The following is a 47570-nucleotide window of genomic DNA, read 5'->3' as shown; positions in this document are numbered from 1 at the left end:
CAGCGTTCGTCCTGAGCCAGGATCAAACTCTCCATAAAAGAGAACTTAATATAAGCTCATTTTGTTGCTGGCATCATAATGATGTCCGTTTTGAACGTCCACTACAACCATTTATAGGAAGTAGTTTGGTTCTGTTTGCGTCACGCACACCCAACGGGGGTCGGGGCGGTGACGCTCTATCTTGACGTCTTGCATGTTCAGTTTTCAATGTTCATGTTTGTGTGTCACTCGTTTTGGCGACTTCTCTAATTTATCAGTTCTGCTTATATGCGTCAACTGTTTTTTGAAGTCTTTTTCAAATTATTTTTCGAAGTTGTTTCGCTCGATTCAATTTGGTGTGCCTTAGCGACGTGTATTATCATAACTTATAATTCAAGTAGACGTCAACTACTTTTTTAAAATAATTACGGGGCGTGTCTTTACTAACTGTAAAGACACGCCTAGAAATTAAAGAACACGGTAATAACGGTGCATAATCTGCGAACTTTTTGTCTGGTGTTCTTCTACAAAGATGATTCCTTTTTCGACTAAGAATTCAATGTACACTTCTAAATCTGTAGAATAATTTTTCAACTCAGGTTGTTCATGAATTTCTTGAATAGACCAATACGGCTTCTCTGCCAAAACTTCTTGGATGTGCATGGCACCTTCTTTAATCCGAGAATGAATCAGGAAGTCACTTGCTAAAAATAGGAGCTCCACTCGTTTTTGAAGAGGCTCTGCACTAGAAACCAACTCATCGTAAAGTTTGTAGATAGCCGGATCTAAGAGTTTAACCTGTTTCCAAACAAGGACTTCAGGATGCATCCCGCGTTCAAAGATGGCAAGACGCGCTAGATGATGAAGGGAATCGACAAGTTCTGTATACGCATCCAGATAGTTCTGTTGATCGTAAAACACTTTCCCCTCTAAATATCTTCTAGTCAGACGAGCAAACTCAATTCCTATCCGGATCTTTCTTCCTCGTTCCGGAAATTCATCGAGTTCTTTCTTCAAGTTTGTAATGAACTCGTTTCGGTCAAATAAGATACGTCCATTTAATAACCAATCCACCACTTTAGGATTCTTCCCTAGTGTTAACCATTTGCGGAGCTGTTTTTCAGTCAGCGTATGAAGCGCTGCTTTTTGATCGTGGTAAGAATAATGCTTAGTAAAGATAGGACGCTCTCCTTCTTTAGTAATCACTAAAAGAATGGAATCGAAGGTGTCGGTTAGCGGGCTCACCTTCTCCTTCTTCTGTATATGTAGAATCCCCAATGTATTTGAATCACTTGCACGTTCTTGATAGATCGGTCTAAGTAACGCTTCCATTGTCTCACTCCTTCATTAACTGAACGATGTTGTCTATTCATTTCTACATGAAATGCTTAAGTCCTTCTTTTACGACTAAATTATGCTATAGTAAGAGGTGAAATTAGGAGGGTAAGTATGGCACCATATAAAAATAAAATTAATCGCATTCGCTCATTTGCACTGGCCTTGATTTTCATCGGTTTCATCATTATGTACGGAGCCATCTTCTTTAGAGAGAACCCAATTTTAGTAACCATCTTTATGTTACTGGGATTACTAGCTATCTTAGGAAGCATGGGAGTATACGGATGGATCGGATTGTTATCGACACGAGCAGTTCAAGTTGTTTGCCCTAACTGCGGCAAGCACACTAAAGTTCTCGGCCGTGTAGATTTATGTATGTATTGTAACGAACCCCTCACTCTGGATCCAACGCTTGAAGGGAAAGAGTTTGATCAGGATTACAATAAGAAAGCAAACGAAAAGAAAACTACCGTGTGATTTACTCACGGTAGTTTTTTATTGTACAGTTTTCGATTGTTGTTTACAAGACGGGCACGTACCGTAAACTTCTAGACGATGCGACTCGACTTCAAATCCAGTCAAGTGAGACGCAAGTTGTTCTACCTCGTCCAACCCTGGGTAATGGAAATCTACGATTTTGCCACACCCTGTACAAATCATGTGGTAGTGATCGTTTGTCACAAAATCAAAACGGCTCGAACTGTCACCGTACGTCAATTCTTTTACAAGACCTGATTCACGGAACACGCGAAGATTATTATAAACAGTGGCTACACTCATACTAGGAAATTTGCTTTCAAGCGCACGATAGATATCATCAGCAGTTGGGTGCGTCATGGAATGGATTATATATTCCAAAATAGCATGGCGCTGGGGCGTGATTCGTACACCCGTTGACTTCAGTGTATCTAAGGCATCGCGCAAATGCACTTCGATCATCGTCGGCACCTCTTTCAGATTCATTCTTACATTAGAATTGTTATTCTTAATTATAAGAAGAAACCGAGAAACGTGTCAACTGAAACACTGCATAAAACAGTTAGTAGCCTAGCTTTAAATCAACTTGATTTTCTAAATCTGTATCGCCTTGTTCCCATTTACTTAGATTGCGTGAGAAAATCTCCATCGCCCGCTCCACATAAAAATCAGAATGACTTGAGACATGCGGGGAAATCACGACGTTCGGCAATCCCCAAAGCTCAGATCTTTCAGGTAGGGGTTCAACTTCGAATACGTCCAGAACCGCACCTCCAATCTCACCAGCTTTTAGCGCCTCTACCAAAACTTGTTCCGAGACAACGTTCCCACGGCCAAAATTCATGAACAAAGCGGTGTCCTTCATTTTATGAAACTGCTCTTTTGTGAACAGGTGATGAGTTTCAGGAGTACTTGGCAGCAAACTGATTACAATATCTGCACTAGCCAGTTGGTGATCCAGTTGTTCAAGAGACACAGTACTCGCAAATCCCTCAATGGCCTCTCCACTACGGTTGCACCCTGTCACTTCTACACCTAGAGCTGTCAGTACACGACCTACCTCTTCACCAATCGCACCTGGTCCTACGATTAACGCGTTGCTTCCACGAAGTTCTTTAGATCCTCTCGGCTTTTCCCACTTCTGCTCGTTTGTGAGTGTGTATATAGCAGGTAAGTTCCGGTAAAGCGAAAGTATATGACCTACAATCGATTCCGTCATTGGGGTTTTATGGATCCCTCTTGAGTTGGTTACAAGGATCTCTTTATCATGCAACAAATTAAGCGGCATTTTTTCAACACCAGCAGATGCCACACTAACCCACTTAAGCTCTGGCAAACTCTTGATAGCTGCCTCTTTTACATCTTCTCCGTACGTGACCCAAATAGCTGTGTCACGATCTGGAGCCACGCCTTTTTCAAAGCTAAACTCATGATTAGGAAATTGCTCTTGCAGTTCTTGCTGAATAACGGGTTTTGGTTCAAATGTAAATGAAATCTTCATGTTGTCTCCTTTTGAAGTTGATCCAATGTGTTTTTCACGTCTTCTACATGTCCGGGCACTTTCACTTGTCGCCATTCTTTCACAACTTCTCCTGTAGGCGAAATCAAAAATGTAGAACGCTCAATCCCCTCGAACTCTTTACCATACATCTTTTTCGTTTTCCAGACGCCGTACTCTTTAGAAACTGCCGCATCCTCGTCCACTAGCAAAGGAAAAGGTAAATTGTTTTTATTAATAAAGTTTTGGTGTTTCTTAGCACTGTCTGTACTGACACCAAGTACTACCGCATTCATATCCGTAAACTGCGGATACAAGTCACGGAAGTCACACGCTTCCGTCGTACAGCCCGGAGTAGAATCTCGCGGATAGAAATACAAGATCACGTACTGCTTCCCAGCGTAGTCTTCCAAGTTGATGGTCGTACCTTTTTCATCTAAAAGTGAGAATTGTGGTGCCTTCAATCCTTCTAAAAGTGTTTCCGTCATACAAATCCCTCCTATTTGTTTCAGAATAGCATAGACTTTCTTGTTGTTCCTATTAAAGTTGTCTACAATATAGGAGAAACCTAGAGGAGGAACTACCATGCAACGCACACAATCAGAAAAACTGCACAATGAGGCAGTTACCCATATAGTCGGAGGAGTCAATAGCCCATCACGTTCGTACAAGGCCGTGGGTGGTGGCGCACCAACAGTCATGGCGAAAGCGCAAGGTGCTTATTTCTATGATGTCGACGGTAACAAATACATCGATTATTTAGCAGCTTACGGTCCTATCATTACTGGACATGCACATCCTCATATTACGAAAACACTCACGAAAGCTGCTGAAAACGGCTTGTTATACGGAACTCCTACGGAACATGAGATTCGATTTGCGAAGATGCTGAAAGAAGCCATCCCTAGTATGGATAAAGTTCGTTTTACAAACTCCGGAACGGAAGCTGTTATGACGACAATTCGTGTAGCACGTGCTTATACTGGCCGCACAAAGATTTTGAAGTTTGCCGGATGCTACCATGGTCACTCAGATTTAGTACTAGTTGCTGCCGGTTCTGGTCCCGCAACTCTTGGCACTCCAGACTCTGCAGGCGTCCCAAAGACAATTGCAGAAGAAATCATTACGGTTCCATTCAATGATCCTGAAAGCTTCAAAGAAGCAATGGACAAATGGGGTCCTGAACTTGCGGGAATCTTAGTCGAGCCGATCGTAGGAAACTTCGGAATGGTGGAGCCGAACCCAGGATTTTTAGAAACGGTCCATGAGCTAGCGAAAGATCATGGAACACTTGTGATTTATGATGAAGTGATCACTGCGTTCCGCTTCCATTACGGAGCTGCTTCTACGTTATTAGGACTTGAGCCAGACTTGACGGCACTTGGAAAGATTATCGGAGGCGGCCTCCCTATCGGAGCTTACGGTGGTAAAAAAGAAGTGATGGATCAAGTCGCTCCAAATGGCCCTGCTTACCAAGCAGGAACTATGGCTGGTAACCCCGCGTCTATCCAAACAGGAATCGCTTGTTTAGAAATTTTAAAACAGCCAGGAGTCTATGAAGAACTAGATCGTTTAGGCGCTTTATTAGAACAAGGTATTTTAGAAGCTGCTTCACAATATAATGTAACAATCACCATCAATCGTATTAAAGGGGCATTGTCCATCTACTTCACTAATGTTAAAGTAGAAAACTATGACCAAGCAGAAGCATCTGACGGCGAACAGTTCGCTCAGTTCTTCCGACTCATGCTAGCACAAGGAATTAATTTAGCTCCTTCTAAGTATGAAGCTTGGTTTATCACCACTGCTCACACAGAGCAGGATATCGAACAGACGATTCAAGCCGTGCACCGAGCGTTTGAACAGATGTCTCAGTAAAAAGGAGTGTGACGCCTAATGAAATTAGGTGCTCGTGTATTTAAAACAGGGATTGCCATCGCGCTTGCCTTATATATAGCGGACATTTTGTCCTTACCAGTTCCTATCTTTGCGGGAATTGCGGCAATTTTTGCGGTGCAGCCCTCGATCTACCGCTCCTATATGACCGTTTTTGAACAAATCCAGTCCAACTTGATTGGGGCAGCTTTTGCTGTGACATTTGCTATGATTTTCGGGAATTCCTATTTTATGGTCGGTTTAACGACGATTATTGCTATCTCTGTGATGTTAAAGGCAAAGCTGCAAAAGACCATTCCGTTAGCACTCGTCACAATCATTGCTATTATGGAAATCCAAGGCGACGACTTCCTGATGGCTGCTATGTTTCGTATCATTACAATTGGAGTCGGTGTTTTCTCGGCATTCGTAGTGAATTTGGTGTTCCTACCTCCAAAATACGAGACGCGCTTGTTCACAAAAATCAGTACGACTCAAGATGACATCATTCGTTGGATTCGTATAGGGATCCGTCATGCGGCGGACCATCAATCCTTGAAACAGGCTGTCACACAAATCGAAGAGCAACTAGTAAAGATTGATCAACTGTTTTTATTATTTAAAGAAGAGCGTGGCTATACGAAGAAGGCAAAGTATGCGAAAGGTCGTAAGCTTGTAATCTACCGCGAGCTGATCACCACGTCTTATAAAAGCTTGTATGTGATTCGTCGATTATCTGCATATGAGCATGATATCATCCAGTTGCCTGACCATTTCCATATGATGATTCAAGAGCGACTAGACACTTTACTAACGTATCATGAACATTTGCACTTGAAGTTCATCGGAAAATTAAAGCCAGATCAATTGGAGTGGATAACAGATGACCACTTCATCAAGAGACAAGAAGTTATGGAAATCTTTATGACGCAAATCTATGAGACGAAACGACAAGAAGATTTTTCCACGTATCACCTGCTTCATCTGCTTTCTGCGATTCTCACGTACGAAGAGCATTTAGAGCACCTCGATACATTGATTAGCTCCTACCAGACGTATCATGGAGACGAAATCGACGTGAAAATTGAAATCTAATCAAAAAGAGCTGCCGAGTGGCAGCTCTTTTTATGTTTTCATTTTTGGATCTAACGCGTCACGCAGTCCGTCACCCATCAAGTTAAAACCTAATACTGTCAACATGATAGCAACGCCTGGGAAGATCATCGTCCAAGGAGCATTTCGTAAATAGTTTCGCGCATCTGCTAGCATTTTCCCCCACTCTGGTGCAGGAGCTTGAGCTCCTAGACCTAGGAATCCTAATGCAGCAGCTTCAATAATAGCCGATGCAATCGCAAGCGTACCTGCGACAATTACAGGAGCTAAGGAGTTCGGCAAGATGTGAGACAGCAAGATTCGGAAGTCTTTCATGCCGATTGCACGTGCTGATGTGATGTACTCCTCTTGTTTGACCGTCAACACCTTAGAACGAATCAAGCGCCCAAAGTTCGGTATATTGATGATAGCAATCGCAATCAATGCATTCACAAGAGATGGCCCAAGAACAGAAACTACTGCGATAGCAAGTAAGATACTTGGGAATGCCAACATGATGTCAAAGATACGAGAAATAATCGTATCTACCCATTTACCGTAATACCCCGCAATAATTCCAAGCGCACTACCAACTACAACTGAGCCGATAACCGAGAAGAAACCGACCCCTAATGAGATACGTGCTCCTAAAATGACACGTGAGAAGATATCTCGACCAAAATCATCAGTACCAAACCAATACTGACTGGAAGGTGCCTTCAGTCGTTCCGTCAATTTTTGATCATTGATGCCTTCTGGGGCAATCCATGTACCGAAGATCGCTAGAAAAATAAAGAAGAAGACAATAACGCTTCCGACAAGCGCTATCTTATTCTTTCTAAAGTTCTTCCATGCGTCACGCCATGGTCCTGCTTCTTGTTCTACTACCACTTCCTGCTCAGCAGGAACTAAATTCTTTGGATCTGGATTCGACATGATACATCCTCCTTCCTAGTCGTATTTGATTCGTGGATCGATAAGTCCATATAAAATATCTACTATTAGATTGATCATGACGAAGATAAAGGCAATGATCAAAATACCAGACTGTATAACTGGATAGTCACGGAATTGAATCGCTTCATAGACGTAACGTCCGATCCCTGGCCATGAGAAAATTGTCTCTGTCAAAATGGCGCCACCAAGTAATAGCCCCATTTGAAGACCGATTACCGTCAATACTGGAATCACGGCATTTTTTAGAGCGTGTTTGTACACGACCCAAAACATCTTTTGTCCTTTAGCACGCGCTGTACGGATATAATCCGAGCGCATCACTTCGAGCATACTCGAACGAGTCATACGAGCAATGATTGCCATCGGAATTGTGGCAAGGGCAATACCAGGTAAGATTAAATGTTTTAATACGGTGCCAAGCTGATCAAACCGGCCTTGTAATATAGTATCAAGTATGTAGAAACCAGTTTGTGGTGAGATTGGGTTTCGGACATCTTCACGACCGGATGTTGGTAACCATCCTAGCTCAATGGCAAAAATCCATTGTTCCATCAGACCTAACCAAAAGATTGGCATTGAGACCCCAACAAGCGCCAGTACCATTGCCGTATAATCAAACCAAGAATTCTGGAACCACGCTGAAATAATCCCTGCATTTACTCCAATAATGACAGCAATTAAAATAGCGAAAAATGCAAGTTCAAAAGTTGCCGCTAGATAAGGCCATACTTCTTGTGCTACAGGTTGTGCCGTACGTAAAGATTCTCCTAGATTCCCTTGGAACAACCCTCCGAGGTATTCAAAGTATTGAATATACCAGGGATTATCTAATCCGAGCTTTGCTCGTAATGCTTCGACTGCTTCTTTTGAAGCCAACTGTCCTAAGATGACTTGAGCAGGATCTCCGGGAATTGCACGTATGATCATAAATACTACGAATGTCATGCCGAGCAAAACTGGGATTAATTGTAATAAGCGTCTACCAATATAATTGACCACGCTCTTCACCTCTTCCCCTTTGATAAACAAACCTTTATTCAAAAAAAGAGAGGGAAATCTCGAAGATTTCCCTCTTCTCTCAGCATCTTATTCGAAGTCAACATTATGCAGTTTGTCAGATCCAGTTGGATGTGGTGCAAATCCAGTGATTTCTGCTTTACCTGCAAGTAATGGTGTAGAGTGAGCAAGTGGAACCCAAGGTGCATCCTCATGAATGATTTCTTGAGCTTGCATATACAACTCATTGCGTTTTGCTTCGTCAACTTCAGATTGTGCTGCGATTAAAAGTTCATGTAAGTCTTCGTTGTCATAGTATGTGTAGTTGTTACTTCCGATGTTGTCTCCATCAAGAAGAACGTATAGGAAGTTGTCAGCATCTCCGTTATCGCCTGTCCAACCTAACATGAAGGCATCTGCTTCTCCGTTACGTGCTTTTTCAAGGTAAGTAGCCCACTCGAATGACACGATTTCAGCTGTGATTCCTACATCAGCAAGGTTTTTCTGCATAACTTCAGCAACCTTCATACCATCTGGCATGTAAGGACGTGGTACTGGCATTGCCCATAGTTCCATCTCAAATCCATCAGCAAGTCCTGCTTCAGCAAGTAGTTCTTTTGCTTTTTCAGGGTTGTAGTCATAGCCTTCAATTTGATCGTTGTATCCAGAGATACTTGGTGGCATTGGGTTCACAGCCACTTCTGCACGACCTTCGAAGAATGCGTCTACGATAGCTTGTTTGTCAATTGCATGGTTCATTGCTTGACGAACTAATTTGTTGTCAAACGGAGGACGCGTGTTTGTTAAACCTAGGTATCCAACGTTCATGGAAGGACGCTCAAACAATTGAAGTGCTGCGTCACCTTCAATAGAAGCAGAATCAGATGGATTTACACCATCAGCTAGGTCGATCTCACCTGTAAGTAATGCGTTTAGACGAGCCGAGTTATCCGGAATAGCGCGGAACACAACGCGGTCTAACTTCGGATACCCCTCTTGCCAGTAATCTTCAAATTTCTCAATTGTAATAGAATCGTTACGCTTCCACTCAACAAATTTGAATGGACCTGTACCAACTGGGTTGTCACCGAAAGAATCGCCAGCTGCTTCAAATGCTGTTGGTGATCCCATACCGAATGGGCTCATTGCGATATTTTTCAAGAATGGTGCTTGTGGGCGTTTCAATTTGAATGTAACTGTATACTCGTCGTCAGCAGTTACAGATTCGATTACGTGCCCTTCTTCATCACCGAAACCACCAAACATAGATTTGTAGTAGTAGTACTTGTCAGCAGTTCCTGCAGACCAGCGCTCAAAGTTAGCCACTACAGCTTCTGCATTGAAGTCTGTGCCATCGTGGAACTTAACGCCTTCTTCTAGCATGAATGTGTAAGTAAGACCATCTTCAGAAACTGTCCACTCTTTTGCTAGACCAGGGTTAATCGTAGTATCTTGTTCTCCAAAGTTTACAAGTGTCTCGAATACGTTTTGAGTAACTTTAAATGATTCACCATCTGTTACTGAGATTGGATCCAAGTTAACTGAGTCTCCACCACGACCAAAGATTAATACTTTTGGTTCTCCAGAGCTTTCGGAATTGCCTTCTGTGTTGCCGTCTTCTCCATTACCTTCTGAGCTCTCGTTTTCTGAACTACATGCAGCTAAGAACAACATGGCAATCAGACCGAAGAATAACAGGAACGACCAAATTTTCTTATTTCTCATTAAGACCCCTCCACTTAATTTTTATCTATCATGTCCGCATCATATAAATGACACGCAACATAATGACCTGCTTTGATTTCCTCTAGTTGAGGAACGACTTGCTTACAACGGTCCATAGCAAATGGACAGCGTGTATGGAATGTGCATCCACTTGGTGGATTTGAAGGGCTCGGAATGTCCCCTTCTAACAAAATCTCTTCCCGGGTAAAATTTGGATCCGGGACAGGAACTGCAGATAGCAAGGCTTTGGTGTAAGGGTGAAGCGGTTCTGCGTAAAGATTCTCACTCGACGCAAGCTCGACCATCTTCCCTAGATACATCACACCTACACGGTCACTTATATGACGAACGACACCTAAGTCATGCGCAATAAAGATATAAGTAAGCTTTAGTTCGCGTTGCAACTTTTGCATCAAGTTCAATACTTGCGCTTGAATCGATACATCTAGCGCTGAGACTGGCTCATCTGCAATGATAAGTTTCGGATTCGTCATTAATGCACGAGCAATTCCAATTCGCTGTCTCTGCCCGCCACTAAATTGGTGTGGATAGCGTTTCGCGTGATAGCTGCTGAGACCTACAATTTCTAGAAAGTCACGAACCATCTTCTTTCGTGATTTTGTGTCCCCGATGTTGTGCACAATAAGAGGCTCCATCAAGATCTTTTCTACGGTATGTCTTGGGTTTAAAGACGCATACGGATCTTGGAACACCATTTGAATTTCCCTGCGAGCCTTACGCATCTCTTGTGGAGATAATTTTGTCAGCTCTTGGCCATTAAATGTTACGGTTCCTTCTGTTGGTTCTAGTAAACGCATTAGCATGCGGCCTGTAGTAGACTTTCCGCAGCCAGATTCTCCAACAATCCCTAACGTCTCTCCTTCATTCACATAAAAGGATACATCGTCTACTGCTTTTACATGACCCGTCGTTTTCCCGAAGAGACCATTTTTCACCGGAAAATACTTTTTCAGTCCTTCAACTTTCAACAATGGCTCTGTCATGTGCCGCTACCTCCTCTGGATCATATAAAAAGCATCGTGTCTTATGATCAGGTGCTGTTTGATAAAGCGGAGGTGATTCCACCGTGCATCGCCCGAACACTTCAGAACAACGCGCTGCAAATCGGCAGCCTTCTTTGATGGAGCCAGGCTTTGGAACATTTCCAGGAATCGAGTACAAGGATTGTTTTTTAAATCGCATATCGGGTACTGACGCAAGCAAGCCTTTTGTGTATGGATGTTGTGGATTCGTAAAGATTCGCTCCACCGGCCCTTCTTCAACCACTTTTCCTGCATACATGACCACAACACGTTCACACGTTTCTGCAACCACACCTAAGTCATGCGTAATCAAGATAATCGCAGTGTTTAGTCGCGTATTTAAATCTTTCATAAGTTTTAAAATTTGTGCTTGAATCGTGACATCCAGTGCCGTAGTCGGTTCATCAGCAATCAATACTTTCGGATCACAAACGAGCGCCATAGCAATCATCACTCGTTGTCGCATACCCCCTGAGAGTTGATGCGGATAATCTTTCATCAACTCTTCAGCGCGCGGAAGCCCGACTAGCTTCAGCATTTCTATAGAGCGTGCTTGGGCTTGTTTTTTAGACCAGCCCTTTTTATGTAAAAGTACAGCTTCCATCATCTGACTTCCGATGGTAAAGAGCGGGTTTAGAGACGTCATAGGTTCTTGAAAGATCATAGCAATTTCATTCCCACGAATCTGACGCATTTGTTTTTCGTTATAGGTTGTAATGTCGTTCCCGTTATAAAGGATTTCACCAGAAGTGATTTTTCCTGGTGGTGAAGGGATAAGTCCCATGACCGATAGGGATGTTACGCTCTTTCCACTTCCTGATTCTCCTACTATCCCAAGAATTTCACCTTCTCGAACCTCGAAGTCTACAAAGTCCACAGAAGGAATAACACCATCATCTGTGAAGAAAGATGTCTGCAGGTTTTTAACCTCTAGCACTGCTTTACGATTTGTCATGATGTGCCCCTCTCCACTATTCTGAAAATTCGTTTTAGAGTGAATTTTATGTAAGTATAATTTTACACATCTTCGGCTTACTTGCAATCTCTTTTTTTCACTAAAGAACATAAAAAAACAGCAAATCCTTTCGTTATGAAGGATTTGCTGTGTATCTAATTTTCTAATTGTTGTACTTGGAAGAGATTGTAATAGGCACCTTGGGCCATCATAAGCTCCGAGTGTGTCCCAGATTCTGTAATTTGACCGTGTTCCACTACTAAGATTTGATCAGCATGAGTAATCGTTGATAATCGGTGTGCCACAATGAGTGTCGTGCGGTCTTTTGCAAGTCTCTCAAGTGAATCTTGAATGAGTGCTTCACTCTCTAAATCAAGAGCAGATGTGGCTTCATCCAGAACTAAAATACGCGGATCTTTTAAAAATACTCGTGCTATAGCAATCCGTTGTTTCTGACCACCTGATAGTTTGACGCCTCTCTCACCAACTGTAGTGTCGTAGCCATTCGGTAATCCCATGATGAAGTCATGAGCATTGGCCGCTTTGGCAGCTGCGATGATTTCCTCATCACTAGCTTTTGGATTTCCCATCGCGATATTCATTTTGATTGAGTCACTAAACAATAATGTATCTTGAAGCACAAGACCAATTTGTTTACGAAGAGACTCAATGGTTACATCTCGAATATCTTGATTATCCAGACGAATGGAGCCATCAGTTACATCATAAAAGCGAGGAAGTAGACTGATGATGGTGGATTTCCCGCCTCCACTCATCCCTACAAAAGCAACCGTTTGTCCAGGCTTAATATCGAAGTTGATACCTCTTAAGACGGGTTCTCCTTGTTCTTCGTATTGGAAATAAACGTCTTTAAAAGTTAATCCTCCATTTACACGGCCTACCGGCTTGGCAGTAGGGCGATTTTGGACTTCATATCCCTCATCCATCAACTCGAACATTCGGTCCATAGAGGCTACTGCCTGTGTTAGCGTTGTTGAAGAGTTAACTAGACGGCGAAGTGGGCTGTAAAGACGTTCGATATAGGCAACAAATGCCGCCATTGTACCTACTGAGAGGTTTCCCGTAATGGCTTCATAACCTGCATAAGCTATAACGAGTAATGGCGCTACATCTGTGATCGTATTTACGACTGCAAACGCTTTGGCATTCCACTTTGTCTGGTCGATTGCTTTATCTAAGAACTCCCCATTGGCTTCGTCGAAGTTCTTTTGTTCGTGCGACTCTAAAGTAAACGTCTTGATGACGCTCATTCCTTGAACGCGTTCATGCAAATAACTCTGTACCCCAGCAAGTGCCTGCGAACGTTGTCGCGTGAGGTCTCGAAGACGCCCGAAGAAAAACTTTACGCTGAATGCATAGAACGGAAAAGCAATCAAAGTCACTATTGTCAGCTTCACGTTAAGGGTCAACATGATTCCAATAGCTATTAAAATAGTGGCAAGGTCCAACCACACATTCATTAGTCCGATGACGACAAAGTTTTTGGTCTGCTCCACGTCATTGATCACTCGAGAAATCACTTCACCAGCACGTGTGTTAGCGTAATATTTCAAACTCAGTTTTTGTAAATGATCAAACAATTGCTCCCGAATATCAAACAAAATTTTGTTACTGACATATTGAGCGAGGTACTGTCTATAATATTCAATTGGTGGCCGAACGAGGAAAAACACAAGGGCAGTCCCACCTATCCAGTAGAACAATTGACGAAGTTTTTCAGCCTCCGTCATATCTCCTCCGATAATGTCATCAATTACAATTTTGATGAGAATAGGAATAAATAAAGGAATTGCAAACTTAACGATTCCTATTAAGATTGTCACAATGATTTGCCAGTTATAGGGCTTTACAAATTGCATGTAGCGTCGAATTACTCCCATAGCTTCCTCCTTCTTTTTATAGGCAAGACGAAACCTGTTGCGGCGATCGCAACAGGTTTATTCGGTCTTTTGAATATCCTTATGGAATTGATAACGTGCCGTCCACGCATCAATGAAATCAGGAGCGAACGGTCCTTTCTTTTGCTGAATCCATTGTTTTAACGTCTGGATTGTTCGCTTAAGAATAATATCAATTTCTTGTGGATAATTCATTTCCTTTTTGTGCTGTTCGTACTCATCTTCGTCCAGAAGAGTATAGGACTGATCAGGAAACACTTTCATGTCCAGATCATAATCAATATACTTCAGCATCCGGTCCTCGTAGACAAATGGCGAACTCAAGTTGATGTAATAATACACCCCATCTTCACGCAACATACAAATAATATTAAACCAATATTCCGCATGGTAGTAACAGATAGACGGTTCTCTTGTAACCCAGGTCCGGCCATCTGATTCTGTCACTAAGGTACGGTCGTTCGCAGCAATGACAATGTTTTTAGTCCCTTTAAGTACCATTGTCTCATGCCAGACACGATGAATATTGCCATTATGCTTGTAGCTGTGAATCTGGATCATTTCTCCTTCCAACGGAATGGTCATGATGTAGCCACCTTCTCCAATGACAAGCTGAAAAACCTATCTATTTTATATGTGATGTTACACATTATAACAATACTAGAAGGAAAAAAGTAGTATCAGCTAATTTTCTAAAGATCTGTCAACTCGAAGGCGCATCATTTTCTGTACAGGAACGGGTAGTGGTAGCTTGGCAAGCTCTTCTTCTGTCACCCACTGACCCAGCTGAGCGTTCTCTTTTTGCTCCACTTTCCCTTGGAAAACCTGGATATCCCAAGTCAAATGACTAAACTTATGCGTGACTTCCCCAATGGACTCTACATCAATCCATGTGATGCCATAACGCTCTTGCCACGACGTATCTGTCGCTTCGATGAGAGGGAACTGCCACATTTTCGCGAGAAGCCCTTCTCCTCGTTGCTCTACCAACCACTTCCCATCTGCTCTTTGCAACAAGTAGGCAGAGTATGTGATTTTTTTCACTTTCGTTTTTTTACTTTTAATAGGAAGAGAGTCCGTTTTGCCTTCTTCAAATGCACGGCATTCTTCTCGAACAGGACAAAGCAGACACTTCGGTTTTTGGGGAGTACAGATCAGAGCTCCAAGTTCCATCAGTCCTTGATTGAAAGATGACGCATCTTCCGGATCGATGAGTAACGTGACGAGCTGTTCGAATGTTTTGCGTGTCTTCGGTAAGGCGATGTCTTCTTCGATTGCGTACAGACGACTTAGCACACGCATGACGTTGCCATCCACTGCGTGCTCCGGCTTGCCATATGCGATACTGAGAATGGCTCCTGCTGTATAAGGTCCGATTCCTCGAATACTGCTTATTTCTTCTCTTGTCTCCGGTACTTTGGCTTGATATTCTTCAATCACTTCACGAACACCATGTTGTAAGTTTCTCGCGCGGGAGTAATAGCCAAGACCTTCCCAAAGCTTTAGTAGGTCTCCTTCTTCTGCCGCAGCCAAGTGTTGCATCGTGGGAAATGCTTGAATAAAACGTTCAAAATAAGGAATGACTGTATCCACACGTGTTTGCTGAAGCATGACTTCTGAAATCCATATATGGTAAGGGTCCCTAGAATGACGCCACGGTAAATCTCGTTTTTCTTCTCTATACCAATTCACCAGTTCGCGACGGATGAAATTTGTTTTTGTTTCACTCATATCTCGTTGTCCTCTCGGATTAGATTCTTTTAGAAAAGGGTAAAGTCATTGTGCTAGGAATCTTATTCATTTTCTTATATTCTAGTAACAATCCATTTATAAAGGAGGGTGACGTTTGCATGGACACTGGTACACACATCGTGATGGGAATAGCCCTCGGAGGATTGGCAACAATTGATCCGGTCGTCGCAAACCACTCTATTACATTTACAGCCGTACTCGCAGGAACGATTATTGGGTCACAAGCACCCGATATTGACACTGTCTTAAAACTTCGAAATAATGCCGTCTATATTCGTCATCACAGAGGTGCTACTCATTCTATTCCTGCTGTAGTAACTTGGCCTCTGTTGATAACACTAGGATTAAGCATCATTTTTCCATCAGCAGACATGCTACATGTATGGTTGTGGACTTTCTTAGCTGTATTCCTACATGTCTTTGTAGATATATTCAATTCATACGGAACACAAGCGTTACGCCCCATTTCAAACCAATGGGTCGCGCTTGGCGTGATCAACACATTTGATCCAATTATTTTCGGTATCCACGTCATCGGACTTTTGATATGGGCGCTCGGAGCAGATCCTGTTCCTACATTTTTAGTTATGTACGGAATTATAGTGGTCTACTATATCGTGAGGTTCCAAGTGCAGAACGCGGTTCGTCATGCGGTTAAACTAAAAATCCCGAAAGCTGAGCGGATCATCATCGCACCAACGATGCGCTTTTACCAATGGCGCATTGCAGCGATTGACGGCAACCATTATTATGTGGGACGAGCTTATGGCCGGAATATCACCATCTACGATAAGTTTGAACGCCAACCACTTCCAGAAGATCCAGTTGTAAGAGCCGCTTTAAAAGATAAAAACATTGATGCCTTCTTATCGTTTTCGCCGCTCTATCGCTGGGAAATTACACGTCATGATGGAATTCATGAAGTCCGCTTCATAGACCTTCGCTACCGAAGCAACGATTACTATCCCTTCGTAGCGGTTGCCCACCTTGATGACGACCTTGAAATCGTTAACTCATACACAGGTTGGATTTTTAGTGAAGATAAACTTCATAAAAAGCTGGACTTCAATTTAGATTGACTGTTCATTAAAATAACCTCTAGCCTTAGCTAGAGGTTATTTAATTGCTTTCAAGAGTGCTATAGGTAAAGCTTCTTCGTAACGTTCTCCGCCTAACCTATGGCCCCACGCAAATCGTCCTTTTAGATAATCCACTTTGAAGTAAACACCAGGATCGCCCTCTATACTGTAAAGTTCGCCAGGAACAATGGTAGTAGGATCCAATAAATATGACTGGGCCATCGTGGCTTTTCTTTCATAAACTGCATACTCGTTTACGATGCCTAGTTGCTCCGCTTTTCTTGCTTTTTCTTTTAGGTTAGCCACTTCTTGACGAAGCTCTTCAGGTGTCATCTGACTATATTTCTTATCCATCTTCTTGCTCCTTCTGCTCTATAAATGCATCAATTATATCTAGCGGAAACCCTTTTCCATAGAGCTGTTGTTTAACTTTTTGACGTCTTTCTCTTCCCGAATACTTGCTAGACGCTTTTATCCACGCCTTTTCTCCTTGATCAGCTAACTTGTCGGCCCATCCGTCCGTTTCAAACTCGTCTTCAAGCCTTTGAATAACGGTCTTTCCGATTTGGAATGGAAAACCTTTTCGTGCCAGTAGATCTTGAATCTTCTTTTTTTGTTGGGAAGGTGTAAGACGTGCTGAACTTCGCAGTACTTTCTCTGCAAGTGCCATTGCGACTTCTAGTTGCTCTTGTTCCGTATACCCTTCGAGCGTCTGTTGCCTCGTCTCTTCATCGATGCCTTTTTGTTTCAAGGACTGGCGAATTGCATTTGGTCCTTTTTTCGATGAATTTTTCTCTGTAGATAGCAAAGCTTTAGAGAATGCTTCATCATTTATATAATTGTAGTCATGAAGTTTTTTTATAGCTTCTAACGCTACTGCTTCTCCGTATCCTACATCTAATAGCTTTTTCTTCACTTCCTGCTCGCTTCGCATCCGGTAGCTCAAATAGTTCAGAGCCGCACTGAATGCTTTGCGGACCTCGTCCTCGTAAATCATGTCGTCCATCTCAAAGTCGACAAGAACTTTCCCTTTCGTCAACTGGTGTTGAATCAACACGCTTTCATCTACACTGAACGCATAGGCTTCATCTAAGTAGATATTGTAGCGATCTAGATTTTTCTTCTGTCTTGTAATTTTTGTAATGACAGGCATAAAGATCAGCTCCTTTGGTTCAGTTACGAGATTTTCGGGTACCTTCTATAGTATCATACTAAAAAAAGGAGGTCATTTCATGAAGATTGCTATCACAGGTGGAACCGGTTTTGTAGGAAAAGAACTGACAAACCTTTTGCTTTCACAAGGACATCAGGTTTACATACTGACGCGTTCAGATAAAAAAAGTGACTCAGCAGTTACGTATGTGAAATGGTTGACCGATGGAGCAGCACCAGAGACTCAATTAGAAGGCATTGACGGCATCGTCAATTTAGCCGGCACTTCCATTAATGAAGGCCGATGGACAGACGAGCAAAAAAAGAAAATCTACGAGAGTCGGATGCAAGCTACAGATGAAGTATTACGAATTATCGGTGCTCTGGAAGTGAAACCACGAGTTTTAGTGAACGCCTCTGCCGTTGGTATTTATCCAACTTCAAAACACAAGACCTATACAGAGCAGTCTTCTGAACGAGCAGATGACTTTTTGGCTAAAACTGTAGAAGATTGGGAAGCAAAGGCAAAAACAGCTGAACAGTACGGGGTACGAGTTGCGTACGGACGTTTTGGTGTTATCTTAGGGAAAGATGAAGGAGCACTACCTCTCATGGCACTACCTTATAAACTCTTTGTCGGTGGCAAAGTAGGATCAGGTAAACAGTGGCTCTCTTGGGTGCATGTCAAAGATGTCGCAAATGCTTTATACTTCGCGTTGACTACTGATGAATTGACAGGAGCTTTTAATGTAACGGCACCACGTCCACTTCGTAATGACGACTTCGGTCGTGTATTAGGAAATGTGTTGCATCGCCCTCATCTTGTCCCTGTGCCAGGAGTCGCGTTAAAAGCAGCATTAGGTGAAAAGAGTCAGTTAGTTTTGGAAGGGCAACAAGTGATTCCTGAAGTCCTCCTTCAGCATGGCTTCCACTTTGAGTTCCCTACTGCTCAAGAAGCTTTAAAAAACATTTATGGATAATAGACCTTTTTATACACACACTCTTTGAAAAAGGGTGTGTTTTTTTGCGTAGCATCGTGGACTTGCATGCCGACAGACGTCGAGGTACCAATGTTGTAGTTAAGGAACTTCTAGATCAGTTACACCCTGGAGCTATCATCTTGCTCCATACCGTAACGCAAGATAATGCGGAGGCTCTGCCACTATTCATTCAAGAAGCTAAAAAGCGAGGATATCACTTTGGGGAATTAGAAGAATTGCGCAAACAATCGGTGAATACACCCATCCCTTTTCATTGACTTCCACTGTCCTGTATAATGAGGACATACTAAGAAGGACGTGAAGCGTATGAACGAACAAGTAACTATCAAAGAAGGACAAGAATTCCCACTCACCATCAAACGACTTGGAATCAATGGTGAAGGCGTAGGTTTCTTTAAGAAACATGTGGTCTTTGTTCCAGGAGCACTTCCAGGTGAAGTCATCACAGCACACGTGACCGATGTACAACGAAAGTTTGCAACAGCCAAAATCAAACAGATCCGAGAAGCTTCTGAAGATCGCATAACCCCACCATGCCCAGTCTATGAAACATGTGGAGGCTGTCAACTACAGCATATGACCTATCCTCGCCAGTTGGTTGAAAAGAGAGATATCGTCTTGCAAGCACTCGAACGTTATTCACCAGACGTTTCTGCAGAGCTAGTAAAACCAACTATCGGTATGGATGACCCATGGTATTACCGCAATAAGAGCCAGTTCCAAGTGCGCAAAAAAGGTAACAAAGTACTTGCGGGTCTTTTTGCTGCAGGTTCAAATTTCCTTGTAGATATCGACAAATGTCTCGTACAGCATCCCGATACAACGGCTATCACAAACCAAATCAAAGCGTTCATCGAAGATAAAGGCATCCCTGTATACGACGACAAAGACCCACAAGGCATCATGCGCTCTATCGTCGTGCGAAAAGGAATTGAAACTGGACAACTTCAAGTGACGTTAATCACTACAAAGAAAAAGTTCCCTCATAAAGAAGAACTGACACAAGCTATTGTCCAGATGAGTCCAGACATCGTATCAATCAGCCAAAACATCAATGCAGATCGTTCTAGCTTAATTTTCGGTGAAACAACATTTAATCTATGGGGTAAAGAGACGATGATTGAAAAGCTGGATAGTCTAGTCTTCGATCTTTCTGCTCGTGCGTTCTTCCAGTTAAACCCGGTTCAAACTGTGCATCTGTATAATGAAATTAAGAAGGCAGCACATCTTACAGGCACTGAAAATGTCGTGGATGCTTATTGTGGCGTGGGAACAATAGGCCTGTGGCTTGCTGGGGATGCAAAAGAAGTTCGTGGAATGGACATTGTGCCAGAAGCAGTTTCTGATGCGAAGAAAAATGCTTCTCGCAATCAGCGGAAAAACACTCAATTTGTAGTGGGAACTCCTGAAGAATGGGTGACTAAATGGCAAAAAGAAGGCTTCACTGTCGACGTTTTAACGGCGGATCCACCGCGCACAGGACTAGATAGTGAACTGATGGATGTAGTCCTTCGCACAAAACCAAAACGTTTTGTTTATACTTCTTGTAACCCGTCAACACTAGCTAAAGATTTGGCACGCCTTACTAAGAAATATGAAGTACGTTCTATCCAACCGGTGGATATGTTCCCTCAAACTTCTCAGATTGAGTGTGTAGTAGAACTTGAACTGAAGAGCTAAGAAAAAGACCTTGCACAGAAATGTGCAAGGTCTTTATTCGTTTAGAGCCACTGGCTTTCGGAGTGCAATAGTCAGCATGATGACAGTCAAAAGACCGGAAACCAACCACAAATAACTGATGGATGAAGTAAACTGTAAAAACAGCCCTCCTGCAAATGGTCCTGTCAAGGAACCCACGCTAAATGCAATCCCACATAACAAATTCCCAGTTGGCAAAAGAGCCTTGGGTGTTAGATCCGTCATATAGGCGATTCCCAATGAAAACATCGATCCTACAAAGATGCCGGCAATAAAGAATGCTGCAATGATAGCAAGAACCGATGACTCAAAGATGCCCCCGACAAAGAATGACAAGGCTCCACCAGTCAATAGCACAATCAACATCGGTCTGCGTCCAAACTTATCACTCAAGATACCTAGTGGCAATTGAGATACTACGCCCCCTATCGAGAATGCTGCTAATATGACCGACACATTAGCTACTTCAATTCCCTGCCGTAAACTATAAACCGGGAAAATAGCATGAAGACTCGATTCTAAAAATCCATAGCTCAGTGGTGGTAAGAACGCCACCCACGCTAGAGCAAATGACGCTTTGAATCGACCTGCAGATGAAAGAGTTCGAGTTGTATAGGTTTCCGGGAAATCGTTTTTTAGCAAAAATACAAAGATCCATGCCAAGAAACACATCGCTGATGAAACAACAAAAGGCAATCCTTCATGAACTGAAACAAGCGGAACTAGTAACGGTCCGATAGCAAACCCTAGACCGAATGACAAACCATAAAGTGCAATGTTCTTTCCGAGCCGACTTGGGTCTGATGTACTCGTGATCCATGTTTGCGTTGAAAAATGGAGTGCATGATCTCCAATCCCAATAAAAAGACGAAGAATAAACCAAAAAATGACACTTTTCCAAAGAGGGAATAAAGCGAGGGAGACAATCACTAAAATGCCTCCCGCCAAGATGATGGGCTTGTATCCCCACTTTCTTAGCGGAGCCTCCATGAACGGAGATATCAGCAAGGTTCCTATATATAGACCCGTTGCACTCAGGCCATTCAATGTCGCATTGATTCCATCCTGTTCAAATATGATGGAAATCAGCGGTAACAGCATTCCTTGTGAAAATCCTGAAATAGCTACTATTAGTACTAAAATATAAAATCGTTGTTTTGTTGAAATTGCCACTACTGCCGCCTCTTTCTTGAACAATCACTCCCCTTAGTCTATCAAAATCCATAGTCTCCGTATACAACAAAAGACCTCAGCAGTCTGCATCACTGCTAAGGTCTTTTATACGTCTTTACCTACCTTATTCTGTTTCATAACTGCATTTTACGGCTACTATAAAGCCGGTGAAATGTCTGAACCGCCTCCTTACGTTGTTGGTTTCCGACAGGTTCACTACGGCCTCCTTCCTAGTAGAGATTACAGTAACTTTAACACACTATAAAAATTATGTAAATATTCAAAATAAATAAATTATTAAAACACTTCTATGTTCCTATCTTTTTGCCAACGATTCGGGTATAGTATAAGTGCTGAAGGAGGTGTCTCATATGGGAAATCAAGTAACCAATCAAGAACAACAGGTAGTTTATTTGAAAGAACGCTTGAATATGTTCTTACAAGTCCTTGACTCAATTGAGCCCGAATCGACGAAAGTAGAAGATATTGACCGCTTAATTCACATGATGGATGATTTAGAATTAAAGTTAGATCAATTCAAAAAAACGAAAGAGTAGCCCAGCTACTCTTTTTTTCATGGTGTTAGAGGAGTATACTTAGAGTATAAAATGACTAAGGGAGAATTTGCATGTACATAGAAAACCTAGAAAAAAGTATTTACAACTTGATTACAGAAACAAGCACCAACCTACCAAAAGACGTGCGACGTGCCATTGCAAAAGCAAAACAAGCTGAAAATGCTGGAACACGCGCCGCAATGAGTTTGGATACGATTGCAAACAACATTCAAATGGCTGATGACAACGTATCCCCTATTTGCCAAGATACCGGTCTTCCTACTTTTAAGATCAAGACTCCTATCGGCGTCAATCAACTAGAAATCAAAGAAGCTATTAAACGTGCTATCACAGCTGCAACTGCTGACGCAAAGCTTCGTCCAAACTCCGTAGATTCACTTACTGGAGAAAACAGCGGCGATAACTTAGGTGCCGGTGTTCCTGTAATGAAATTTGAGCAATGGGAAAACGACTATATTGAGATGAAGCTAATCCTTAAAGGTGGCGGCTGTGAAAACAAAAATATTCAGTACAGCCTTCCTACTGAACTTGAAGGTCTTGGCCGTGCAGGTCGTGATCTTGATGGTATTCGTAAATGTATCCTTCACTCGGTCTACCAGGCACAAGGACAAGGCTGTTCAGCTGGTTTTATCGGAGTGGGAATCGGCGGAGACCGCTCTTCAGGTTACGATTTAGCGAAAGAGCAACTATTCCGCTCTGTTGACGATGTCAATCCACATGCACAATTAGCAGAACTGGAAGCTTATATTGTTGAAAAGGCAAACACACTGGGTATTGGGACAATGGGCTTTGGTGGCGAAGCGACTTTGCTAGGCTGTAAGATCGGTGTCATGCACCGAATTCCTGCAAGTTTCTACGTATCTGTAGCGTATAACTGCTGGGCTTACCGTCGTATGGCTATCGATATTTCGCCAGAGACAGGTGAGATCCATAACTGGCATTACCAAGAAGGCGAAAAAATCGAATTCAACCAACAAGATACAATCGAGGAAGAAGTCAAAGAAGTCATTCGTCTTGAGGCTCCGATTACAGAAGAAAAAATTCGTTCCCTAAAAGTAGGAGATGTCGTATCCATTTCTGGCCGTATGTATACAGGACGAGACGCTATTCACCACCACTTGATGAGTCACGATGCGCCTGTTGATTTAAATGGGCAGATCATTTACCACTGCGGACCTGTTATGCAAAAAGACGCAGAAGGCAATTGGCATGTTCGTGCAGCTGGCCCTACTACATCGATTCGCGAAGAGCCTTACCAAGGCGATATCATGAAGAAGTTTGGCATTCGCGCCGTAATCGGTAAAGGCGGAATGGGACCTAAAACGCTTGCCGCTTTAGAAGAACATGGCGGAGTTTATTTGAATGCTATCGGTGGAGCTGCTCAGTACTACGCAGACTGCATCAAAGGCGTAGACGGAGTAGATCTCATGGAATTTGGGATTCCAGAAGCGATGTGGCATTTGCGTGTAGAAGATTTCACAGCAGTCGTTACTATGGATTCTCATGGAAACAGTTTGCATGCTGACGTTGACAAATCCTCTTTAGAGAAACTGGCACTTCATAAAGAACGTGTATTTTAACTAACAAATTGGGATTTTCATTTTTGAAAATCCCTTTTGTTGCACTTTTTCTTATTTATAATTATTATAAAGTAAGAATTAATTTAAAGGGGTGCTGTTGACTGTGTTGAGCCGAGTTCTTCCTCATATTGAATTGATAAATGCTTTGACATCTGGAGTTCTAATACTAGTCGGTTGGGCTTTAAGCAAAAATGGATTCACCACCGCTTCAGTGGTTGTCTTCCTGTTTGCATTTGTAATTGGTGGCTTTTTCAAAGCAAAAGAAGGCCTTGAAAAAACTATTAATGAGAGAAAGTTGAATGTTGAGCTTCTGATGATTTTAGCAGCTATCGGTTCCTCAATCATCGGGTACTGGGCAGAAGGAGCTGTATTGATCTTTATCTTCGCTCTCAGTGGCGCTTTAGAAACGTATACGATGAACAAAAGTAAAAAAGAAATTGCAGCTCTCGTCAATATGCAGCCTGATGAGGCATGGAAATTGGATGAGCACAACCAAGCACAGTTAGTATCTGTCGATTCCTTAAAAGTTGGCGATCGTTTACGGATCAAACCAGGCGAGAAAATTCCAGCTGATGCTGTCATCATTGAAGGCTCCTCTTCTATTGATGAATCTGCCATTTCTGGTGAACCGATTCCTGTATTGAAGCAGCTTAATGATGCTATTTTTGCAGGCACAGTTAATGGCAGTGGTGCGTTGGTTGTAAAAGTGACGAAAGAAAATGCTGATTCCTTATTCCAGAAAATCATTTCTCTAGTACAAGCAGCACAAAATGAAAAGTCCCCTTCTCAACAATTTATCGAGCGTTTTGAAGGAACTTATGTCAAAACCGTCCTTGTGACAGTAGCCATCTTGTTATTTTTGCCTCATTACGTTCTCGGTTGGGACTGGTCAACTACGTTTTATCGGGCCATGGTCTTCTTAGTAGTAGCCTCTCCATGTGCGGTGGTCGCATCTATAATGCCTGCCACTCTTGCTTCCATTTCAAATGGAGCCCGTCACGGCATTCTATTTAAAGGTGGCAGTCACTTAGAGAGTCTGACAAAATTAACAGCTATCGCTTTTGATAAGACAGGTACGCTTACCCAAGGAAAGCCTGTTGTGACTGACTTTATTGTGCGCCCTGATGTGGACCGCAATCATGCATTACACATCGTAGCTTCTATCGAGGATAAATCGAATCATCCATTGGCTGTAGCCATTACTCAATATGCCAAAGAGCAAGGGATTCGTCCAGATATGCAAGTTCAAGTTGAAGATGTAGCAGGTTTCGGGATGATCGGAACAACTGAAGGTCACTCTTATAAAATCGGTAAACCTGATTTTGTAGGTAGAGACGAGGCGTTCGCATTTCATGATTGCATTGCCCCTACCCTTGCCTCACAAGGAAAAACCGTCACGTATATTCGAGATGAACAAGGCATCGTAGCACTTATTGCTTTAAAGGATCAAGTTCGTGAAGAAGCAAAACAAACTATCGCTGCACTAAAGCAATTAGGCATCACTACTATCATGTTGACAGGTGACAATGCGAAGACGGCGGAAACGATCGCTAAAGAAGCTGGTATTGATCGTTTTGTAGCAGAATGCCTACCTGAAACCAAAGTAGAGCATCTAAAAGAACTGAAAAAGGACTTTCCTTTCGTCGGGATGGTGGGAGACGGAATTAATGATGCTCCTGCATTAGCTACTGCAACAACAGGTTTTGCTATGGGAGATGGTACCGACGTGGCACTTGAAACGGCGGATGTGGTTCTCATGAAAAATGAACTAACAAAGATTGCTTATGCCGTTCAGCTTTCTCGCAAAATGCAGCGTATCGTAAAACAGAACTTAGTATTTTCTGTAGCTGTCATTGCTGTGCTGATCGTATCAAATTTCTTGCAAGTCGTGAACTTACCGCTTGGGGTTATTGGTCACGAGGGTTCAACCATTTTGGTGATTCTAAATGGTTTGCGAATGCTACAAAAAGTCTAAAAAAACAGGTTGAGCAATTTGCTCAACCTGTTTTTTGCGATTCAAGACGTTCTTTTCTTTCTTGCATGACGGCATTGATTTGTCCACCAATCATAAGAAGTGTACCCGAGAAGTAGAGCCACATCATTAACACAATGATAGCACCTAAACTTCCATATGTAGCGGTGTAATTCGCAAAATTACTTACGTAAAATGAAAATCCTAACGATACTAGAATCCAGCCAAGAGTGGCAAAGACTCCCCCAGGTATCACACTTTTCAAATACAATTTTTGATTCGGAACAATCCAATAAAGTGCTGTTAAAACAACAAATATAATTAAAGGTGGAATCGTGAATCTTATACTATTCCAAACAGTTAAAAACACTCCATCTAATCCGAAAATAGAAAATAAGAATACTCCTATTTGTTCACCAAAGACCGGCAGTAAGAGCGCGATGACAAACAATCCAATAATCAAGATAGTAAAGACTACAGACAGTGCTCTTACAATAAAGAATGGTCGAGTCTCTTCCAAACCATAAGATTTGTTCAAAGATTTCACAATAGCATTAACACCATTTGATGCTGACCATATAGTCCCTAATAATCCAATAGATAGTAAGCCACCATTCCTGTTCTGCAGAACATCTGTTAAGGTCCCTTCTATCAAACTATAAACATCAGCTGGAGCATAATTTCTTAAAAACTGAAAAATTTGATCTTCAGGGAGATTTAGATAAGGCAACAAAGTCACCATAAAAATTAATAATGGAAAGAGTGAAAGTAAAAAGAAGAAAGCCAATTGGGCACCTAGAGCTGTCACATCTGAATTTTTAATGTGTTGGAGTAAATCTTGGAAGAATCCTTTCCAAGTTGTAGAATCATAGGATTCTGGCGTTCTCTTCTTTTTACTGTTTCCAAATTGCAAAAATTTGAGTTTCTCCATCCAGCTAGGTTTTTTTGCAGGCGCATCTGACTCTTCCCTATTCGGTTGTCGTAAACTATCTTCCACCTGCATCACATCCTTATGAATTAGCTGTTCTTTTTTTCGTCTTCACCGTACTTTTCTGCATATTCTGGTGTCTGCTGTTGCATATGTGGATCATGAGACGTCTCTTGTTCTTGTAATGTCTCATTTGAATTATCTGAAATGATTTCTTTATATTCTTCTTTAGAGCTTGAGAAAGTATTTTTAGTCTCAGAGAGAAGTGTTGATACTTGTGGAGCAATTTGTTTTACTTCATTCACTTGAGAACTTAGATACTGAGCGTCATGTGATAATTTTTCGTAAAGAGCTTTATAATGATTAATTTTCGTTTCTAAATCATGCTTCAAAACTTCACGATTGTCGTTATAAAAGCGTGCACGTTCGTTTGCTGAGCGAGCGCGTGTCTTCATAACTTCACGAGTTTGACGATCCAACAGACTAATTAATGCCCCTGCTAGTGCTCCATATAAAATACCTTTTGAAAATTTACTTTGTCCCATTTTAACGCCTCCAAATCATATAGTTGGTTCATAATATAGTCTATTATACCCTTCTCCTTTTTCATTGAAACGATGGATTTTAAAAATTTATCTTGACTCAAGTGCAGAATTTTATGAATATTAATAATATGCAAGACATTACTGTATAAGGAGGATCGTTTTATTTCGTGTAAGTAGAGACATATAAAGGGGGAGACATATGGACGCGATTTATAAAGTGTTAGGTGCCATCTCTGACGTTGTTTGGGGACCACCACTACTGATTTTAATTGTTGGTACAGGTATTTATTTAACTTTTCGTCTTGGACTCGTACAAATTCTTATGTTACCGGCAGCTTTAAAACAAACATTTTCTAAAAAACATGATAAAACAGCGGAAGGAGACATCTCCCAGTTCCAGGCACTCACTACTGCTTTAGCAGCGACGGTAGGAACGGGGAACATCGTCGGTGTAGCAACTGCCATCGTTCTAGGTGGACCAGGAGCTGTATTCTGGATGTGGCTATCTGCCGTATTTGGAATGGCAACAAAGTATGGTGAAGCTGTACTAGCTGTAAAATATCGTGTGAAAGACGCGAATGGTGAAATGGCTGGCGGGCCTATGTATTACTTGGAACACGGATTAAAACAAAAATGGTTAGCTGTTCTTTTTGCTATATTCGGTGCGCTTGCAGCATTCGGTATCGGGAATGGAACACAATCTAACTCCGTAGCAAATGTTGTAAACGATACTTTTGGAATTGCTAACTGGGTTACTGGATTAGTGTTGATGATTTTCGCAGCGCTAGTCATTATCGGAGGAATTAAGTCAATCGGTAAAGTAACTGCTGTATTCGTTCCAGTCATGGCTGTGTTCTATGTATTTGGTGGACTACTTGTCATGATCATGAACATCACAGAAGTTCCTGGTGCTGTTATGACTATTCTTGAAATGGCCTTTTCTACAGAAGCTGCAGCAGGTGGAGCAATTGGTGCTGCTATTCGTTACGGGGTTGCTCGTGGAGTGTTCTCGAATGAAGCAGGTCTTGGTTCTGCTCCAATCGCGGCTGCAGCAGCGAAAACGGATCTTCCTGGTCGTCAAGGATTGATTTCCATGACACAGGTATTCTTTGACACTATCATCATCTGTTCAATTACCGGAATCACAATCGTTATGTCTGGACTTTATACGGATGCGACATCTGATACTGCAGGAACATTGACTTCAGATGCATTTGGTTTCTTCCTAGGAGATATCGGACCAATTATCGTAGCCGTAGGTCTTGTCTTCTTCGCATCCTCTACTATTTTAGGATGGGCTTATTACGGAGAAAAATGTTTCCAATACCTATTTAAAAATCCTTCATTACTAATTGTTTATCGTGTACTATTCATCGCAATGGTATTCGTAGGGTCTGTAGTTTCTCTAGACTTGATCTGGACATTCTCAGATGTAGCAAACGGTATGATGGCCATTCCAAACTTAATTGGATTACTCGGACTATCGGGTGTCATCGCTTATGAAACGAAACAGATTCGCGAAAAATTAAAGGCAGAAAAAGCACAAGGTTAATCTCTATTGACAACCAGGATTGAGCATGAAATGATAGATGGATGAATGAGAAAGGCGGTACGAGTATGGACCTCAATCAACCATCGAAAGAAAATGTCACGTTCATGATCAATGCAATTAAAGATAAATTACGAATGGTCAACGTAGATGCTATGAAAGCTGAAGATTTTACAGCTTCTGCATATGAAGATCTTTGTTATCTCTATGAAATGGTTTCAAAACGAGATTCGTTCAGTCCTAGTGAGATGCAAGCTATTGCATCAGAGCTTGGTAATTTGCGCAAGTAAAAAACACGGTTTCTCAAAAGAGGAACCGTGTTTTTATTAGGAATTATTTAGCTGCGTAAGCTTTTGCAATTGCTGCCCCTACACGAGCATTGTTCATTACTAGAGCAATATTAGCTTCTAGAGATTTCCCATCAGTTAATTCTTTTACTTTACCAAGAAGGAATGGAGTCACGTCTTTTCCTTTTACCCCTTGCTCTTCAGCTTGTCGGAGTGCATCTTCAATGATCGCTGTAATTTCTGCTTCTTCTAGAGAGGATTCATCTGGAATAGGATTTGCAATAACAGCTCCTCCTTGCAGTCCCATCTCCCATTTCACGTGTAACATATCCGCTACTTCTTGAGGAGTATCTACACGGAAGTTCGATGCAAACTGGCTTGTTGCAGAATAGAATGCTGGGAACGCATCGGTTCCATAGCCTACTACTGGTACTCCTTTTGTTTCTAAATATTCAAGAGTCAACCCGATGTCGAGGATAGACTTTGCACCCGCACAAATTACGGCTACATTTGTTTGAGACAACTCTTCTAGGTCAGCAGAGATATCCATTGTTGTTTCTGCACCACGGTGAACTCCTCCAATACCACCAGTTACGAAGACAGCAATGCCTGCAAGCTCTGCACAGATCATTGTTGTAGCAACTGTTGTTGCGCCAATTTCTTTAGAAGAAAGCACATAGGCTAAATCACGACGAGATGTTTTACGAACGTTTTTACTTGTTGCTAACAATTCTAAGTCCTCATCAGTAAGACCGATTTTAATACGACCATCCATTAGTGCGATAGTAGCTGGAACAGCTCCATTTTCACGAATAACTTGCTCCACTTCTTTTGCCATTTGAACGTTTTCTGGGTACGGCATTCCGTGTGAGATGATTGTTGATTCTAATGCTACAACAGGTAGCCCCTGTTCTAATGCTTGTTGTACCTCGACTGTGTAATCTAATAAATGTTTCATTGTTATTCCTCCAGTTCATTTTGTAGTTGTGTGGCTGAGAGTTCTGGTCTAACTGTAAAAGGTGATTCAAGTGTCTTAGTAGCATTCATGCGCCCAGCCTCAAGTGCGGCGTGGATGTCTTGCGTCTCCATCCATTTATGCAGAGTAGCAGCGACAAATGAATCTCCCGCACCCGTCACATCTTTTACTTCCCTCGGCTGTAACGCTTCCATCCAGTGCAATTTCCCTTGCTCTAAGTACGAGAAGCCTTTCTCTCCTTCTGTAATGACTGTATGAAGGAAGCCTTTATCACGTAAGGCTTGATGGGCTGCAATACGATTTTCATTCGTTGTAAACGTGATACCCGTTACAAGTTCTGCCTCTCCTTTGTTACAGAAGATCCAATCCGCTTGCACTGTTCCTTCAGGAAGATTTTTCATCTTGGGTGCAGATACAGGTACAATAGCTACTGGCACTGAGAAACGACTGCACTGTTGAAGGATAGCTGCAACCGCTTGTTGGGCTATATTCAAATCGATAATGACAAGACCTGCCGCCCGGAATACCTTCTCTTGACTCATCACCCACTCGGCATCGAGTAATCGGTAGATCTCCATATCTGCTAGAGCGAGTTGCATCTCACCTTCATGATCTAAAATTGCGGTGTAGGCACCCGTTCGCTCTTGATCACTGCGGAGACAATGGTTCATATCTACCCACTCATGAGTCTTATCAAATATAAATTCATATTCTAAGTCATACCCAGCGGCACTCATTAGTTTTACGTCATGTCCAAGTCGCCCAAGATTTTCGGCAATGTTTCGAGCCACCCCCCCTGCCGTTTGATAGCTAGTGACAGGATTGGACGTCTGAAACACCAAATCTTGCTTAACGACCATCTTGCGGTCAATATTCATTCCACCAAAGACAACAACCGGCCTTGATTCGGCCAGTACATATGCTCTACCTTTAATAACTCCAGCTTTCGTTAAACCAGATATTAAATTTGCTATAGAAGGCCTTGATAATTGAAGCTGTTCTGCTAATTCTTGTTGACTTGCATAGGGATTTCTTTTGATTAATTCGAGGAGCTGATGTTCTTTTTCTGTTAGCATTTTTTCACCACCCTTTTTAAACTTATGTTTAAAATATAAACTATTGTTTAAATTAATGCAAGTGTTAGTTGAAATTCTATTCAATGTTTAATTAAATTAAATTATTGTGATTGCAACCTTCTCACTATTCCTGCTATTCTAAATAGGTAAAGACTAAAGGAGGAACTACTATGCCATCATTTCAAGAAAATCTAGACAACTACGCTAAATTAGCTGTAGAAATTGGAGTTAATATTCAACCAGGTCAATACTTATATGTAGCAGCATCTACGGACACACTAGAATTTACTCGCGCTGTAACAAAAAAAGCTTATGAAGCAGGGGCGAAACAAGTTTTCGTCGACATTACTGACGATCAATTGGCGCGTATTCGCTACGAGCACGCACCAGCAGATTCATTTGATTTCTTCCCTGAGTGGAAAGTGATGGAACGTGAACAATTAGCAGAAAAAGGCGCTGCTTTCATGAACATCGTCTCTCAAAGCCCTGACTTGCTGCAAGGCATCGATTCAACTCGTATTGCCACGTTCCAAAAAACCGCTGGTAAAGCCTTGTCGAAATACCGCCAGTATGTTCAGTCAGATAAGATCAGCTGGACAGTCATTGCGGCTCCGTCAGCAGGGTGGGCAGCAAAAGTATTCCCAGATGCTCCACAAGAAAAACAAATCGAAATGTTATGGGATGCTATTTTTAAAGCAGTACGCGCAGATCTTGCAGATCCTGTGAAAGCATGGGAAGATCACGACCATGTATTGCATGAAAAAGTACATTACTTAAACGACAAAAAATACGCAAGCTTACATTACACAGCTCCAGGAACTGATTTAACAATTGAGTTACCTAAAGGACATCTATGGGCAGGCGCGAGCAGTACGAATGAAAAAGGTGATAGCTTTATGGCTAACATGCCGACTGAAGAAGTGTTCACTGTACCACACAAAGATGGCGTAAATGGATATGTATCAAGCACTAAACCATTAAGTTATGGAGGCAACATCATCGAAAACTTCAAACTGACGTTTGAAAATGGACGCATTACGAAAGTAGAAGCAGAGCAAGGAGAAGACGTTTTGACAAAGCTAGTGGATACGGATGAAGGCTCGCACCGTTTAGGTGAAGTAGCTCTTGTCCCACATGACTCCCCTATCTCGAACTCAAATATCTTGTTCTACAATACATTATTTGATGAAAACGCATCGAATCACTTAGCAATTGGTTCTGCTTATGCTTTCTGTTTAGAAGGTGGCAAGACGATGTCTCAGGAAGAGCTAGCAAAACACGGCTTGAATGACAGTATCACACACGTCGATTTTATGATTGGGTCAGCTGATATGTCTATTGATGGAATTTTAGAAGACGGAACACGTGAGCCGATCTTCCGCGGTGGAAACTGGGCATTCTAACTGTTCACATTTGTGACCTACCTTTTTCGATGGAAATCATGTATACTACATGTAGAATGTCAGAAGAGGTGAAAAACCATGGGTATCTTTTTAGCAACGGTTTTTGGTTTTCTTACTGTCATGGGAATCGCTGGTTCAGTGATGATGTATTACTTCAATACAGCGATGAACTCTCATGACGCTGAGAAAATCGATCCACGTCCAGAGCATTACTAAAAGAGCTGAATTTTCAGCTCTTTTTTTGTTGTCATGACCTTACTTTTTGTTTACAGTTTGGTAACACCTCATTTTCAATCTTGTATATTCCCCCTCCCTTGTTCTCAAATTTCTTCCACTATCTCCAACTATTCTCCTGATTTTCCTTAAAACCTTTGTAACATACCAGATATTAACAAGTGCCAACCCTTATTCCTTCTTATATACTTAGTACGTCTTAGAAAGAGGAGGATGTCGCTATGTTTCAAAACATTCAAATTGGAATTGATTTAGGAACTGCCAATACATTAGTTTATTCAAACACAAAAGGAATCATCTTAAACGAACCTACAGTCGTTGCAATCGACAAAAATACAGGTCAAATCATCGCATTTGGTCACCAAGCGAAGAAAATGATCGGCAAGACGCCAAAGTCTATTGAAATCATTCGTCCCTTAAAAGAAGGCGTTATTGCTGATTTTGATCGTACAACAGAGTTATTGAAACTTATCATGCAACTAGCAAGCAAAAAACTAGGTACTGCTTTACGAAAGCCAACTGTAGCTATCTGTACACCTTCTGGAGCAACATCCGTTGAACGCCGTGCTATCGAAGATGCTGCGCGTCAGAGTGGTGCGAAAGAAGTCTATTTGATTGAGGAGCCAGTAGCGGCGGCAATAGGGTCTGATCTACCGGTCCATGAACCTGTTGCAAGTATGATTGTCGATATCGGTGGTGGGACTACTGAAGTGGGAATCATTTCATTTGGTGGTGTTGTAGCATCAAACACAACAAAAGCTGCTGGTGATAGTATGAACGAAGCTATCATCATGCATGTCCGCAAAGAGTACAATGTGTTGATCGGAGAACCTACGGCGGAAGAAATCAAACATGAGATTGGCCACGGTCTAGTACCACACGAAGTGGAACAGATTACGGTAACAGGACGAGACGTCGTGACCGGTCTTCCCAAGTCCGTAACGTTATCTTCTGTTGAAATCCAAGAAGTTCTTCGGGAATCTCTAGAAACGATTTTAGAACTATTCGTGCGACGCTCGAAGTCTGCCCACCAGAATTGTCTGGTGACATTGTAGATCACGGGGTCGTATTAACGGGTGGCGGCGCGTTACTGAAAAACATCAGCGAATGGTTGAGCACCGTTATTGATGTACCTGTACATCTGGCTCCAGAACCACTTCACGCTGTTGTTATCGGCACAGGTAAAACGGTCATGCCAAAATTTAAACGAGTTAAAGCAGCAAAATAATTCGCCAAACACTCTCTTCTTTTAGTAAACTGATTACTAGAAGGGAGTGTTTTTATGTCTAATTTACATGAAATTTTAGCGTATAATGAAAGCTTCGTTCGTAATAAAGAATACGAACCATTTGCTACTACAAAGTTTCCCGATAAGAAAATGGTCATTTTGTCTTGTATGGATACGCGTCTCGTAGAGCTGCTTCCCAAATCAATGAACATCCAAAACGGGGATGTAAAAATCGTTAAAAGTGCGGGAGCTATTATCAACCATCCGTTTGGTGGGATCATGCGAAGTTTGCTTGTTGCGGTTTATGCGTTTCAAGCAGAAGAAATCTTTGTCATTGGTCACCATGACTGCGGTATGGCTGCTATTGATCCAAATGCCTTGATCGCATCGATGATTGAACGTGGTGTAGATCCAAAGACTGTAGACACTCTTACGCATTCAGGGGTCGATGTGCATGAATGGTTAGAAGGATTTGATAACGTGGCGGATAGTGTTTTACATAGTGTGAACATGATTAAGAATCATCCACTTGTTTTATCTTCCATCAAGGTACACGGACTAATTATTGATCCAGCAACAGGTCGCCTGGACCTTGTTCACGACGGAACAAAAGACTAATAAAAAAGAGACTCGTCATTGTGACGAGTCTCTGTTTGTTTTACGGGCCATGTAGTCAGACTTGGTCTGTGCAAAGAGCAGATGGTCCATCCACTGGCCATTGATATACAATAATTGATTTAAATACCCTTCTTCATAAAACCCTGTTTTCCTCAATACATAAACAGAAGGTTCGTTATAAGGCGAGACGTAGGCTTCTAATCGGTTTAATTGCAGCTGGGTAAAGGCAAATTCTGCGACAAGCTCAATAGCTTCCTGCGCAAAGCCCTTCCCTATTTGCTGCTGATCTACCGCATACCCAATCATCCCGCTTAAAAAAGGCATACGCTTGATACTGTAGAGTGAAATCGTCCCTACAAGCTGAAAACTTTGCTTGTCATAAATTCCGAAACTATACTCTCTTTGTTCTTTCAGCAACTTGATCGATTCCCGGATTTTTTCCCTCTGCACAACTGTTGTGTAATAAGATTCTCGATGAATGGGTTCAAAACGTCCCCAGAATTCTTTGTTGTGCTTCACTACTTGCGCGAGTGCGGCTGCATCGGCCATTTGAAATGTCTTGCAAATACACCGTTTGCCTTCTAATCGAATCAAGTCCATTCCCCCTACTTACACGAGGCTTAAGAATTCCTCTACATCTTTATGGCAAAGAGCAATCCCTTTTGCCCAGAAATCTTTTTTCGTGATATCTTCATTTAAATGCTTTTTCGCTAAATCTTCAACTGACATGATAGCCGTGTCACGAAGAAGTGCAATATATTTCTCTTCAAATGCAGTTCCTTCCTCTTTTGCTTTCGCATAGATTGAAAGACTGAACAGGTATCCGAACGTGTAAGGGAAGTTATAGAATGGTACACCCGTGATATAGAAATGAAGTTTCGACGCCCAGAAATGTGGATGCGTATCGGCAAGGGCACCTCCAAAAGCTTCTTGTTGTGCTTCAGCCATCAATTCATTCAAGCGTGTACTTGAGACGACACCTTTTTTGCGTTCTTCATAGAAGCGAGTCTCAAATAAGAAACGAGCATGGATGTTCATAAAGAAAGCTACACTGCGCTGGATCTTATCTTCAAGTAATGCGGCTTTCTCATCTTGAGATGTGGCTTCTGCAACAGCTGCATCTGCTACAATCATCTCAGCAAAAGTAGAAGCGGTTTCTGCAACACCCATCGCATACTGACGGTTTAACCAATGTACAGGACGTAATGCGTACGAGTGGAATGCATGTCCTAGTTCATGAGCTAGAGTGGATACATTCGACATGGAGCCTGAGTACGTCATAAAGATTCGAGACTCCTGAGAAACCGGCATGCCTGTACAGAATCCACCAGGACGTTTGTTATCGCGGTCTTCTGCTTCAATCCAGCCATTTTCAAACGCATGACGAGAGAATGCTTCAAGTTCTGGACCAAACTTTTTAAAATGTTTCAAGATAAACTCAGCGCCTTCTTGATAGTCCATCGACTTTGCAGATTCTCCAATCGGAGCATCCATGTCATGCCAGTGAAGCTTTTCTGTACCAAGTAGTTCTGCTTTTTTGTTTAAGTAGCGAACAAATGGTTCTTTACCATCTGAAATTGCTCCCCACATTGCGTCTAATGTTTCTTCACTCATACGGTTGATTGAAAGTGGCTCATCTAATACTTCGTTCCAGCCACGCTTTTTATAAACTGCTAAACGGTAACCTGCTAAGTGGTTTAACGTTTTAGCAAAGAACTCTTCTTTCTCCGTGAACGCTTGCTCTAACGCATCTTTTGTTGCCTTACGAACTTCTGGATTTGCGTGGGAATATAAGTTGCTCGCTTGACCGATGGAGAGCTTCTTTTCTTCACCTTCTACATTTACTGTCACTTTCATATCAGCAATCAACAAATCATAAAGTTGTCCCCAGCCCTGGTACCCATCTACACCAAGTGCTGTGATTAGAGATTCTTCTTCTTGTGAAAGTTTTTTCTCGGCTTTTTCTTTCCATTCATTTAAAATAAATTCAAATTCCTGTAAGTCTTTTGACGCAAGTAGTTCGTTCCATACGCTATCTTCTGTCTGACTCCATTTTTGCTGAATCGTTAAAAGAATAGTGCTCAGACGAGCTCCTAGGCTACTAACTTGCCCTTGAAGTAATGCTGCCTTTTTGTCAGTAGTGTCTTGTGCTAAGAAACAACCGATTGTAGCGCCAGCTTCAGAAAGATTTGTAGCGATGTCTTTTAATTGCTCGATCGTCTCTCTCATAGCGGATGCTTGTGATACGGATTGTGGTGTCTGAATATCACTTACCACCCCTTCAAACGAAGCAATTTTCTGCTCCACGTTTTCCAGGTGCGCTGCTAGTTGTGGTGAATCAGAGCCTCCTGGAAAGAATGTGTCTAAATCCCATACGAGTGGATATGTAGTAGTTGTCATTAAGATTCCCCTTTCATTTCGTCTCCCTAAGTATATCATGATTGCTTGTAATTTTCTCATTATTTCCTACATTCAAACGAATTCACAAAGCCTTCAATTCTCAATTGAGGGAAAGACAGGTATACTAATACTAGTCATGAAGGAGGGGTACCTATTTTTCAATTATTAGTTATGGGGATCGCACTCATTGCAACTGTGGTCGTCAATGCCCTCGCAAATATTCTGCCGATCAATGGCCAGACGACTGGAGAAATCTCAAATCGATTACCTGTACTCTTCACACCGGCAGGTTACGTGTTTTCCATCTGGGGAGTCATTTATGTGTTGGCCGCGATTTGGATCATTTACCAGTATGTTCTAGTAAAGCGAGGAACACCTCCTGTTGCAAAACGCACGGTATTGTTTGTACTGAGCTCTTTGTTTAATATCGGTTGGATTTTGACTTGGCATTATGAATATTTTCTTTATACACTTGTCATGATGGTCGGTCTGGTTGTAGTTCTTGCATTACTCTATAGTTCTTATCCACGAAACGGATCAGACTGGAAAGAGCGAGGTCCTATTTCTGTCTATTTAGGTTGGGTATGTGTGGCTCTTGTAGCGAACATTTCATATGTACTCACGTATTATGAATGGGACGGTTGGGGGCTTTCGGACCAATTATGGACGGTTGGGGTGTTAACGTTCGCTACGGCGATTGCGCTCCATTTCCGCTACCATTATTATGACCGTATTATGCAGCTTGTGTTTGTCTGGGCGTTTGTAGGTATTGCAGTTCGTCTGGGTCTAGACGAGCTTCTAGTTTCAGCTGCCGCTTTATTTTTGAGCAGTGTGTTAGTAGCTGGCATCCTTTATCTGAATAAACCATTGCGTAGCTAAATAAAACCTCTCTGCAGCTGCAGAGAGGTTTTATTTTTAATCTTCTAATTGTGTTAAAATCAGAGGTTTGTCTTTAGTTACGACAATAGTATGTTCTACTTGTGCTACTAAAGAGCGGTCCGGTGTGACGAATGTCCAACCGTCTCCAAGTTCCATGATTGATTCTGCCTTCTGTGAAATGAACGGCTCAACAGCTAGAACCATCCCCTCTTTCAGAATCGTAGGCTCCCACGCATCATAATAGTTTAGGATATGCTGTGGTGCCTCATGAAGAGAGCGACCCACACCGTGTCCCGTCAAGTTCATGATCACGGTAAGACCATTGGATTTTGCCTCGCGCTCAACCGCTTTACCAATCTGGTTCAATTTGGCTCCCGCTTTTACTTTTAACATAGCACGATCAAATGCTTGTTGTGCTACATCAATCAATTTTTGCTTTTCTGCATCTGCTTCTCCAAGAACAAATGAAATTCCTGTATCTGCATAAAATCCATCACATTTACCAGAAACATCAATATTCACAAGGTCCCCTTCTTGTAAAATGCGACTCCCCGGAATACCGTGAGCGACTTCTTCGTTCACACTGATACATGTATGTCCTGGAAAATCGTATTCTGCAATTGGTGCCGAGACAGCGCCTTTTTCTTTAAAAAGCTTTGCACCGATCTCATCTAATTCTTTTGTGGTCATGCCTGGTTTGGCAGCTGCCTTCATCGTATCGCGAATTTCAGCGACGATGCGGCTTATTTTTTTTAACCCTTGTAGTTCTTCAGGTGTTTGTATAATCATTGCGTTCGAACCCTTTCTTTACTGACTATCTGCTATCATAGCATATTTTAGACAGATTGAGGGATTACAAGACGCGGTGCTTTGACAAACAAAAGAGTACAGATTACAGCTGCGAACAATAACACTAAACTCATGTATGTTGCATTATAGACTAAGGAATAAAGGATAACATTTTGATCTCCTGCAAACTCCCCGAAGAAAAAGATACCACTTAATACATGTACAAAATAGCGAAGTACTGCCCCGAGAATGGTCCCAAATAACACCGCTCGCATCATAGCCCCTTGCCGTCTCTCTTCATAAGCTCGAACAAACGCTGGGCGGAACAGGCCTGCAAATCCTGCAACCATGAAAGCAAGGAAATAATCCATAAATACTTGAATGATCACAATTTCAAAACTTAAAGGTGCAAAATACACATTCCCAGTAGCAAGTTGCAATAATCCGATCAATAACCCTGTTACAATTCCAGCAATTACGCCTCGACGAAAAGCAATCAAGATGATTGGAACGAGTACAAATGTGACGCTTCCACCTTGTGGCATCCCAAAGCCCACACGATCTAATACAAACCCTAATGCTGCAAGTAACGCAATCTCAATCATGATTACGACTTTTTGATTTCTCATAATTTCTCCATTTCCTGTTACCTTCTTGGCACGAATGGGTAAACAATAAAAAATGACCTCTGGACAGAGCCAGATGTCATGAACATCAGTTTCTATCCACATCCCTACGCAAGCATGAACTTCCAGGTTCTAAGGGTACTCTCTCAGCCGCAATGCGACGCCCCTTGTGGTAACATATTATGATTTGCTCTCATTCTACTTTATCAACTACAATTAATCAACTCTACAAATTTGAAAGGACGGATTCTCCATGATTGATTTGCTCCAAGATTTGATACGTATTCCTAGCGACACACAAGAAGGTGCCAATAAGGCCTTAGATTTTTCAGCACACTGGTTAGAAGAACAAGGTGTCAAAGTGACTGTGTTAGAGAATCAAGGATATAAAATGTTAGTTGCTGAAATCGGACAAGGCGATGAGACCTTGATCTGGAATGGTCATTTAGACATCGTCCCCGGGAAACCTGAACAATATGTACCTTATATAGAAGGAGACAAAATATTCGGCCGCGGTTCTGCAGATATGAAAGGTGGCTGCGCAGCCATGATGGCCGCATTCGCAGGAATTTGTAAACACCCTGATCGACTGACTAAGAAAGTACAGCTACATTTAGTGACCGATGAAGAGACAGGCGGTTCTAAGACGTCCAAGTATTTAGTCCAGCAAGGCTATACTGGAGATTTTGTTATATGTGGAGAACCGACATTTTTAAAGATTGGTTTACAAGCTAAAGGAATTTCTCAGTTCTTTATTACGTTTCACGGTAAAGGTGCACATGGTTCTCGCCCATGGGAAGGCGACAATGCCATCTTGCAATCACACCTTTTCCATCAATTGCTTCTAGAACAAGAATGGACAAAAGAAAGTACACAGTATTATGAGCACCCTTCAATCAATTTAGCACGCATCCAAGCTGGTGATCGGTTCAATATGGTTCCAGATACTTGTGAAGTAGGCTACGATATTCGTTTTGTACCAGGACAATCCGTGGAGTTTGTGGAACAACAACTGCAATCCATCTTGGATGAGCACTTCCCAAATGCAGAACTTAGAAGACGAGGAATCTCACCTGCCGTAACGACTTCGGACAAAGATCCCCGCATTCTGCAACTCCTCGATATTTTGAAAGAGGAGACGGAAATCATGGGACAGCACGGTTCTGCAGATACAAGACATTACGCAGTGACCGGAGCTGGCGCTATTGAATTCGGACCAGCTGGTGGCGATTGGCACGGCCCTGGAGAATTTGTTTCTATCGCTTCAATGGAACGCTACCGAGATATTCTGATGGAGTTTGCCTTCTATACTGGTGTGCCTGAAGTGGAAGAGGTTTAATAGAATTCGTTCTCGGGTAAACTATAGTACCATACGAATTACTTAGGAGAGATGAATATGCGCAAATCTAACTTATTGAAATCCGCTATTAAGTGGGCTCCGATTGTCTATCCAATCGTTAAAAAGTTTTTGAACTCACGTAAAACAACTAAACGTTACTAAAACAAAAACCGAGGCGAACTCCATTCGCCTCGGTTTTTTTAAATGTATGGAATTGGCTGTGCAAGTGCTAGATTTGGCTGCCCAGGTAAGCTGACCTGATCGTCACTCTCTGATTGTTGTTGCTCTTCTTGAGCTGCTTGAATCTCTTCAAACGACATAGGATTTGGTGCTGGCATCTCATATGGTTCTATAATGTAGCCTGGATTTAATTCCTGCAAAACACTATTCGCCATCTGTCTATAGCCCTCTTGTACAGGGTGGACATCGGCTGGGTTTGGTACGAATGCTTTTAAATCCGTATTCATACGTTCTGTGACGTCTACATAAGTAGCTCCGTACTTTCTAGCTGATTGTTCAAGAATTTGGTTTAAGCGGTCTAGTTGTTTGGAAGTCCCCTCTTTTTGAAAATCCGCTACATGTGGGTAAGCAAAGTAATAGCCTACGACTAAAACATTTGCTTGAGGAGCAAGCTCTTCTAACTTCTTTAACAATGTTTCCACAGAAATTCGGGCCTGATTGAGCGCGAAATCCACTTGTACTTGTTGAAACGCAAGTGTACCTTGCTCTGGATTCGCGTTCACAATCCGCAATAAGTCGTTAGCACCAGCAGAAACCGTAATTAAACTGGCTTGGCTGACTAGATTTTGTGCTTCTTCGGTTTCGATGGAGTTCAACACTTGTTCCGCTGTGAATCCTGGAAATGCCAACTCTTTTGAGAACAGAGCAAGTTGCCCGGATCTTGCAAGTTCTCCCGCTACCAGATCTGTATACCCCTGGTCAATTTCTCGGTAAGGCGTTTGACCAGCAGCCAGTGAATCTCCTAGGGCTACATAGACTTGCCGAGCTGCAGCTGAGGCGGGAAATACACTAGAGAGCGCAAACAAAATGAGTAGCGTCACTATCCATTTACTCATAGCCCGTCCCTCCTCTCGTATTAAGCCCAGTTCCCATTACGGAAAATGGCTTCTCTTGTTCCATCTTTGCGAATTCCATCAATCGACATATCGGATGTCCCTACCATGAAGTCTTCATGGACGATAGAGACGTTTGCTCCTTTTGCCAACAACTCATCTTCTGACAATCCTTTTCCACCTTGAATAGTAGTAGGATACGCTTCACCAAATGCAAAGTGGTTGGAAGCATTCTCATCAAATAATGTATTAAAGAAAATTGTATTGCTGTTGGATATCGGAGAATCAAAAGGTACTAAAGCGACTTCGCCTAAGTAACTAGCATTTTCATCAGTGGCAAGCAGTTCATCAAGCAATTCTTGTCCTTGAGTAGCGACTGCTTTGATGACTCGTCCTTCTTTAAAAGTTAAAGTAAAGCCGTCGATTCGGTTGCCTTGGTAGATAAACGGTTTGGAGTTACGGACCGTTCCATCTACACGTGTTCGATCGGGTAGCGTATAGACTTCTTCAGTCGGCATGTTTGCAATAAACGGGGTTCCCGAACTGTTGACACTGCTTCCACTCATCCAAATATGGTCCTTAGGCAATCCGACGACCAAATCTGTCCCTTCAGCCGTGTAATGAAGGGCTTCATAGTTGCGACTGTTGAGATACGCAGCGCGTTCGTTCAACTGATGAATATGCGCTTTCCACAAATCGACTGCATTTCCTGAACCAATGCGGACAACTTCAAAAATTTTATTCCAAAGAGCCTCTACTGCCTGCTCTTCTGTCATCTCAGGATACACTTTTTGTGCCCACTTTTTAGAAGGGACAGCAGCGATGCTCCATGTGATGTCATCATTCATGACTGCTTTTCTGTAACGTTTTAGTTTTTCAGAAGACGCTTTTTGGAAACGGCTAATCTTAGTTGGAAGTACCCCTTCTAAAAGATCAGGATCTTCTGCATCAATCCACAGAAGCGCTCCTTTACGGTCGATGATTTCATCCCGTTGTGCTGCAATCCAATTCGGAACATCATCAAACGACGCGTCTGGTGCTAAATCATAAAATGCACGTGTCATATCATTATCGTTCAATTGAACGTCTACATGCCCCGCCCCAGCTTGGTAGGCTTGCCTTACAACAAGTCGAGCAAACTCAAGTGCATCAGTAGTCGTCTGAATTTGTAAGTATTGATTCGGTTGGATATTCAATCCGACTTGAACGACAAGATCCGCATACTCGGTCAATTTTTCTTGAAATGTCATTTGCGTTTAGTTCCTTTCTCTACAGTCTTGCGTTTGGCAGGAACGAAATCTCCTTGACTCCAAGTTACCTCTGAAGGTTTGACTGACAATCCAGAAGTGAGCTTTTTAAATGCTTTTTCATCTTTAAATTCTAAGAAAGAGACAACCATTCCATCTCTCCCTGCGCGACCAGTTCGGCCAGAACGGTGTAGGTAATGTTCTTCCGTTTGAGGGACATCTACATGAATGACATGAGTAACATCTTGAATATCAAGCCCACGAGCAGCTACATCTGTAGTGATCAATAGTTTCACATTGCCTTTTTTCAAGTCATCTAATGCCCGTTTGCGATCTTCTTTTTTCATAGCACCATGTAGAGCGGCGATTGGCGCATCACGGAATAATAGTTTCTCTTCTTTCATCATTAACTGATCTAAACTATTGATGAATGCCAGCCCCTTCATTCCTGGGAGGTGGCTGATGCGTCGGAGCATATCCGTTTTATCGCGACGATCCACCTCCATATAGACGTGCTCGACGTTTCCTACAGATGGCAACTCTTCCGCTTCGACTTTAATCGTATGCGGTTCCTTCATCACGCGTTCTGCCACAAGTTCAATCTCTTCTGTAATCGTTGCAGAAAGAATGACCAATTGTTTTTCTACAGCGGCATCCATGATGGAACGCACTGTGCTTCTGTGTTCTCTACTTAGTAGTTGATCCGCTTCGTCTAACACGATATGACGAACCTCATGCATTTTCAGCTTGCGGTTTTTGACTAGCTCGTTCAAGCGACCTGGTGTTCCCACTACAATAGTCGGTTTCTTTTTCAGTTTGTCTACTTGACGTTGCATATTGGCGCCACCAATTAGTTGCGCTGTAGAAATCGCAGTACCCGCGGTCCACTTGCGAAGTACTTCAATGATTTGAATACCAAGCTCTTGTGACGGTACCATAATGACTGCTTGCGTATGCGGCTTCTTCCCGTCTACTAATTGCAGTAACGGCAACACGTAAGCTAATGTTTTCCCTGTACCTGTCGGAGATTCAGCTACGATGTCTGCACCGTCTAAAAACAGGGGAATCATCTTAGTCTGTATTGGCATTTCACTTTGAAAATTTTCTTTTGTCCATTTTTCTTGCCAAACGGCATCTAATTGTTGAATTGTCATACTTACACCTCATCTTTTCTTCCCTATAGTTTACCACGAGGCAACAAAAAAAGCCCTCTTAGCAGAGGACTTTGTGTCTAAGCAGTTTCTTGAGTCGTAGTATAAATTTTAACAAGTTCATAAAAGGACAATTCAAATAGTTGGCGGCCGTCTACTTTATAGATCCCTTGGTCGATTAATCGTTGTAACAATTCATCACGACGCAGCTCGGTCATAGAGTTTTTCTTGATGTGGTTCACGATGGAACACTCCTTTAAAAATAAATGCTCTTTTCTTTACCACTCTTTCCTGTAAAATAAACACAAATCCAAAAAGGTTGGTGGGAATGTGAAAAAAGCCCTTATATTTGATTTAGACGACACGCTTCTTTGGGATGCGAAGAGTGTCGAGACCGCACTACATTTAACATGTGAAGCCGTTGGAAAGGATCATTCCGAAGCCCTCTATAACGCCATACGAGAAGAAGCTCCGAAACTTTATAAAAGCTATTCTTTCTATGCGTTCACTCAACAAATTGGCATCAACCCATTTGAAGGTCTCTGGGGCACGTTCGATGACGGAACATTCGACTTTCCTGCCATGGAGCAGGAGATAGCGGAGTACCAGGAAAAAGCCTGGCAAAACGCTTTATTCAAAATTGGACTTACCGATGAACAGTTGGCCTTTACCTTATCAAGCCAATTTAGAACCATCAGAAAAAACCATCCCTTCGTCTACGAAGAGACATTTGACGTCTTAAAAGAAGTGGCAAAAGACTATAAAATCGGATTGCTCACAAATGGTGCGCCTAGTCTCCAGAATACGAAACTAGGCCTCACTCCTGAGCTGGCAACTTATGTAGACGCCATCGTGATTTCAGGAGAAGTTGGAGTCGGGAAACCTGACACAGCACCTTTCATAGAAATCTTGAAAAAACTAGATTGTACACCAGCTCAAGCCATGATGATCGGGGATAATTTGCAGACGGACATTCGAGGAGCCAACGCTCTTAAAATCGATAGCGTTTGGATCAATCACCACGGAACAGTTGCTCCCGGTGATGTTCACCCCACATACACGATTCATCGCCTTTCTGAGCTATTAAATATCCTGTAATCTACAATTCAATCGCAATAACGTCTTGAATGTCTGCAAGTGTCGTGAGTTTCTTCACACTTGCAGGCTTTACATGTTTATCTACGGTCAACATCATGATTGCCGCTCCGCCTTTTTCAGCTCGCCCTACTTGCATGGAAGCGATATTGATCCGCTCTTCAGCCAACGACATCCCTACGCGGCCAATAGCCCCAGGCTGATCAAGGTGCTGAATAAAGAGCAGATGCGCTTCAAGCGGCACATCCACAACAAAGTCATCCACTCGAACAATCCGTGCACCTAATCCATTGACTAACGTTCCTGCAACTTTATGTGTTCCGTTTTCCGCAACCACTTCTACCGTAAGAAGACTTGTGAACCCTTTTGACTGCGATGTCTTTTGTTCTATGATGGTGATACCTAGACGATCCGCAAACAGCTTCGCATTCACTTCGTTGACGGATTCTCCTAAGCGACTTCTTAAAAATCCTTTGACGACATTGCGTGTCAGGGGAGATACATCAAAGTCTTGAAGTTCTCCAGAATAGGTCACGCGGAGTTCTTGAACGATTCCTTGTGAGACATCTTGGATGAAAGATCCGAGCTTTTCACCCAACATCAAATACGGCTCTACCTTTTGAAGAACTTCCTTAGGAACTGCAGAAAGGTTGACTGGATTTTTCACGGCTTGTCCCGTAAAGTAACGCACTACGTCATCACAGACATCCACGGCCACAATCTCCTGAGCTTCTACGGTACTCGCACCAAGATGTGGAGTGGCAATCACTTGTGGAAGGTTCAATAGTTTGTGATCAACGAAAGGCTCTACTTCAAAGACGTCCAGAGCCGCGCCAGCTACTTTCCCTTGTTGTAGCGCTTCGTATAAAGCGTCTTCATCGATGATACCGCCTCTCGCACAGTTGATGATGTAAACGCCTTGTTTCATAAGTGAAAAAGCCTGAGCATTCAGTAAATGCTTCGTCTCTTTTAACAGAGGTGTATGCACGGTGACAAAATCAGCAGCTCGTACGACCTCTTCAACGGTGCCTTTTTTGACACCCATCTTCTCTGCTTTCTCTTCCGATAGGAATGGATCATAGGCAATGACCTGCATGCGCTGGCCTTTAGCCCGCTGTGCCACCTCTGCCCCTATACGCCCAAGACCTATCACACCAAGAGTCTTCCCTTTTAATTCAATTCCAATAAACGATTTACGGTCCCAGTTGCCATTTTTTAAAGACATGTAGGCTTGTGGAATATTACGAGCCAGTGCCATCAACATGGCCATCGTATGCTCAGCGGCAGAGTTGGTATTCCCGTCTGGTGCATTGACGACTAAAATTCCTTGTTCTGTAGCTGCTTTCAAGTCAATATTGTCTACTCCCACACCTGCTCGACCAATGATCTGGAGCTTATCAGCTGCCTGTAGTAAAGCTGCATCCACTTGTGTTTGACTACGGACGAGAAGTGCATCATATTGACCGATTCTATCAAACAATTCGTCTTTTGAAAGATTCGTCAACACATCTAGTTGAAATTGAGGGTTGTTCCGGATGGGTTCTAGGCCCTCTTCACTTAGTGGATCACATACGAGTACTTTAAACATGTACACCAGTTCCTTTCTTTAAAAAGACTTGTTGAGCAGCGACAGTACCAGCACCTGGAGAGAACGTGTGCCCCAGATCCATCAGAACGATTTCAAGAGCAGTGAGAACAGTTAACACATCAGTAGCTGTGCAATATCCCATGTGACCTATACGAAGGACTGTGTCTTTTTGATGGCCTTGCCCCGCAGCAATTCGAATGCCAAACTGCTCTTTTAACGCTTTTCGGACTTGTTTTGCTTCTACCGTTGGAACAGTGAACGCTGTAACTGTCGGTGAAGCCACGGCATCTGTTGCCAAAAGGTTTAAGTTCATGGCCTCTAGACCTCGTCTAGTCATCTCCCGCATCAATCGGTGACGATCATAGACCCCTTCAATCGTTTCTTCAGCCAGAAGCTGCACTACTTCCTGTAAGCCGAAAAGAAGTGAAGTCGCTGGAGTGAAAGGAGTCGAAAATTCTTTTGAAGCCTTGTCATACTTCAGTAAATCGAGGTAAAACCTCGGTCGAGGGTTCGCTTCCATTTTCGCCCGAGCTCGCTCACTGAAAGCAACGAACATCAGACCTCCAGGAAGCATTAGAGCCTTTTGTGACCCTGTGACAACGATATCGAGTCCCCAGTCATCCAACTTCGTTTCGACGCCACCTAAACATGAAACGGCATCGACTATTACTAGAGCATCTGAATACTTATGGACGACACT

The 47570-nt window shown here is 42.4% G+C and carries 48 protein-coding genes, 1 pseudogene and 1 riboswitch (1 of these 50 only partly in view); of the genes and pseudogenes, 20 read left to right on the top strand and 29 right to left on the bottom strand.

The annotated features are described in order from the left end of the window. Positions 1 to 447: 447 nt before the first annotated feature. Entirely contained in the window at positions 448 to 1311 is an 864-nt protein-coding gene (locus CF394_RS15250) for a nucleotidyltransferase-like protein (RefSeq protein WP_094944798.1), read from the bottom strand. 117 nt (positions 1312 to 1428) lie between these two features. Here CF394_RS15250 and CF394_RS15245 point away from each other — a divergent pair, with 117 nt between their 5' ends. After that, positions 1429 to 1794 carry a YgzB family protein gene (locus CF394_RS15245; protein WP_094944796.1) on the top strand — a complete coding sequence of 122 codons (366 nt, stop codon included), beginning with the start codon at positions 1429 to 1431 and terminating at the stop codon, positions 1792 to 1794. Positions 1795 to 1812: 18 nt separating this feature from the next. Here CF394_RS15245 and perR read toward each other — a convergent pair whose 3' ends face one another. The 3 genes from perR to bcp form a co-directional block, all read right to left on the bottom strand. After that, entirely contained in the window at positions 1813 to 2256 is a 444-nt protein-coding gene (perR, locus tag CF394_RS15240; RefSeq protein WP_094944795.1) for a peroxide-responsive transcriptional repressor PerR, read from the bottom strand. 100 nt (positions 2257 to 2356) lie between these two features. Continuing rightward, positions 2357 to 3295, bottom strand: a complete 939-nt coding sequence (locus CF394_RS15235) for a D-2-hydroxyacid dehydrogenase (protein ID WP_094944793.1) — start codon at positions 3293 to 3295, stop codon at positions 2357 to 2359. Further along, the gene (bcp, locus tag CF394_RS15230) at positions 3292 to 3780 is read right to left on the bottom strand and encodes a thioredoxin-dependent thiol peroxidase (RefSeq protein ID WP_094944791.1); all 489 of its coding nucleotides are present in this window, start codon (positions 3778 to 3780) and stop codon (positions 3292 to 3294) included. Before bcp ends, CF394_RS15235 begins: the two co-directional genes overlap by 4 nt. Positions 3781 to 3877: 97 nt before the next feature. Between bcp and CF394_RS15225 the strand changes: the two genes are divergently transcribed. Both CF394_RS15225 and CF394_RS15220 read left to right on the top strand, forming a co-directional pair. Next, on the top strand, positions 3878 to 5170 hold the full coding sequence (locus CF394_RS15225; protein ID WP_094944789.1) for a glutamate-1-semialdehyde 2,1-aminomutase: 1293 nt from the start codon (positions 3878 to 3880) through the stop codon (positions 5168 to 5170). Positions 5171 to 5188: 18 nt separating this feature from the next. Continuing rightward, positions 5189 to 6262, top strand: coding sequence for an aromatic acid exporter family protein (locus tag CF394_RS15220; protein ID WP_094944787.1), 1074 nt, complete (start codon positions 5189 to 5191; stop codon positions 6260 to 6262). Between the two features lie 30 nt (positions 6263 to 6292). Here CF394_RS15220 and nikC read toward each other — a convergent pair whose 3' ends face one another. The 8 genes from nikC to mutY all read right to left on the bottom strand — a co-directional run bounded on the left by nikC (position 6293) and on the right by mutY (position 15585). Further along, a complete protein-coding gene (gene nikC / locus CF394_RS15215; protein WP_094944785.1) occupies positions 6293 to 7195 on the bottom strand; it encodes a nickel transporter permease in 903 nt (300 codons plus the stop codon). Between the two features lie 15 nt (positions 7196 to 7210). After that, a complete protein-coding gene (locus tag CF394_RS15210; RefSeq protein ID WP_094944783.1) occupies positions 7211 to 8215 on the bottom strand; it encodes an ABC transporter permease in 1005 nt (334 codons plus the stop codon). 87 nt (positions 8216 to 8302) lie between these two features. After that, entirely contained in the window at positions 8303 to 9937 is a 1635-nt protein-coding gene (locus tag CF394_RS15205; RefSeq protein ID WP_094944781.1) for an ABC transporter substrate-binding protein, read from the bottom strand. A 14-nt stretch (positions 9938 to 9951) separates the two neighbouring features. Further along, positions 9952 to 10941: an ABC transporter ATP-binding protein gene (locus CF394_RS15200; protein ID WP_094944780.1), complete on the bottom strand. Its 990-nt coding sequence runs from the start codon at positions 10939 to 10941 to the stop codon at positions 9952 to 9954. Continuing rightward, complete coding sequence (locus tag CF394_RS15195; protein WP_094944779.1) at positions 10916 to 11935, bottom strand: ABC transporter ATP-binding protein; 1020 nt, start codon at positions 11933 to 11935, stop codon at positions 10916 to 10918. The genes CF394_RS15200 and CF394_RS15195 overlap by 26 nt, the downstream gene beginning before the upstream one ends. 155 nt (positions 11936 to 12090) lie before the next feature. Continuing rightward, positions 12091 to 13836 (bottom strand): ABC transporter ATP-binding protein, encoded by a 1746-nt coding sequence (locus tag CF394_RS15190; protein ID WP_094944777.1) that lies wholly within the window; start codon positions 13834 to 13836, stop codon positions 12091 to 12093. Between the two features lie 57 nt (positions 13837 to 13893). After that, positions 13894 to 14439 carry a nucleoside tri-diphosphate phosphatase gene (gene ntdP / locus CF394_RS15185; protein WP_094944775.1) on the bottom strand — a complete coding sequence of 182 codons (546 nt, stop codon included), beginning with the start codon at positions 14437 to 14439 and terminating at the stop codon, positions 13894 to 13896. 99 nt (positions 14440 to 14538) lie between these two features. Continuing rightward, positions 14539 to 15585: an A/G-specific adenine glycosylase gene (gene mutY, locus CF394_RS15180; RefSeq protein ID WP_094944773.1), complete on the bottom strand. Its 1047-nt coding sequence runs from the start codon at positions 15583 to 15585 to the stop codon at positions 14539 to 14541. 119 nt (positions 15586 to 15704) lie between these two features. On the opposite strand from mutY, the gene CF394_RS15175 reads away from it, so the two are divergent. Then, positions 15705 to 16685, top strand: a complete 981-nt coding sequence (locus CF394_RS15175; protein WP_094944771.1) for a metal-dependent hydrolase — start codon at positions 15705 to 15707, stop codon at positions 16683 to 16685. Between the two features lie 36 nt (positions 16686 to 16721). On the opposite strand, the gene CF394_RS15170 is transcribed toward CF394_RS15175, so the two are convergent. Together CF394_RS15170 and recX are read right to left on the bottom strand one after the other, a co-directional pair. Further along, entirely contained in the window at positions 16722 to 17039 is a 318-nt protein-coding gene (locus CF394_RS15170; protein ID WP_094944769.1) for a YfhH family protein, read from the bottom strand. Further along, entirely contained in the window at positions 17032 to 17838 is an 807-nt protein-coding gene (gene recX / locus CF394_RS15165; RefSeq protein ID WP_207761748.1) for a recombination regulator RecX, read from the bottom strand. Before recX ends, CF394_RS15170 begins: the two co-directional genes overlap by 8 nt. A 79-nt stretch (positions 17839 to 17917) precedes the next feature. Here recX and CF394_RS15160 point away from each other — a divergent pair, with 79 nt between their 5' ends. Genes CF394_RS15160 through rlmD form a run of 3 tightly spaced genes read left to right on the top strand, consistent with a single transcriptional unit; the run spans position 17918 to position 20518 of the window. Beyond that, positions 17918 to 18817, top strand: coding sequence for a TIGR01777 family oxidoreductase (locus CF394_RS15160; RefSeq protein WP_094944765.1), 900 nt, complete (start codon positions 17918 to 17920; stop codon positions 18815 to 18817). Between the two features lie 44 nt (positions 18818 to 18861). Next, positions 18862 to 19095: a polysaccharide deacetylase family protein gene (locus CF394_RS15155; RefSeq protein ID WP_243370933.1), complete on the top strand. Its 234-nt coding sequence runs from the start codon at positions 18862 to 18864 to the stop codon at positions 19093 to 19095. A 49-nt stretch (positions 19096 to 19144) separates the two neighbouring features. Further along, the gene (rlmD, locus tag CF394_RS15150) at positions 19145 to 20518 is read left to right on the top strand and encodes a 23S rRNA (uracil(1939)-C(5))-methyltransferase RlmD (protein WP_094944763.1); all 1374 of its coding nucleotides are present in this window, start codon (positions 19145 to 19147) and stop codon (positions 20516 to 20518) included. 33 nt (positions 20519 to 20551) lie between these two features. Here rlmD and CF394_RS15145 read toward each other — a convergent pair whose 3' ends face one another. Then, entirely contained in the window at positions 20552 to 21709 is a 1158-nt protein-coding gene (locus CF394_RS15145; protein ID WP_094944761.1) for an MFS transporter, read from the bottom strand. Positions 21710 to 22080: 371 nt separating this feature from the next. Here CF394_RS15145 and CF394_RS15140 point away from each other — a divergent pair, with 371 nt between their 5' ends. From CF394_RS15140 to CF394_RS15130, 3 genes are all read left to right on the top strand, one after another. Continuing rightward, on the top strand, positions 22081 to 22266 hold the full coding sequence (locus CF394_RS15140) for an SE1561 family protein (protein WP_094944759.1): 186 nt from the start codon (positions 22081 to 22083) through the stop codon (positions 22264 to 22266). Between the two features lie 71 nt (positions 22267 to 22337). Then, positions 22338 to 23867, top strand: a complete 1530-nt coding sequence (locus tag CF394_RS15135; RefSeq protein WP_094944757.1) for a fumarate hydratase — start codon at positions 22338 to 22340, stop codon at positions 23865 to 23867. Positions 23868 to 23961: 94 nt separating this feature from the next. Beyond that, the gene (locus tag CF394_RS15130) at positions 23962 to 25842 is read left to right on the top strand and encodes a heavy metal translocating P-type ATPase (RefSeq protein WP_094944806.1); all 1881 of its coding nucleotides are present in this window, start codon (positions 23962 to 23964) and stop codon (positions 25840 to 25842) included. Between the two features lie 22 nt (positions 25843 to 25864). Here CF394_RS15130 and CF394_RS15125 read toward each other — a convergent pair whose 3' ends face one another. Next, positions 25865 to 26770, bottom strand: coding sequence for a YihY/virulence factor BrkB family protein (locus CF394_RS15125; protein ID WP_094944804.1), 906 nt, complete (start codon positions 26768 to 26770; stop codon positions 25865 to 25867). An 86-nt stretch (positions 26771 to 26856) separates the two neighbouring features. Continuing rightward, complete coding sequence (locus CF394_RS15120; protein ID WP_094944755.1) at positions 26857 to 27312, bottom strand: YtxH domain-containing protein; 456 nt, start codon at positions 27310 to 27312, stop codon at positions 26857 to 26859. A gap of 199 nt (positions 27313 to 27511) precedes the next feature. Here CF394_RS15120 and CF394_RS15115 point away from each other — a divergent pair, with 199 nt between their 5' ends. Both CF394_RS15115 and CF394_RS15110 read left to right on the top strand, forming a co-directional pair. Further along, positions 27512 to 28864 (top strand): alanine/glycine:cation symporter family protein, encoded by a 1353-nt coding sequence (locus CF394_RS15115; protein WP_094944753.1) that lies wholly within the window; start codon positions 27512 to 27514, stop codon positions 28862 to 28864. 65 nt (positions 28865 to 28929) lie between these two features. Next, positions 28930 to 29151 (top strand): DUF1128 domain-containing protein, encoded by a 222-nt coding sequence (locus CF394_RS15110; protein WP_094944751.1) that lies wholly within the window; start codon positions 28930 to 28932, stop codon positions 29149 to 29151. A gap of 43 nt (positions 29152 to 29194) precedes the next feature. Here CF394_RS15110 and CF394_RS15105 read toward each other — a convergent pair whose 3' ends face one another. Both CF394_RS15105 and CF394_RS15100 read right to left on the bottom strand, forming a co-directional pair. Continuing rightward, a complete protein-coding gene (locus CF394_RS15105) occupies positions 29195 to 30106 on the bottom strand; it encodes a pseudouridine-5'-phosphate glycosidase (RefSeq protein WP_094944749.1) in 912 nt (303 codons plus the stop codon). Positions 30107 to 30108: 2 nt separating this feature from the next. Then, a complete protein-coding gene (locus CF394_RS15100) occupies positions 30109 to 31200 on the bottom strand; it encodes a PfkB family carbohydrate kinase (RefSeq protein WP_094944747.1) in 1092 nt (363 codons plus the stop codon). A gap of 170 nt (positions 31201 to 31370) precedes the next feature. Between CF394_RS15100 and CF394_RS15095 the strand changes: the two genes are divergently transcribed. The 4 genes and pseudogenes from CF394_RS15095 (at position 31371) to CF394_RS15085 (ending at position 34683) form a co-directional block, all read left to right on the top strand. Then, positions 31371 to 32603, top strand: a complete 1233-nt coding sequence (locus CF394_RS15095; RefSeq protein ID WP_094944745.1) for an aminopeptidase — start codon at positions 31371 to 31373, stop codon at positions 32601 to 32603. Between the two features lie 78 nt (positions 32604 to 32681). After that, a complete protein-coding gene (locus tag CF394_RS15870) occupies positions 32682 to 32819 on the top strand; it encodes a hypothetical protein (protein WP_165767582.1) in 138 nt (45 codons plus the stop codon). A 239-nt stretch (positions 32820 to 33058) separates the two neighbouring features. Then, positions 33059 to 34065 (top strand): annotated as a pseudogene (gene mreBH, locus CF394_RS15090) (rod-share determining protein MreBH). Between the two features lie 54 nt (positions 34066 to 34119). After that, on the top strand, positions 34120 to 34683 hold the full coding sequence (locus tag CF394_RS15085) for a beta-class carbonic anhydrase (protein ID WP_094944743.1): 564 nt from the start codon (positions 34120 to 34122) through the stop codon (positions 34681 to 34683). A gap of 15 nt (positions 34684 to 34698) precedes the next feature. Here the strand turns inward: CF394_RS15085 and CF394_RS15080 are convergent, their stop codons facing one another. Together CF394_RS15080 and CF394_RS15075 are read right to left on the bottom strand one after the other, a co-directional pair. Beyond that, the gene (locus tag CF394_RS15080; RefSeq protein ID WP_243370931.1) at positions 34699 to 35283 is read right to left on the bottom strand and encodes a GNAT family N-acetyltransferase; all 585 of its coding nucleotides are present in this window, start codon (positions 35281 to 35283) and stop codon (positions 34699 to 34701) included. Positions 35284 to 35292: 9 nt separating this feature from the next. Then, the gene (locus CF394_RS15075; RefSeq protein ID WP_094944739.1) at positions 35293 to 37083 is read right to left on the bottom strand and encodes a M3 family oligoendopeptidase; all 1791 of its coding nucleotides are present in this window, start codon (positions 37081 to 37083) and stop codon (positions 35293 to 35295) included. Positions 37084 to 37254: 171 nt separating this feature from the next. Between CF394_RS15075 and CF394_RS15070 the strand changes: the two genes are divergently transcribed. Further along, positions 37255 to 37962, top strand: coding sequence for a TspO-related membrane protein (locus CF394_RS15070; RefSeq protein ID WP_243370927.1), 708 nt, complete (start codon positions 37255 to 37257; stop codon positions 37960 to 37962). A gap of 36 nt (positions 37963 to 37998) precedes the next feature. On the opposite strand, the gene map is transcribed toward CF394_RS15070, so the two are convergent. Together map and thiT are read right to left on the bottom strand one after the other, a co-directional pair. Then, entirely contained in the window at positions 37999 to 38751 is a 753-nt protein-coding gene (gene map / locus CF394_RS15065; protein WP_094944735.1) for a type I methionyl aminopeptidase, read from the bottom strand. Between the two features lie 47 nt (positions 38752 to 38798). Next, positions 38799 to 39380 (bottom strand): energy-coupled thiamine transporter ThiT, encoded by a 582-nt coding sequence (gene thiT, locus CF394_RS15060; RefSeq protein WP_094944733.1) that lies wholly within the window; start codon positions 39378 to 39380, stop codon positions 38799 to 38801. 84 nt (positions 39381 to 39464) lie between these two features. Then, positions 39465 to 39555: riboswitch (TPP riboswitch) on the bottom strand. Between the two features lie 75 nt (positions 39556 to 39630). On the opposite strand from thiT, the gene CF394_RS15055 reads away from it, so the two are divergent. Together CF394_RS15055 and yxzF are read left to right on the top strand one after the other, a co-directional pair. Continuing rightward, positions 39631 to 40716: a M20 family metallopeptidase gene (locus CF394_RS15055; RefSeq protein ID WP_094944731.1), complete on the top strand. Its 1086-nt coding sequence runs from the start codon at positions 39631 to 39633 to the stop codon at positions 40714 to 40716. Between the two features lie 57 nt (positions 40717 to 40773). Next, complete coding sequence (yxzF, locus tag CF394_RS16390; RefSeq protein WP_243370924.1) at positions 40774 to 40878, top strand: small protein YxzF; 105 nt, start codon at positions 40774 to 40776, stop codon at positions 40876 to 40878. 38 nt (positions 40879 to 40916) lie between these two features. Here the strand turns inward: yxzF and CF394_RS15050 are convergent, their stop codons facing one another. From CF394_RS15050 to CF394_RS15035, 4 genes are all read right to left on the bottom strand, one after another. After that, positions 40917 to 41792: an SGNH/GDSL hydrolase family protein gene (locus tag CF394_RS15050; protein WP_094944730.1), complete on the bottom strand. Its 876-nt coding sequence runs from the start codon at positions 41790 to 41792 to the stop codon at positions 40917 to 40919. 20 nt (positions 41793 to 41812) lie between these two features. Then, a complete protein-coding gene (locus tag CF394_RS15045; protein WP_094944728.1) occupies positions 41813 to 43039 on the bottom strand; it encodes an aminopeptidase in 1227 nt (408 codons plus the stop codon). Further along, entirely contained in the window at positions 43036 to 44190 is a 1155-nt protein-coding gene (locus CF394_RS15040) for a DEAD/DEAH box helicase (RefSeq protein ID WP_094944726.1), read from the bottom strand. Before CF394_RS15040 ends, CF394_RS15045 begins: the two co-directional genes overlap by 4 nt. A 77-nt stretch (positions 44191 to 44267) precedes the next feature. Continuing rightward, the gene (locus CF394_RS15035) at positions 44268 to 44429 is read right to left on the bottom strand and encodes a Fur-regulated basic protein FbpA (protein WP_094944724.1); all 162 of its coding nucleotides are present in this window, start codon (positions 44427 to 44429) and stop codon (positions 44268 to 44270) included. An 88-nt stretch (positions 44430 to 44517) separates the two neighbouring features. Here CF394_RS15035 and CF394_RS15030 point away from each other — a divergent pair, with 88 nt between their 5' ends. After that, complete coding sequence (locus CF394_RS15030; RefSeq protein ID WP_094944722.1) at positions 44518 to 45285, top strand: HAD family hydrolase; 768 nt, start codon at positions 44518 to 44520, stop codon at positions 45283 to 45285. Between the two features lies 1 nt (position 45286). On the opposite strand, the gene serA is transcribed toward CF394_RS15030, so the two are convergent. Both serA and CF394_RS15020 read right to left on the bottom strand, forming a co-directional pair. Then, positions 45287 to 46870: a phosphoglycerate dehydrogenase gene (gene serA / locus CF394_RS15025; protein ID WP_094944720.1), complete on the bottom strand. Its 1584-nt coding sequence runs from the start codon at positions 46868 to 46870 to the stop codon at positions 45287 to 45289. After that, a protein-coding gene (locus CF394_RS15020; RefSeq protein WP_094944719.1) for a pyridoxal-phosphate-dependent aminotransferase family protein crosses the window boundary here: on the bottom strand, positions 46863 to 47570 show its 3' portion. The gene runs 459 nt beyond the window's last position; only the last 708 of its 1167 coding nucleotides appear in the window; its start codon lies off the right edge, out of view — the gene reads right to left on this strand; its stop codon occupies positions 46863 to 46865. The genes serA and CF394_RS15020 overlap by 8 nt, the downstream gene beginning before the upstream one ends.

This window comes from Tetzosporium hominis (genome assembly GCF_002265435.1).
Lineage (GTDB): Bacteria > Bacillota > Bacilli > Bacillales_A > Planococcaceae > Chryseomicrobium > Chryseomicrobium hominis.
Note: the sequence above shows the minus strand (reverse complement) of the source record. Positions and strands in the feature narration are given on the sequence as shown.

Bases quoted from the DNA above. Each gene is read 5' to 3' on its own strand.
- CF394_RS15170 (WP_094944769.1), bottom strand. From the start codon at position 17,039: ATGGATAAGAAATATAGTCAGATGACACCTGAAGAGCTTCGTCAAGAA.
- CF394_RS15245 (WP_094944796.1), top strand. From the start codon at position 1,429: ATGGCACCATATAAAAATAAAATTAATCGCATTCGCTCATTTGCACTG.
- CF394_RS15190 (WP_094944777.1), bottom strand. From the start codon at position 13,836: ATGGGAGTAATTCGACGCTACATGCAATTTGTAAAGCCCTATAACTGG.
- CF394_RS15870 (WP_165767582.1), top strand. From the start codon at position 32,682: ATGGGTATCTTTTTAGCAACGGTTTTTGGTTTTCTTACTGTCATGGGA.
- CF394_RS15075 (WP_094944739.1), bottom strand. From the start codon at position 37,083: ATGACAACTACTACATATCCACTCGTATGGGATTTAGACACATTCTTT.
- CF394_RS15220 (WP_094944787.1), top strand. From the start codon at position 5,189: ATGAAATTAGGTGCTCGTGTATTTAAAACAGGGATTGCCATCGCGCTT.
- serA (WP_094944720.1), bottom strand. From the start codon at position 46,870: ATGTTTAAAGTACTCGTATGTGATCCACTAAGTGAAGAGGGCCTAGAA.
- rlmD (WP_094944763.1), top strand. From the start codon at position 19,145: ATGAACGAACAAGTAACTATCAAAGAAGGACAAGAATTCCCACTCACC.
- CF394_RS15040 (WP_094944726.1), bottom strand. From the start codon at position 44,190: ATGACAATTCAACAATTAGATGCCGTTTGGCAAGAAAAATGGACAAAA.
- CF394_RS15070 (WP_243370927.1), top strand. From the start codon at position 37,255: ATGGGGATCGCACTCATTGCAACTGTGGTCGTCAATGCCCTCGCAAAT.
- CF394_RS15235 (WP_094944793.1), bottom strand. From the start codon at position 3,295: ATGAAGATTTCATTTACATTTGAACCAAAACCCGTTATTCAGCAAGAA.
- CF394_RS15120 (WP_094944755.1), bottom strand. From the start codon at position 27,312: ATGGGACAAAGTAAATTTTCAAAAGGTATTTTATATGGAGCACTAGCA.
- CF394_RS15200 (WP_094944780.1), bottom strand. From the start codon at position 10,941: ATGACAGAGCCATTGTTGAAAGTTGAAGGACTGAAAAAGTATTTTCCG.
- CF394_RS15175 (WP_094944771.1), top strand. From the start codon at position 15,705: ATGGACACTGGTACACACATCGTGATGGGAATAGCCCTCGGAGGATTG.
- mutY (WP_094944773.1), bottom strand. From the start codon at position 15,585: ATGAGTGAAACAAAAACAAATTTCATCCGTCGCGAACTGGTGAATTGG.
- CF394_RS15205 (WP_094944781.1), bottom strand. From the start codon at position 9,937: ATGAGAAATAAGAAAATTTGGTCGTTCCTGTTATTCTTCGGTCTGATT.
- perR (WP_094944795.1), bottom strand. From the start codon at position 2,256: ATGATCGAAGTGCATTTGCGCGATGCCTTAGATACACTGAAGTCAACG.
- CF394_RS15080 (WP_243370931.1), bottom strand. From the start codon at position 35,283: ATGGACTTGATTCGATTAGAAGGCAAACGGTGTATTTGCAAGACATTT.
- CF394_RS15055 (WP_094944731.1), top strand. From the start codon at position 39,631: ATGATTGATTTGCTCCAAGATTTGATACGTATTCCTAGCGACACACAA.
- CF394_RS15250 (WP_094944798.1), bottom strand. From the start codon at position 1,311: ATGGAAGCGTTACTTAGACCGATCTATCAAGAACGTGCAAGTGATTCA.
- bcp (WP_094944791.1), bottom strand. From the start codon at position 3,780: ATGACGGAAACACTTTTAGAAGGATTGAAGGCACCACAATTCTCACTT.
- CF394_RS15125 (WP_094944804.1), bottom strand. From the start codon at position 26,770: ATGGAGAAACTCAAATTTTTGCAATTTGGAAACAGTAAAAAGAAGAGA.
- CF394_RS15115 (WP_094944753.1), top strand. From the start codon at position 27,512: ATGGACGCGATTTATAAAGTGTTAGGTGCCATCTCTGACGTTGTTTGG.
- CF394_RS15105 (WP_094944749.1), bottom strand. From the start codon at position 30,106: ATGAAACATTTATTAGATTACACAGTCGAGGTACAACAAGCATTAGAA.
- CF394_RS15085 (WP_094944743.1), top strand. From the start codon at position 34,120: ATGTCTAATTTACATGAAATTTTAGCGTATAATGAAAGCTTCGTTCGT.
- CF394_RS15225 (WP_094944789.1), top strand. From the start codon at position 3,878: ATGCAACGCACACAATCAGAAAAACTGCACAATGAGGCAGTTACCCAT.
- CF394_RS15110 (WP_094944751.1), top strand. From the start codon at position 28,930: ATGGACCTCAATCAACCATCGAAAGAAAATGTCACGTTCATGATCAAT.
- CF394_RS15135 (WP_094944757.1), top strand. From the start codon at position 22,338: ATGTACATAGAAAACCTAGAAAAAAGTATTTACAACTTGATTACAGAA.
- CF394_RS15050 (WP_094944730.1), bottom strand. From the start codon at position 41,792: ATGAGTAAATGGATAGTGACGCTACTCATTTTGTTTGCGCTCTCTAGT.
- nikC (WP_094944785.1), bottom strand. From the start codon at position 7,195: ATGTCGAATCCAGATCCAAAGAATTTAGTTCCTGCTGAGCAGGAAGTG.
- CF394_RS15160 (WP_094944765.1), top strand. From the start codon at position 17,918: ATGAAGATTGCTATCACAGGTGGAACCGGTTTTGTAGGAAAAGAACTG.
- thiT (WP_094944733.1), bottom strand. From the start codon at position 39,380: ATGAGAAATCAAAAAGTCGTAATCATGATTGAGATTGCGTTACTTGCA.
- CF394_RS15195 (WP_094944779.1), bottom strand. From the start codon at position 11,935: ATGACAAATCGTAAAGCAGTGCTAGAGGTTAAAAACCTGCAGACATCT.
- CF394_RS15100 (WP_094944747.1), bottom strand. From the start codon at position 31,200: ATGCTAACAGAAAAAGAACATCAGCTCCTCGAATTAATCAAAAGAAAT.
- recX (WP_207761748.1), bottom strand. From the start codon at position 17,838: ATGCCTGTCATTACAAAAATTACAAGACAGAAGAAAAATCTAGATCGC.
- ntdP (WP_094944775.1), bottom strand. From the start codon at position 14,439: ATGACCATTCCGTTGGAAGGAGAAATGATCCAGATTCACAGCTACAAG.
- CF394_RS15045 (WP_094944728.1), bottom strand. From the start codon at position 43,039: ATGACATTTCAAGAAAAATTGACCGAGTATGCGGATCTTGTCGTTCAA.
- CF394_RS15095 (WP_094944745.1), top strand. From the start codon at position 31,371: ATGCCATCATTTCAAGAAAATCTAGACAACTACGCTAAATTAGCTGTA.
- CF394_RS15140 (WP_094944759.1), top strand. From the start codon at position 22,081: ATGGGAAATCAAGTAACCAATCAAGAACAACAGGTAGTTTATTTGAAA.
- yxzF (WP_243370924.1), top strand. From the start codon at position 40,774: ATGCGCAAATCTAACTTATTGAAATCCGCTATTAAGTGGGCTCCGATT.
- map (WP_094944735.1), bottom strand. From the start codon at position 38,751: ATGATTATACAAACACCTGAAGAACTACAAGGGTTAAAAAAAATAAGC.